This is a genomic window from Polaromonas sp. P5_D5, assembly GCF_054049435.1.
In genome coordinates this window covers 503,528-556,622 of sequence record NZ_JBFUMJ010000001.1, presented here as the reverse complement: position 1 = coordinate 556,622, position 53,095 = coordinate 503,528, and the positions used below count along the sequence as shown (strand labels likewise).

The 53,095-nt window shown below is 57.7% G+C and carries 73 protein-coding genes (1 of these 73 only partly in view); 62 read left to right on the top strand and 11 right to left on the bottom strand.

What is annotated here, in order from left to right:
- From ACXJKE_RS02785 to ACXJKE_RS02505, 57 genes are all read left to right on the top strand, one after another.
- Positions 1-543: the end of an efflux transporter outer membrane subunit gene (locus tag ACXJKE_RS02785; protein WP_457279779.1), read on the top strand. It extends 990 nt beyond the left edge of the window; the window shows 543 of its 1,533 coding nt (coding positions 991-1,533); the start codon falls outside the window, past its left edge; its stop codon occupies positions 541-543.
- Positions 544-602: 59 nt separating this feature from the next.
- Positions 603-1,979, top strand: a complete 1,377-nt coding sequence (locus ACXJKE_RS02780; RefSeq protein ID WP_457279048.1) for an HlyD family secretion protein — start codon at positions 603-605, stop codon at positions 1,977-1,979.
- 94 nt (positions 1,980-2,073) lie between these two features.
- Positions 2,074-3,648 (top strand): DHA2 family efflux MFS transporter permease subunit, encoded by a 1,575-nt coding sequence (locus tag ACXJKE_RS02775; protein WP_457279047.1) that lies wholly within the window; start codon positions 2,074-2,076, stop codon positions 3,646-3,648.
- Between the two features lie 1,029 nt (positions 3,649-4,677).
- Positions 4,678-4,989: a hypothetical protein gene (locus ACXJKE_RS02770; protein WP_457279046.1), complete on the top strand. Its 312-nt coding sequence runs from the start codon at positions 4,678-4,680 to the stop codon at positions 4,987-4,989.
- A gap of 451 nt (positions 4,990-5,440) precedes the next feature.
- Positions 5,441-5,839, top strand: a complete 399-nt coding sequence (locus ACXJKE_RS02765; RefSeq protein WP_457279045.1) for a hypothetical protein — start codon at positions 5,441-5,443, stop codon at positions 5,837-5,839.
- A gap of 167 nt (positions 5,840-6,006) precedes the next feature.
- Positions 6,007-6,180 carry a hypothetical protein gene (locus ACXJKE_RS02760; protein ID WP_457279044.1) on the top strand — a complete coding sequence of 58 codons (174 nt, stop codon included), beginning with the start codon at positions 6,007-6,009 and terminating at the stop codon, positions 6,178-6,180.
- Positions 6,181-6,277: 97 nt separating this feature from the next.
- Positions 6,278-6,691: a hypothetical protein gene (locus ACXJKE_RS02755; protein ID WP_457279043.1), complete on the top strand. Its 414-nt coding sequence runs from the start codon at positions 6,278-6,280 to the stop codon at positions 6,689-6,691.
- A gap of 668 nt (positions 6,692-7,359) precedes the next feature.
- Positions 7,360-7,593, top strand: a complete 234-nt coding sequence (locus ACXJKE_RS02750; RefSeq protein ID WP_457279042.1) for a hypothetical protein — start codon at positions 7,360-7,362, stop codon at positions 7,591-7,593.
- A 149-nt stretch (positions 7,594-7,742) separates the two neighbouring features.
- Positions 7,743-7,970: a hypothetical protein gene (locus tag ACXJKE_RS02745; RefSeq protein ID WP_457279041.1), complete on the top strand. Its 228-nt coding sequence runs from the start codon at positions 7,743-7,745 to the stop codon at positions 7,968-7,970.
- An 88-nt stretch (positions 7,971-8,058) separates the two neighbouring features.
- Entirely contained in the window at positions 8,059-8,580 is a 522-nt protein-coding gene (locus ACXJKE_RS02740) for a hypothetical protein (protein WP_457279040.1), read from the top strand.
- Positions 8,581-9,112: 532 nt separating this feature from the next.
- A complete protein-coding gene (locus ACXJKE_RS02735) occupies positions 9,113-9,583 on the top strand; it encodes a hypothetical protein (RefSeq protein WP_457279039.1) in 471 nt (156 codons plus the stop codon).
- Between the two features lie 90 nt (positions 9,584-9,673).
- Positions 9,674-10,171: a YfbM family protein gene (locus ACXJKE_RS02730; RefSeq protein WP_457279038.1), complete on the top strand. Its 498-nt coding sequence runs from the start codon at positions 9,674-9,676 to the stop codon at positions 10,169-10,171.
- 77 nt (positions 10,172-10,248) lie between these two features.
- Positions 10,249-10,707 carry a hypothetical protein gene (locus ACXJKE_RS02725; RefSeq protein WP_457279037.1) on the top strand — a complete coding sequence of 153 codons (459 nt, stop codon included), beginning with the start codon at positions 10,249-10,251 and terminating at the stop codon, positions 10,705-10,707.
- Positions 10,708-10,819: 112 nt separating this feature from the next.
- A complete protein-coding gene (locus ACXJKE_RS02720; protein ID WP_457279036.1) occupies positions 10,820-11,254 on the top strand; it encodes a hypothetical protein in 435 nt (144 codons plus the stop codon).
- A 90-nt stretch (positions 11,255-11,344) separates the two neighbouring features.
- Positions 11,345-11,812: a nuclear transport factor 2 family protein gene (locus tag ACXJKE_RS02715; protein ID WP_457279035.1), complete on the top strand. Its 468-nt coding sequence runs from the start codon at positions 11,345-11,347 to the stop codon at positions 11,810-11,812.
- Positions 11,813-11,983: 171 nt separating this feature from the next.
- A complete protein-coding gene (locus tag ACXJKE_RS02710; RefSeq protein ID WP_457279034.1) occupies positions 11,984-12,226 on the top strand; it encodes a hypothetical protein in 243 nt (80 codons plus the stop codon).
- A gap of 87 nt (positions 12,227-12,313) precedes the next feature.
- Positions 12,314-12,685: a hypothetical protein gene (locus ACXJKE_RS02705; protein WP_457279033.1), complete on the top strand. Its 372-nt coding sequence runs from the start codon at positions 12,314-12,316 to the stop codon at positions 12,683-12,685.
- 176 nt (positions 12,686-12,861) lie between these two features.
- Positions 12,862-13,284, top strand: a complete 423-nt coding sequence (locus ACXJKE_RS02700) for a hypothetical protein (protein ID WP_457279032.1) — start codon at positions 12,862-12,864, stop codon at positions 13,282-13,284.
- On the top strand, positions 13,281-13,604 hold the full coding sequence (locus tag ACXJKE_RS02695; RefSeq protein WP_457279031.1) for a hypothetical protein: 324 nt from the start codon (positions 13,281-13,283) through the stop codon (positions 13,602-13,604). Before ACXJKE_RS02700 ends, ACXJKE_RS02695 begins: the two co-directional genes overlap by 4 nt.
- Positions 13,605-13,723: 119 nt before the next feature.
- Entirely contained in the window at positions 13,724-14,143 is a 420-nt protein-coding gene (locus ACXJKE_RS02690) for a hypothetical protein (RefSeq protein WP_457279030.1), read from the top strand.
- 963 nt (positions 14,144-15,106) lie between these two features.
- On the top strand, positions 15,107-15,847 hold the full coding sequence (locus ACXJKE_RS02685) for a hypothetical protein (protein ID WP_457279029.1): 741 nt from the start codon (positions 15,107-15,109) through the stop codon (positions 15,845-15,847).
- A 1,165-nt stretch (positions 15,848-17,012) separates the two neighbouring features.
- A complete protein-coding gene (locus tag ACXJKE_RS02680) occupies positions 17,013-17,657 on the top strand; it encodes a hypothetical protein (protein WP_457279028.1) in 645 nt (214 codons plus the stop codon).
- 1,464 nt (positions 17,658-19,121) lie between these two features.
- Positions 19,122-19,469, top strand: a complete 348-nt coding sequence (locus ACXJKE_RS02675; protein ID WP_457279027.1) for a hypothetical protein — start codon at positions 19,122-19,124, stop codon at positions 19,467-19,469.
- Positions 19,470-19,545: 76 nt separating this feature from the next.
- Positions 19,546-19,980 (top strand): hypothetical protein, encoded by a 435-nt coding sequence (locus ACXJKE_RS02670; RefSeq protein ID WP_457279026.1) that lies wholly within the window; start codon positions 19,546-19,548, stop codon positions 19,978-19,980.
- Positions 19,981-20,104: 124 nt separating this feature from the next.
- Entirely contained in the window at positions 20,105-20,551 is a 447-nt protein-coding gene (locus ACXJKE_RS02665) for a hypothetical protein (RefSeq protein WP_457279025.1), read from the top strand.
- A gap of 78 nt (positions 20,552-20,629) precedes the next feature.
- Positions 20,630-21,091: a methyltransferase family protein gene (locus ACXJKE_RS02660; RefSeq protein ID WP_457279024.1), complete on the top strand. Its 462-nt coding sequence runs from the start codon at positions 20,630-20,632 to the stop codon at positions 21,089-21,091.
- A 77-nt stretch (positions 21,092-21,168) separates the two neighbouring features.
- Positions 21,169-21,609: a hypothetical protein gene (locus tag ACXJKE_RS02655; RefSeq protein ID WP_457279023.1), complete on the top strand. Its 441-nt coding sequence runs from the start codon at positions 21,169-21,171 to the stop codon at positions 21,607-21,609.
- Positions 21,610-22,110: 501 nt separating this feature from the next.
- Positions 22,111-22,854: a hypothetical protein gene (locus tag ACXJKE_RS02650; protein ID WP_457279022.1), complete on the top strand. Its 744-nt coding sequence runs from the start codon at positions 22,111-22,113 to the stop codon at positions 22,852-22,854.
- A 76-nt stretch (positions 22,855-22,930) separates the two neighbouring features.
- Complete coding sequence (locus ACXJKE_RS02645) at positions 22,931-23,245, top strand: 1-deoxy-D-xylulose-5-phosphate synthase (RefSeq protein WP_457279021.1); 315 nt, start codon at positions 22,931-22,933, stop codon at positions 23,243-23,245.
- 130 nt (positions 23,246-23,375) lie between these two features.
- On the top strand, positions 23,376-23,828 hold the full coding sequence (locus ACXJKE_RS02640; protein ID WP_457279020.1) for a hypothetical protein: 453 nt from the start codon (positions 23,376-23,378) through the stop codon (positions 23,826-23,828).
- A 346-nt stretch (positions 23,829-24,174) separates the two neighbouring features.
- On the top strand, positions 24,175-24,567 hold the full coding sequence (locus ACXJKE_RS02635) for a hypothetical protein (RefSeq protein ID WP_457279019.1): 393 nt from the start codon (positions 24,175-24,177) through the stop codon (positions 24,565-24,567).
- A 78-nt stretch (positions 24,568-24,645) separates the two neighbouring features.
- Positions 24,646-25,020 (top strand): hypothetical protein, encoded by a 375-nt coding sequence (locus tag ACXJKE_RS02630; protein WP_457279018.1) that lies wholly within the window; start codon positions 24,646-24,648, stop codon positions 25,018-25,020.
- A 655-nt stretch (positions 25,021-25,675) separates the two neighbouring features.
- Positions 25,676-26,095 carry a DUF3052 domain-containing protein gene (locus ACXJKE_RS02625; protein ID WP_457279017.1) on the top strand — a complete coding sequence of 140 codons (420 nt, stop codon included), beginning with the start codon at positions 25,676-25,678 and terminating at the stop codon, positions 26,093-26,095.
- Between the two features lie 46 nt (positions 26,096-26,141).
- The gene (locus tag ACXJKE_RS02620; RefSeq protein ID WP_457279016.1) at positions 26,142-26,816 is read left to right on the top strand and encodes a hypothetical protein; all 675 of its coding nucleotides are present in this window, start codon (positions 26,142-26,144) and stop codon (positions 26,814-26,816) included.
- Between the two features lie 82 nt (positions 26,817-26,898).
- Positions 26,899-27,594, top strand: a complete 696-nt coding sequence (gene pyrF / locus ACXJKE_RS02615) for an orotidine-5'-phosphate decarboxylase (RefSeq protein WP_457279015.1) — start codon at positions 26,899-26,901, stop codon at positions 27,592-27,594.
- 208 nt (positions 27,595-27,802) lie between these two features.
- Positions 27,803-28,255, top strand: coding sequence for a DUF3592 domain-containing protein (locus tag ACXJKE_RS02610; RefSeq protein WP_457279014.1), 453 nt, complete (start codon positions 27,803-27,805; stop codon positions 28,253-28,255).
- Positions 28,256-28,325: 70 nt separating this feature from the next.
- Complete coding sequence (locus ACXJKE_RS02605) at positions 28,326-28,640, top strand: hypothetical protein (RefSeq protein WP_457279013.1); 315 nt, start codon at positions 28,326-28,328, stop codon at positions 28,638-28,640.
- 84 nt (positions 28,641-28,724) lie between these two features.
- Positions 28,725-29,165 (top strand): tetratricopeptide repeat protein, encoded by a 441-nt coding sequence (locus ACXJKE_RS02600; protein WP_457279012.1) that lies wholly within the window; start codon positions 28,725-28,727, stop codon positions 29,163-29,165.
- A 49-nt stretch (positions 29,166-29,214) separates the two neighbouring features.
- The gene (locus ACXJKE_RS02595) at positions 29,215-29,844 is read left to right on the top strand and encodes a glutathione S-transferase family protein (protein ID WP_457279011.1); all 630 of its coding nucleotides are present in this window, start codon (positions 29,215-29,217) and stop codon (positions 29,842-29,844) included.
- A 525-nt stretch (positions 29,845-30,369) separates the two neighbouring features.
- Positions 30,370-30,858, top strand: coding sequence for an SMI1/KNR4 family protein (locus ACXJKE_RS02590; RefSeq protein WP_457279010.1), 489 nt, complete (start codon positions 30,370-30,372; stop codon positions 30,856-30,858).
- A gap of 144 nt (positions 30,859-31,002) precedes the next feature.
- Positions 31,003-31,755 carry a transglycosylase domain-containing protein gene (locus ACXJKE_RS02585; protein WP_457279009.1) on the top strand — a complete coding sequence of 251 codons (753 nt, stop codon included), beginning with the start codon at positions 31,003-31,005 and terminating at the stop codon, positions 31,753-31,755.
- A gap of 104 nt (positions 31,756-31,859) precedes the next feature.
- Entirely contained in the window at positions 31,860-32,207 is a 348-nt protein-coding gene (locus tag ACXJKE_RS02580; protein WP_457279008.1) for an iron chaperone, read from the top strand.
- A 613-nt stretch (positions 32,208-32,820) separates the two neighbouring features.
- Complete coding sequence (locus tag ACXJKE_RS02575; RefSeq protein ID WP_457279007.1) at positions 32,821-33,363, top strand: hypothetical protein; 543 nt, start codon at positions 32,821-32,823, stop codon at positions 33,361-33,363.
- Positions 33,364-33,467: 104 nt separating this feature from the next.
- Positions 33,468-33,860 carry a hypothetical protein gene (locus ACXJKE_RS02570; RefSeq protein WP_457279006.1) on the top strand — a complete coding sequence of 131 codons (393 nt, stop codon included), beginning with the start codon at positions 33,468-33,470 and terminating at the stop codon, positions 33,858-33,860.
- 103 nt (positions 33,861-33,963) lie between these two features.
- Positions 33,964-34,416, top strand: a complete 453-nt coding sequence (locus ACXJKE_RS02565; protein ID WP_457279005.1) for a hypothetical protein — start codon at positions 33,964-33,966, stop codon at positions 34,414-34,416.
- Between the two features lie 71 nt (positions 34,417-34,487).
- On the top strand, positions 34,488-35,117 hold the full coding sequence (locus ACXJKE_RS02560; protein ID WP_457279004.1) for a hypothetical protein: 630 nt from the start codon (positions 34,488-34,490) through the stop codon (positions 35,115-35,117).
- 106 nt (positions 35,118-35,223) lie between these two features.
- Positions 35,224-35,424 (top strand): hypothetical protein, encoded by a 201-nt coding sequence (locus ACXJKE_RS02555; protein ID WP_457279003.1) that lies wholly within the window; start codon positions 35,224-35,226, stop codon positions 35,422-35,424.
- A gap of 54 nt (positions 35,425-35,478) precedes the next feature.
- On the top strand, positions 35,479-36,003 hold the full coding sequence (locus ACXJKE_RS02550) for a hypothetical protein (protein WP_457279002.1): 525 nt from the start codon (positions 35,479-35,481) through the stop codon (positions 36,001-36,003).
- An 80-nt stretch (positions 36,004-36,083) separates the two neighbouring features.
- Positions 36,084-36,542, top strand: coding sequence for a hypothetical protein (locus tag ACXJKE_RS02545; protein WP_457279001.1), 459 nt, complete (start codon positions 36,084-36,086; stop codon positions 36,540-36,542).
- A gap of 71 nt (positions 36,543-36,613) precedes the next feature.
- A complete protein-coding gene (locus ACXJKE_RS02540; protein ID WP_457279000.1) occupies positions 36,614-37,066 on the top strand; it encodes a DUF4259 domain-containing protein in 453 nt (150 codons plus the stop codon).
- A gap of 553 nt (positions 37,067-37,619) precedes the next feature.
- On the top strand, positions 37,620-38,471 hold the full coding sequence (locus ACXJKE_RS02535) for a DUF1444 family protein (RefSeq protein WP_457278999.1): 852 nt from the start codon (positions 37,620-37,622) through the stop codon (positions 38,469-38,471).
- A gap of 81 nt (positions 38,472-38,552) precedes the next feature.
- On the top strand, positions 38,553-39,131 hold the full coding sequence (locus tag ACXJKE_RS02530; protein ID WP_457278998.1) for a pyridoxine/pyridoxamine 5'-phosphate oxidase: 579 nt from the start codon (positions 38,553-38,555) through the stop codon (positions 39,129-39,131).
- A gap of 130 nt (positions 39,132-39,261) precedes the next feature.
- Positions 39,262-39,705, top strand: coding sequence for a DUF4826 family protein (locus tag ACXJKE_RS02525; RefSeq protein WP_457278997.1), 444 nt, complete (start codon positions 39,262-39,264; stop codon positions 39,703-39,705).
- A 96-nt stretch (positions 39,706-39,801) separates the two neighbouring features.
- A complete protein-coding gene (locus tag ACXJKE_RS02520; protein ID WP_457278996.1) occupies positions 39,802-40,239 on the top strand; it encodes a hypothetical protein in 438 nt (145 codons plus the stop codon).
- Positions 40,240-40,275: 36 nt separating this feature from the next.
- Positions 40,276-40,848 carry a hypothetical protein gene (locus tag ACXJKE_RS02515; RefSeq protein WP_457278995.1) on the top strand — a complete coding sequence of 191 codons (573 nt, stop codon included), beginning with the start codon at positions 40,276-40,278 and terminating at the stop codon, positions 40,846-40,848.
- A gap of 39 nt (positions 40,849-40,887) precedes the next feature.
- Positions 40,888-41,088 carry a hypothetical protein gene (locus ACXJKE_RS02510; protein WP_457278994.1) on the top strand — a complete coding sequence of 67 codons (201 nt, stop codon included), beginning with the start codon at positions 40,888-40,890 and terminating at the stop codon, positions 41,086-41,088.
- 47 nt (positions 41,089-41,135) lie between these two features.
- Positions 41,136-41,837, top strand: coding sequence for a hypothetical protein (locus tag ACXJKE_RS02505; protein WP_457278993.1), 702 nt, complete (start codon positions 41,136-41,138; stop codon positions 41,835-41,837).
- 33 nt (positions 41,838-41,870) lie between these two features.
- Here ACXJKE_RS02505 and ACXJKE_RS02500 read toward each other — a convergent pair whose 3' ends face one another.
- The 3 genes from ACXJKE_RS02500 to ACXJKE_RS02490 form a co-directional block, all read right to left on the bottom strand.
- Complete coding sequence (locus tag ACXJKE_RS02500) at positions 41,871-42,482, bottom strand: hypothetical protein (RefSeq protein ID WP_457278992.1); 612 nt, start codon at positions 42,480-42,482, stop codon at positions 41,871-41,873.
- Between the two features lie 163 nt (positions 42,483-42,645).
- Complete coding sequence (locus ACXJKE_RS02495; RefSeq protein WP_457278991.1) at positions 42,646-42,939, bottom strand: YciI family protein; 294 nt, start codon at positions 42,937-42,939, stop codon at positions 42,646-42,648.
- A gap of 64 nt (positions 42,940-43,003) precedes the next feature.
- The gene (locus ACXJKE_RS02490) at positions 43,004-43,915 is read right to left on the bottom strand and encodes a LysR family transcriptional regulator (RefSeq protein WP_457278990.1); all 912 of its coding nucleotides are present in this window, start codon (positions 43,913-43,915) and stop codon (positions 43,004-43,006) included.
- A gap of 168 nt (positions 43,916-44,083) precedes the next feature.
- Between ACXJKE_RS02490 and ACXJKE_RS02485 the strand changes: the two genes are divergently transcribed.
- Entirely contained in the window at positions 44,084-44,326 is a 243-nt protein-coding gene (locus ACXJKE_RS02485) for a hypothetical protein (RefSeq protein ID WP_457278989.1), read from the top strand.
- A 48-nt stretch (positions 44,327-44,374) separates the two neighbouring features.
- Here the strand turns inward: ACXJKE_RS02485 and ACXJKE_RS02480 are convergent, their stop codons facing one another.
- The 3 genes from ACXJKE_RS02480 to ACXJKE_RS02470 all read right to left on the bottom strand — a co-directional run bounded on the left by ACXJKE_RS02480 (position 44,375) and on the right by ACXJKE_RS02470 (position 46,902).
- Positions 44,375-45,463: a lipocalin-like domain-containing protein gene (locus ACXJKE_RS02480; RefSeq protein ID WP_457278988.1), complete on the bottom strand. Its 1,089-nt coding sequence runs from the start codon at positions 45,461-45,463 to the stop codon at positions 44,375-44,377.
- A gap of 14 nt (positions 45,464-45,477) precedes the next feature.
- Positions 45,478-46,557, bottom strand: a complete 1,080-nt coding sequence (locus ACXJKE_RS02475; RefSeq protein ID WP_457278987.1) for a PLP-dependent cysteine synthase family protein — start codon at positions 46,555-46,557, stop codon at positions 45,478-45,480.
- A 72-nt stretch (positions 46,558-46,629) separates the two neighbouring features.
- Entirely contained in the window at positions 46,630-46,902 is a 273-nt protein-coding gene (locus tag ACXJKE_RS02470) for a DUF1127 domain-containing protein (protein ID WP_457278986.1), read from the bottom strand.
- A 71-nt stretch (positions 46,903-46,973) separates the two neighbouring features.
- On the opposite strand from ACXJKE_RS02470, the gene ACXJKE_RS02465 reads away from it, so the two are divergent.
- The 3 genes from ACXJKE_RS02465 (at position 46,974) to ACXJKE_RS02455 (ending at position 49,286) form a co-directional block, all read left to right on the top strand.
- Complete coding sequence (locus ACXJKE_RS02465) at positions 46,974-47,867, top strand: LysR family transcriptional regulator (protein ID WP_457278985.1); 894 nt, start codon at positions 46,974-46,976, stop codon at positions 47,865-47,867.
- A 198-nt stretch (positions 47,868-48,065) separates the two neighbouring features.
- Positions 48,066-48,731 (top strand): glutathione S-transferase family protein, encoded by a 666-nt coding sequence (locus ACXJKE_RS02460; RefSeq protein WP_457278984.1) that lies wholly within the window; start codon positions 48,066-48,068, stop codon positions 48,729-48,731.
- A gap of 102 nt (positions 48,732-48,833) precedes the next feature.
- Positions 48,834-49,286, top strand: a complete 453-nt coding sequence (locus ACXJKE_RS02455) for an NUDIX hydrolase (RefSeq protein WP_457278983.1) — start codon at positions 48,834-48,836, stop codon at positions 49,284-49,286.
- 92 nt (positions 49,287-49,378) lie between these two features.
- Here the strand turns inward: ACXJKE_RS02455 and ACXJKE_RS02450 are convergent, their stop codons facing one another.
- From ACXJKE_RS02450 to ACXJKE_RS02440, 3 genes are read right to left on the bottom strand one after another with little or no spacing between them, the layout of a single operon-like run.
- Positions 49,379-49,780, bottom strand: a complete 402-nt coding sequence (locus ACXJKE_RS02450; protein ID WP_457278982.1) for a GNAT family N-acetyltransferase — start codon at positions 49,778-49,780, stop codon at positions 49,379-49,381.
- A 35-nt stretch (positions 49,781-49,815) separates the two neighbouring features.
- Positions 49,816-50,508 (bottom strand): glutathione S-transferase family protein, encoded by a 693-nt coding sequence (locus ACXJKE_RS02445; RefSeq protein WP_457278981.1) that lies wholly within the window; start codon positions 50,506-50,508, stop codon positions 49,816-49,818.
- Between the two features lie 21 nt (positions 50,509-50,529).
- Complete coding sequence (locus ACXJKE_RS02440; RefSeq protein WP_457278980.1) at positions 50,530-50,952, bottom strand: DoxX family protein; 423 nt, start codon at positions 50,950-50,952, stop codon at positions 50,530-50,532.
- A gap of 80 nt (positions 50,953-51,032) precedes the next feature.
- Between ACXJKE_RS02440 and ACXJKE_RS02435 the strand changes: the two genes are divergently transcribed.
- On the top strand, positions 51,033-51,941 hold the full coding sequence (locus ACXJKE_RS02435) for a LysR family transcriptional regulator (protein ID WP_457278979.1): 909 nt from the start codon (positions 51,033-51,035) through the stop codon (positions 51,939-51,941).
- Between the two features lie 17 nt (positions 51,942-51,958).
- On the opposite strand, the gene ACXJKE_RS02430 is transcribed toward ACXJKE_RS02435, so the two are convergent.
- On the bottom strand, positions 51,959-52,174 hold the full coding sequence (locus tag ACXJKE_RS02430) for a hypothetical protein (RefSeq protein WP_457278978.1): 216 nt from the start codon (positions 52,172-52,174) through the stop codon (positions 51,959-51,961).
- 297 nt (positions 52,175-52,471) lie between these two features.
- Positions 52,472-52,924 (bottom strand): hypothetical protein, encoded by a 453-nt coding sequence (locus tag ACXJKE_RS02425; protein WP_457278977.1) that lies wholly within the window; start codon positions 52,922-52,924, stop codon positions 52,472-52,474.
- Between the last annotated feature and the right edge of the window lie 171 nt (positions 52,925-53,095).

Here is a 53,095-nt window from a genome sequence, read left to right as displayed (position 1 = left end):
AGCATCGGCCTGGGCCGCCTGCTTGACTCGGGCAGCCAGCAGTGGGGTGTCGGGCCGGCCCTGCGCCTGCCGATTTTTGACGCCGGCCGCCTGCGCGCCAACCTGCGCGGCAAGACTGCCGACCTGGACGCCGCTGTCGAAAGCTACAACGCCGCCGTGATAGACGCGGTGCGCGATGTGGCCGACCAGGTGGCGTCATCGCAAGCCATCACGCGCCAGCAAACCGAACAGCGCGCAGCACAGGAAGCTGCGGAAGGCGCGTACGACATCGCCGTGCAGCGCTACAAGGCCGGACTGGGTACCTACCTCAATGTGCTGACGGCCGAAACCAGCGTGCTGGCCCAGCGTCGCCTGGCGGTAGACCTCTCGGCCCGCGCGCTTGACACACAGGTCGCGTTGATACGCGCCCTGGGCGGCGGCTACGGCAATGCCCCGGCGCAGGCGAAGCAGGCGCAAGGTGCTACAAAAACAATAGCTGCTGGCGCAAGTACTGATTGGGCTACAGCCGGTTTTAACTCTGAAAAATTGCCTGCAGCGCATTAGGCGCCGGCCCAAACGCAAGTAACGCATCGTTCCCGAATCAACCAACACCTGACACCATCATGAGCGACACAACATCTACCAACTCCCCAGCTTCCGATGCACCAGCACAGCCGCCCGCAGGAAACCCCAAACGCAAAAAGGCGCTGACCGCGCTTGCAGCCGTGGTGGTCGTTGCTGGTCTGGGCTGGTCTGCCTATGAATACCTGGTGGCCAGCCATTACGAGTCCACCGACAACGCCTATGTGCAGGGCAACGTGATCCAGATCACCCCGCAAATTGGCGGCACCGTCATGGCCATCATGGCCGACGATACCGACTTCGTGAAAGCCGGCCAGACACTGGTGCAGCTTGACCCGGCCGACGCCAAGGTCGCGCTGGAGCAGGCCGAGGCCGCGCTGGCCCAGGCCGTGCGCCAGGTGCGCACGCTGTATGCCAACAACGGCACCTTGGCCGCGCAGATTGCCCTGCGCGACGCCGATGTGGTCAAGGCGCAAAGCGACATCGCCCGCGCCAGCGACGACCTGAACCGCCGCCAATCGCTCACCGGCAACGGCGCGGTGTCCAAGGAAGAACTCAACCACGCGCAGACGCAGCTGGCCACCGCCAAGAGTGCGCTGGTCGCGGCGCAGGCCGGTGTGGTCGCCGCACGTGAGCAGCTCACCAGCAACCAGGCCCTGACCGAAGGCACCAGCGTCGAACAGCACCCCAGCGTGCAGGTGGCCGCCGCCCGGGTGCGTGAGGCCTACCTGGCCACACAGCGTGCCGCGCTGCTGGCACCCGTGGATGGCTATGTGGCCAAGCGCACGGTGCAACTCGGTCAGCGTGTGGCCGCCGGCGCGCCGATGATGTCCATCATCCCGCTCAACCAGGTCTGGGTCGACGCCAACTTCAAGGAAGTCCAGCTGCGCAACATCCGCATCGGCCAGCCCGTGACACTGGTGGCCGACTTGTACGGCAAGAAGGTGGAATACAAAGGCAAGGTGGCCGGCCTGGGCGTCGGCACCGGTGCGGCTTTCTCGCTGCTGCCCGCGCAAAACGCCACCGGCAACTGGATCAAGGTGGTGCAGCGCGTGCCGGTGCGCATTGCGCTGGACGCCAAACAGCTCGCCGACAACCCGCTGCGCGTGGGTTTGTCGATGGACGCCGAAGTGGACGTGAGCAGCAAGGACGGCAAGACCCTGGCCGATGCCCCGCGCGACGCCGCCCTGGCACACAGCCAGACTTACGGCACGCCAGACGATGCCGCCGACAAGGATGTGCAGCGCGTCATTGCCGCCAACACCGGCAAATCCGTGAAGCTGGCCAAGCCCGCCCTCGCAGCCAGGCCGGCCTTGCCGCAGGGCGGCGCTGTTTCGCCCGCCCAGGCCGGCGCCGATGCGCAGCGCCTCGCGTTCAGCCACACGCTGTCGCTGGCTGGCAACCGCGTGGCGCCGTAAGCCACAGCCTCACAGACAACCCGCACTTCCAGACCGCGCAACCGCAGCGATTTTCCGTAGCGGTTTCCACCAGCCCCTTATTCGCAAGGCTTTCATGGCTTCCGCACCTGCTCCCGCCTCCGCCTATGTCCAGCCGCCACCGCTGACAGGCTCTGCCCGCCTGTGGGGCACGCTGGCCCTGTCGGCCGCGACTTTCATGAATGTGCTCGACACGTCCATCGCCAACGTGTCGCTGCCCGCGATTGCCGGCGACCTGGGCGTCAGCCCCAACCAGGGCACCTGGGTCATCACCAGCTTTGGCGTGGCCAATGCGATTGCCGTGCCGCTCACCGGCTGGCTGTCGCAGCGCTTCGGCCAGGTGCGGCTGTTCACCACCAGCGTCATCCTGTTTGTCATCACCTCGTGGCTGTGCGGCCTGGCGCCGAACATGACCACGCTGATTTTTCTGCGCGTGCTGCAGGGCCTGGTGGCCGGGCCCATGATCCCGCTGTCGCAGGCGCTGCTGCTGTCGAGCTACCCGAAAGCGCTGGCGGGGCTGGCCATGGCGCTGTGGTCCATGACCACGCTGATCGCGCCCGTCATGGGGCCGCTCCTGGGCGGCTGGATTACCGACAACATCTCCTGGCCCTGGATTTTTTATATCAACATCCCCGTCGGCTTCGGTGCCGCCTTCATCACCTGGAGCATCTTCCGAAAGCGTGAAAGCGTCACCCGAAAGCTTCCCATCGACTCGGTGGGGCTGGCGCTGCTGGTCATCTGGGTCGGCGCGCTGCAGATCATGCTCGACAAGGGCCAGGAGCTCGACTGGTTCCACTCTGGTGAAGTCATCGCGCTGGGCATCATCGCGCTGGTTGGCCTGATCGCCTTCGTGATCTGGGAGCTGACGGAAGAGCACCCGGTGGTCGACCTCACGCTGTTCAAGAAGCGCAACTTCTGGGCCGGCGCGCTGGCGCTGTCGGTGGGCTACGGCCTCTTCTTCGGCAACGTTGTGCTGCTGCCGCTGTGGCTGCAGCAGTACATGGGCTACACCGCCACGCAGGCCGGCATGGTGCTGGCGCCTGTCGGCGCGTTTGCCCTGCTGTTGTCGCCCGTGGTCGGCAAGAACATCGCCAAGGTAGACCCGCGCCGCTTCGCCGCGTTTGCTTTCATGGTGTTTGCGCTGGTGCTGTGGATGCGGTCCAATTTCAACACCCAGGCCGATTTCCGCACCATCATGATCCCGACCATCATCCAGGGCGTGGCCATGGCCTTCTTTTTCATCCCGCTGGTCACCATCACGCTGTCGGGCATCTCGCCCGACAAGATCCCCGCGGCATCCGGCCTGTCGAACTTCGTGCGCATCACCGCCGGCTCCTTCGGCACCTCGATTGCCACCACCATCTGGCAAGACCGCGCCGCCATGCACCACGCGCAGATCAGCGAATACGTGAACCAGGGCAGCACCGCCACCAACAGCGCCCTCACTGGCCTGGCCGGCGCCGGCCTCACGCCCGACCAAGCGCTGGGCACCATCAACCGCCTGGTCGACCAGCAGGCCTACATGCTGGCCGCCAACGACGTGTTCTATGTGTCCGCGCTGATCTTCCTGCTGCTGATTCCGCTCGTGTTTTTGACGCGGCACACCAAGGCGGGGGCGGGGAGTGCGGATGCCGCTGCGGGCGCGCACTGAGGCCCTTGCGTAGGGGGGGAACGAGGGCGGCGCTTTGTGCGCCGCTTTTTTTTGCTATTAAATCAGTAGCTTCTTGCGCCTGTCTGCATTGGTCTGCAGGCCTGTTTCGTATCTAAAGGCCGCCCCCAAATGCTCAAAAACAAGGGGTTTTGGCGCTGCCACACCTCGCCAAGGCGCTGCAACCGCCTCCAAAGCGGTTTTTGACCTCTTTTTAGGTATAAAAATGGGCTGCAGCCCAATCTGAATGTGCGCGAGTCGCTATCAAATCAATAGCGTTTCAGGCGAGCAGGGCATCCAGCGGGCTGGCTGTACCGCCAGAGGCAACGTTCCACACATGGGTGTAAATCATCGAGGTGCAAGGCGCAAACGGATACGTCTTCTACCTCGCGTGCTCCCATGTCGCGCGGATGTGTCATGTGGCTGTTGCGGCCATGCCAGCGGGAAAAAAACGAACCCAGTACAGGTAAGTTTTCCCGGCGCCGAGGCTATAGTGCAAATACCGAACCCGGTCCCGGACCTGGTCCAGCAAGCGGGCAGACTGCAAGGGAGGATTGCGGGGTTTACGGAATTTTTATGACTCTTTGGATTTAGAGAATATTTCCTTGAAATCCAGCATGCAAGCGCATTACGGGAGGTTTTAATGTCCAGATTAGATTGCAAGCGCCAGGTTATACCGCAGGTTTTGCGGCATACATTACGTTAGACCACATGGACAGACCTGCAGCAATCGCTTTTGGAGTACTCCTGACTGCTCTCGCCGTTGCTTGTGCCGTTGCCTACTCGTACAGTGAGAGGAGCGATGCCGTGTTCGCAGGGGATTGCGTCAAACGATGCGCACCGCGGCAAGGCGTCATCGAGCGGCAAGGCTTCAGCGCTGGCCCACCATGGCGACCGACGAGTCACAACTTAGTATGCGGATGCAAATGAACGAGCTGTCTAACTGGTTATTCGACACGGACGCACGCTTGCTTCCGTGCGCTTCGCGCATTCCCATCATGTACGCCGGTCAACGCCGACGTTAGACCGCACATGAAACAGAGAATCAAGTGCAACGGTGTGCGCTACAGGCAAGGATTCATTGAAGTCGTGCCCGGCATTCATCCACATCACGTCAATCTCGAAGTCTGGAACGTGCATCCCGATCTAGACATCAGCCAAAGTTCATTGGAATTTCAGTCAATCCCGGACGAGGCTATCGTCGCAAACGTCGAAATCGAGGTTGATCTTGAGAGGGCCAAAGCACTTGTCAAGGCTCTTAACGCTGCTATCGAGGTAGTCGAACGAGCGGACAGTGTGCGGTCTAACCTTTCCTTCAAGCGGACGCCTGACGGCGCCGCTTAAGTCAAACGTTAACTGTCATGGACGTCGTTGTAGCTCGATCCGAAAGTCGGCATGCAAGATCGGAGGCGATCGAGGTGCTATGCAATGGGCAGAGGTTGGCCTTGCTACGCGAAGAAGAGGAAGTTTTATTCAGACTGGCTGAAGCGGACACCCCTGCGACCTTGGCGGTGAAGATGGGGACTATTGAAAGCAAGCCCTTCGTTGTGAGAAAGCTTCGAGGATCACTGGATCTCGAATGCGGAGTGGAGGGATGGACCATTCTCGACTTCTTTAATCTGCTCAGTTCGCGAACGCGTGCCCGGCCTCTCTATCTGAGAAAGGTGAGCTACTAGTGAGCCAGAATTGCGCAATGCTGCCTCGCACGACAGTTAACCGGTCAGTCAACACGGACGCCCAAGCCGGAAGGCCGGCTCCGCCGACGCGCTTGTGCGCCGGTTACCACCAACGTTAGATGGCACAGATCGGCATGGCGAGAACCTACAGCATCTACGACCTTGTCAGAGAGGTCTCGGTGCGCCCAGGGATGTATCTTGGCCAAGAAACTATCGATAAGCTTGGCTGCTACATATGGGGCTACAAAAAGGCCATGCATGATCTCGGTGTTCCTGAGTCGCCCATATTTGACCCGTACGAGTTCACCAGTTGGGTGCGAAGAAAATACAACTATCCTGGCTCAGCCGAAATTGCCGGGTGGGAGAAGACCGTACTGGCAATCAGCTTGGAAATTCCCGGCGATGAAGTTGAGTGGGACAAACTGCCGACAAACGTTTCAGTCGAGAGGCATCGAAGCTCCGTGTACTTCTTCTTTGAGCTTCTTAAGGAATTCGGTGAGCGCAAGAATGCCATCTAACCAGCTAGTCGACACGGACGCCCAAGGGCTTCCGCTCGGTCGCTGCGCTCCCTGCGCACCTTTCCGTGGTCGCCGGTCGCACGCACGTTAGACCGCACATGTACCGTCCCCCTCCCAAAGCTGTCCGATACCTTCTGGATGAAGTGTGCAAGAAGTTCGGTCTCTGCATGGCTTCGCGAAACGAAGGGAAGTTCCTTGAACTGGTCAAGGTGGGGCCGTCGCAGTTCACCGAGGATCTCTTTTCTGAAGAAGGCCTCGTCGCCGGCGGTGATGCCGCGCTCACACTCGAGGTGCAAGCGCACATCATCGCCGCATTTCAACGCTGGGAGATCGTTGAGTGATGCGGTCTAACTTGTCAGTCAACACGGACGCCCAACGCGTCCAGGCCGCTGTGCGACCCACCTTGAGTGGGCGCCGGTTACTTCTACGTTATCCCACATGAAGTTCCGTCATGCCCTGCTCGCGTTCATTGCATTTTGGGTTGCGGCAGAGGGTTGGTCGTTTCCATGGAGCGCCGTTTGGTGGCCTCGCACAAATTGGATTGTCCAGTTCGGGGTTTTTTCTCTTCTTACTGTTTTGTACTTTCGTGAGCAGTTGCGCTCCTACGCTATTGATATCGCGCTCATCACAATTGTGTCGCGCATCATTGCGGCGCTTGCTTGGAGGCAATGGATGATGGAAGGTTGGTTTGGATACACCTGGCTCGCTTGGTTGCCTGATGTGACCGGGAGTGATGGTGAGGGCTCATGGAACATGGTCGAGTACGAGTTCTTCATTGTCGCGTTCGTGCTTATCGCTACCGTCCGGGTCCTATTTTCAACGCGCCAGGCAGTGCGAAGCAATGTGGCATAACATTTCGGCCCACACGGACCCACAACAGCAGGTTGCCGCTGCGCGGCGCTTGCTGCGTGCCGGTGGCYTCCAACGTTAAATGGCTGCATTCCGCGTTACGCCCCAGGCGCTTGGGCACATTAGGCAATTGATTGAGGAAGACGAGATCGAGTCGCCTCTTGTGGGCGTGCGATGGAGCGAGGGAAGTGCAGACGTGGTTCGCACTCCGGGGGGCGAGGTGGCATGGACTCGCGAGGAGCCTGAGTGGCTCGCTACAGTCCTTGACTTAGCGGAAGTCGGCGTTTGGCCTGGTAGCCCGGTCCAGTTGCATGGGCTCCACTTCTCGCTTCGCGGAAGGCCCGAGCGCCGAGACATGGAGGGCTGCGTGCTTGATGTCGAAGGAGGAAAGCTTGTTGTTCACGAGAACGCCAATTAACTTGTCAATCGACGCGGACCCACAACAGCAGGAGGCGGCTCCACCGCTCATGTTGGTGGTCCGGTCATCGCTACGTTAAGGGCGCATGCGCTACCTACCACTCGTTCTAGTTGCAACCATGGTTCCGGCCGTTGCAGAGACCTGCGACAACGCCCGACCGATTCAATATGAGCCCAGCGTCGTAGAGGTATCGGGGAAAGTGCATGTCGCGCGTGCCCGACACCCCAATGGGACGACGATGAAGTACCCTATCATGAAGCTCGCAACGCCCGTATCTGTTACCGCAGATGGTTTGAACCCCATCAACTCCGACGAAGCTTGCGTTAGCGAACTTCAACTCATCGCACAGGATCCCGCACTTCGAAAAAAATTGTATGCTGCTAGGGGAAAATCCATCGTTGCTCGCGGTACTGTGTTTCATGAGCACACTGCGTGGCACATGCGGAAGCTTGTGGTTATGGTGACGGAGGTGAAGAATGCGCCTTAACAAGTCGCTCGGCTGGGACGCGCCACAGCAGAAAGCCGCTTCGCGGCTCGTGTGGCACGCCCGGCAGCTCAAACGTTAGAGCCTTTGGGAGACACTCTCGGCTTCTTGTGTGATACCGCCAGCTCACAACTTTTTCTGTAGGAGGAATTATGAGAAATCAGATCGCCGGTGGAGGCGCAGTCTTAATTGGAATTGCTATCGTACTTGTCGTCCTGCTCGGTGACGGACCTGTACCGGTTAAACCTCTATTGGGTGGGCTTGCATTCATCGGTGTTGGAGCCTACTACCTCTTGGTGGGAAAAAAAGCCGCATCGCTGAAGGAGTTCGTAGTGGACGGAAAGATGGTGACCGATGAAGCCGACGGCAAGAAGCTCTAACTGGTCGCTCGACACGGAAACGCACCTGCGGGAGGTCGCTGTGCGGCATGTGTTGCGTTCCGGTCAGCTCCAACGTTAGGTGGCGGCTATGGCACGATCAGTCATTTCAAGCCGAAGGGGCGGGATCGTACGGCTCTTCATTGCGTCTGCCCTATTGGTCGCTTTTGGCAGCTACTTTTTTTACCTCGGCTGGGAAACGTTCATTGATGGTGAGGTGCTCATTAAAAGAAAGAACAGTAATCCGTACATGGCATATGCGCACGGGGAGAATTCAGAAGCCTTCTTCCGTTACTTTCGCGATTGGTTCTGGGGCACCGGGCTCATCGTTCTCGCGGGTGTTGCTCTTCCGATTTGTTTGGTGCTTCTTCCCTCAAAGCAAAGGAACTATTGGTTTCATTTCTTTGGAGAAACTGCGGGAGGGATACGTAGCAATCTGCCGTGGGCTTTGGCGCTCTTGGTATGCATGGCGCTGTTTGGCTTGCTGGCTGACGAAGTTAGCGATCGCGGCCTGCCGCCAACGCGGCGCACAAAGCCACCTAACCCTTCGATCGATCGGACATCTTCCAGCGTGCTACCCACGCTTCCCGGCGCCGCTCATGTCCAACGTTAGACGTCAACAATGCCACGCACTGTTCTTCGCTACGGCCTTTGGCTCCTCCACACACCGCGGGGAGCGCAGGACCCGCGCGTATTCTATGAAGACAAGCGCGGAGACTGGCCGCTTAGCCTGCAACAGCGCGCGCTCGGTGTTCGCCTGCACGCACCTGGCGTCTACGGCCGGAGCTTCGCGCGAATGGGAAACTGGAAGGGGTTTTACCTCACCGCGACCGGTGCGAGCCCGAGGCGAACGACCCGCGAACTTCTTGCAAATGCCAAGCGAAATCTCGGGCTTCGTCGCAATGCACTACACACGCTCATCGCATCGAAGACCCCAGTCAAGAGCTCCACGGGGTATGCGCTGATATCCGCGCCGAACTTGCGCTTCATTCGAAACCCTCCGTTCGGTTCGCTACTCGCGATTATCTATGCCAAGCGTGAGAATGTTGACGCCTAACCCTTCCATCGAGCGGACGTGTTCCAGCGGGCTCCGCCCGCTCCCACACGTCGCTCATGCCAAACGTTATGTTTCTTAAGAACAACTAATGGCGCTCTGGCAGTTTAAGGTTGAACTCATTCCAAGGCAGTGGCTTGACGCTGGCGGCGATGTTGCGTCACTCTTCACTGAGGAAGGTTGTGACGCCTCCATAGCTTGGTTGGGTTACTCCGATCCAAAACTCATCGAGCATCTCGGCTTGCTCTTGCCGGGCAGTAAGTCTTGGCACAATGAATGCTTATGCTGGGGTTCAGACAAGACAGAAGACATCCAGCTTTGGCGTGAGGGCACCGCCGTCTCATCACTCGCCGTTCGATTTGACCTTCGAGCTCCGAATGACGCACTCTTCGTTGCCATCTCGCAATTGGCGCAGGACTTCGAATTAGCAATTTTGGTCCCAGGGATTCAACACGTTATCCCTTGTGACACGGAATCGCTATTGGCATACGCAAAGCAATCGGAAGCAACACGCTTCGTAAAGGACCCGCATGCATTTCTTTCTCGCATCGAAGAAACATAACAAGCCGCTCAAGAGCGACGCGCGCAAAAATGCGTGCGCATCTTAGCGGCGGCGTTAGCCCGCACTCATCATCAATAGGAGTTCATTACCATGGGAATGATTGGTTGCTTTGCTGCCGTATCGCCGGAGACCCTCAATCAGCTGCGCAGCGATCCCGAGGCGATCGAGGAATACCTCTACCCCAACGACGGGGAAGATGAGCCACCGTGCTACATCGATGTCGACAAAGCCTGGCATGGAATCCACTACCTGCTTACCGGGCAGGCCGAAGGTGGAACGCTGCCGCTAAGTCTTGCTGTCGTCGGTGGTGAAGAATTCGGCCCAGAGGTCGGATATGGGCCCGCTCGATTTCTCACGCCGGCTCAGGTCTCTGCCGTCTCGGACGCGCTCTCGAGACTGACCTTGGAAGCATTGCGCGAGCGCTTCGATCCACAAGACATGAAAGCCAAGGACATATACCCGGACGTGATCTGGGTGCGAGACGGAGAAGACGCCTTCGACTATTTAATGGAAGGCTACCAACAGCTTGTCGTCTTCTACCGAGACGCGGCGTCCCGAGGCGACGGGGCACTGCAATGGCTATCGTGAGGGTGCGGGCTAACCCTTCCTTCAAGCGGACCTGCCTTCGGCAGGCCCCTTAAGTCAAACGTTAAATGGCACGAACAATGGGTTTCCTGTCTAACCTCTTTCGCCGGTCGCCCACTGTGACGCTCGGGCACCCAGTGTTTGGCACTCTCACATTGGAAAGTGGGGCCAAAGGTCCTTACTGGGTGCATGAGGTGTATGAGGGTGAGGATGGCATTTCGATTTCGATCGATACGCGCGACGCAGCGGAACCCACCCAATTACAGATCGATTTCTTTCAGCGCGTCACAACCGATCTTGATAGCGTCGTTGGGCCTGTATTGTCAGAGCTCGGGGAACGCCACAAGGAAATCTACGGCGAAAACCTTCCGTCCGATTGGCGCCTGGCATTCACTCTTGCCGGCGTAGGCGTGCCATTGGACGGGGATCCAAACGCTGAGTGGGACATTGCCCTTGAGTGTCTTACTAACAACTCGAAATTTCTATACACCTGCTACTTCGAAGAAGGTAAATTGACACATGTCTCTGTCGACACTTGAGGCCATGCCACTTAACTGGTTAATCGACATGGACCCACAACCGCAGAGGGCGGTCTCGCCGCAAACGTCGTGGTCCGGTCATTTCAGACGTTAGACAACATCAGAAGCCGCCATGAGCCTGCATCCAGACTATCCAGTCGTCACGGGAACCTATCAAATGACCGATGAATGGGCGGTCGCTCTTCCTGAAACGTTTAATCGACGAATAGAAGATGGAAGCCTTGTTCTCTGGAGGGCAACACTCCCCTTCTGGGTCACCATTTGGGGGAACGACAAAGGCACATCCGAAGAGGAGCGGCTAGCTTCAATTCTGGAAACAGCCAGCGATCTTCGAGGCGAGCAACAGATCGAACGCACCGGGAAGCTTATCCGGCTGACATACGAATTGCCGGAAGAAGATTACTCCCGAGAAAAGTCTTCCTATAAATCAATTTCCGGTTATGTCATCGCACCCATGGGGCATGTTCAGATCTCTGCTTACTTTGATACGCCTGCCGCTCGCACCCTCGGGTACAAGATCATTCATTCAGTGCGCAATGTTGCCTAACCCTTCCTTCATGCGGACGTGCCTCTGGCACGCCGCTTAATTCAAACGTTAGGCGCCGCAAGATGCGGCGCGTTCACTCGGAGGTTCTAAATGTCTCTCACTTTGTCTGCATCTGACTTGGCCATGCGCCTGGCAGTCGAGGACACCGTCGTTCAGATGTTCGTTGCCACCGACGAACGAGACTGGCCAGCGCTGGAGAGTTGCTTTACCAGCCCCTTTACGCTCGACATGACCTCCATGGTCGGTGGAACGCCGACCGAAATGACGCCAAATCAGGTGGCTCAGGCATGGGCTGCCGGATTCAAGCCGCTCGACCACGTTCACCATCAGATTGGCAACCTTCGAACCGAGGTCAGTGGTAATCAAGCGCTTGTCAGATGCCACGGCGTGGCCTTCCACCACCGGGGCAAAGCGATCGGCCTGAAGAGCCGCATCTTCGTGGGCACGTACGAACTGCAGTTGCTGCCGTTCCCGGACAGATGGCGTATCTCCCGGCTTGTTTTCAAGCTCAAGTTCATCGAGGGCAACCTGGAACTTGAGAAGTCGGCGTCGCTGTGAGAACGACGCCTAACCCTTCTGTCGAGCGGACGTCTTGCCCGTCACTTCGCGTCGGTCAGGACGCCGCTGCGCGCCGGTCGAAAAACTATCGCACTATTCTTTATCTCGATTCTTCCATGGCAATTGTGTGCAGCAGAAGCAAGCTTGACTCCCTGTGAAAGAGCTATCGCCGTGGCCTCCGTTCAGCCGGTAGAGAAGTTTTCAATTGAAAATGCTCCAAATAGCCTGGATGTTTTCTTTCCCGGCCCGGCTTTCCTCCTGAAGAAGGGGATTGAAAAGAATCCAATCAACGAACTTAAGGCGGCGCTAGCAAAGCAGGCCTTCAACGTGCAAGAGGAGCTTGCATCAGCCACTTTGAGTGCTTTGAAGGAAGCCACAGGAACAAATCGCAAGGGCCACGAAAATGAGCTCTAGCAGGTCCTTCGACGCGGACGCACAGATACGTCCATTCACTCCGGTCGCAACTGGCTCGTGCGCCGGTCAAGTTCAACGTTAGGCATCATGCAACAAGCACAGCTCATAGACTTCAAGAGTTTCAGCATGCGGGCAATTCTCAGGCGCTCAAAGGCCTTCTACGCACTGCGGATCGGTGGTTTCATTGTCACAACTTGTGGTGGCCTTGCTTGCATGATTTGGGGCATTGCCACCGGACAAATGACAACTGCATTTGTTGCCATGTGCCTTTGCGTTCTCATTGGTCTCGTTGCGTTTGTCTTTTCGGTTCATTCGCGTTCCTATTGCGCTGGCTGCGGGATGAAGCTTGATGTGTACTGGTGTTCCGAGGAACGGGTAGACGGCATGCACTCTGGCCACATTTATGTTTGTCGGCAATGCACTGCGTATGAGGCTCGCCTCAACGTTGAATTCGACTAGCCCAGAAGCCCTGAGGTTGCCTGGCACATTAATTCCACATACCGCATCCATCGTATGGCTAAAATTTCTCGACCGGGCAGAGCAATGTGCCAAGTGACGGCTGCCCCTTCCATCGAGAGGACTCGCCCCCGGCAAGTCGAGCCCGGCCTCTCGTGCCAAACGTTAAATAGCTCTAGATGCATCGTATCAATACGTACAACGAAGAAAACACCATTGCCCGTTCGGAGCGCGATGGTTGGACACTTGGCTACATCGGAATACCTTGGCCTGGTCCTTGGCCAAAGAAGAATGGAGACTTGTTTGTGACCGATCCAAATGGCTGGCAGGTGGGCATTTCCTGGGAGAGTTCGGGGCCGGAGATTCTGGATATCAGTGGTGCATCGGAAGGGCGTTTTGGGGGTGTTCCAGGTGAGGTTCCCTGTCGTCGTCATGTCCGAGGACGATCTCATAAGAAATTTCCATGTGGTGTTGCCACTGTTGAAGAGGCGGAGAGCACTGGTAACAGGTTTCCCGTCATGAAGCGCCAGTCGCCACTGGACATGACATTCGAGCGGGCCACCTTCGGCGCTCGCTCTCATCTACGTTGGGCTTCGCAATGATCACTGAACAAGACGCGCGGTTTATTAGAAAAATGCGTATTTTCCTGGGGCTTTTCTGGTCGGGCTTGCTCGTGATCGGTGTGGGTCTCATCGCCATGTTCACGCTTAGGCCACTTGGTGAACATATCAATATCATTACCGCTGTTGTTTGCACGGGTTTCGGTGCGATGGTCGTCGCGGGCTTGGGACGCGTTGCAAGCCGCTGTCCCAGGTGCAACGGGCTTTTCTGTGGAAAATTTGAAGACAATGGAGGCGATTCTGGCAGCGTGCTTGCTTCATCGTGCAGGCATTGCGGTTTCCGCGCAAATGGCGAGGGCTGACATGGCACTCAAATTTGCAATCGCCAGAAGCCGTGACACAACGCCGTTCCATAGCGGATCAGTGGCATCGTTGCCTAAGGCGTTCCGGACCCCGTTGAACTTTAACTTTGAGGATCGATATGTTGAGAATCGCCTTTTCCCTGTTCCTGTTCTTCAGTGCGACACAGGCTCTCGCGCAAGGTGCACAGTCGCCAGAGCAGCTTGTCGAGTCGTACAAGACGGCTCTCGCAAAGAAAGACGTCCGGTCGTACATGGCGTTGGTGTCGTTGTCGCGCGAGCAAGACCGCGGCCCTGTGGAAGCTCAGTTTGGCGGGCGGGTGAGTGGCGGAGGTGTCATCTCGGCAAAGATAGTTCCATTTTCAACCTACGAGGCCCAATACAAACAGGCTGTTAGTCGTGGACTCACCCCGACCATAGAGCCGAAAGGTTGGTTGGTGGTCGAGTTCTCCGGCACCAAATTGCCCAGTGGCGCCACAGTAAAAGAGTCGGACATCATGATTTTCGGTCTGCGAAACGGCCGCTACTTCTTCGGATCCTGAACCTTTGTGCTCGAACTCTGGCCCTTTCCCCCATCGTGGCTGCCAGTTTTAACCCATCGCTCAAACGGACACGCCTTCGGCACACCGCTTGACTGGTTTGCTTCTCTGGGCGCAGCACACCAAGGCGGGGGCGGGGAGTGCCGATGCTGCGGCTGGCGCGCACTGAGGCTCTTGCATGGGGCTGGAACGAAGACGGCGCCTTGTGCGCCGTTTTTGTTGGCGCTATCAAATCAGTAGCTGCTTGCGCAGGCTTGCATTGGTCTGTAGGCTTGTTTCATATCTAAAAACGGCCAAAAAATATTCAAAAACAAGGGATTTTGGCGCTGCCACACTTTGCAAAGGCTCTGGCGCGACCTCCAAAGCGGTTTTTGCCTCTTTTTAGGTATTAGAACGGGCTGAAGCCCAATCGGAATGTGCGCGAGCAGCTATCAAATCAATAGCGTATCAGGCGAGCAGGGCGTCCAGCGGGCTGGCTGTGCCGCCCAGAGGCAACCTTTAGCACATGGGTGTAATTCATCGAGGTGCAAGGCGCAAACGGATACGGCTTCCACCTCTGTGCCCCCATGTCGCGCGGATGCGTCATGTGGCTGTTGCGGCCATGCCTAGCGGGAAAAAAACGAACCCAGTACAGGTAAGTTTTCCCGGCGCCGAGGCTATAGTGCAAATACCGAACCCGGTCCCGGACCTGGTCCGGCAAGCGGGCAGACTGCAAGGGAGGATTGCGGGGTTCACGGAATTTTTATGACTCTTTGGATTTAGAGAATATTTCCTTGAAATCCAGCATGCAAGCGCATTACGGGAGGTTTTAATGTCCAGATTAGATTGCAAGCGCCAGGTTATACCGCAGGTTTTGCGGCATACATTACGTTAGAGCGTGAAGTAGTGCTGTTTCAATGACCGTTGTTTGGAATTCCGTAGCACTGCTTCAAACCAAAAAAATACAAACTCAGCATCCGGTTCGACATGACACCAGACAATCAATTGAAACTGGCCCGACGCATGCTGGCTAGGCCCCCCGCAAGCTGTAGCTGGGATGACATGCTCAATCATGAAGACGACCTGATCTGGCACACCCAGTCGAGGCAACCGCATGTTGGGGAGCTTCGTTGTTGCGTCGACTCCATCGGGCTGACCTTAGCCTTCCTCGCATTGCCCCCCGCCGGATGGCAACAGCTTGAGGACGAGTTCGGCAAGGCAGCGGTGGAGTTTCGCTTCATGATCCTGCCGGGCGACATTGATGTCTTTATCAAATCCTCGACTGCAGCTCGCCCGGTCCGTCTATATGACGATGGACCAGTAGTTCCTCCGGCGCCTCCGGCCGATCCGTTCGAGTCCGTGATGAAGCTCATAGATGCTGCTGTGACAAAGGTGGCGGCTTCTGTTGATAGCGAGACGCGGGTGCGTCCGTTGATGAACAAGAGAGGTGTGCTTCAGCTGTTGGTCATAACCAGCACCATCGTGACTCGCGATCAATTGCATCAGCTTCCAGCGTTCCGCAAGGCGCTGGAGCGCCTGCGCGCCCACCTGCGTACCGAGAAAATCAATTTGCACAGTGTGTCGATCGAAGCGCAGGAGGTCATCGATCGGGTCAATCACTTGATTACAGCGGAGGACATACTAAAAAAGGGGGAGGCGCCGCATTTGCGCTTCGCTCAAGGACCATGGGATGCCATTCACCAGCTGTGGCCATTTGGCAAACGCTGATTCCCGGTCCGGGACTTGCACTCGCGCCATTTCCTGGCTGGCGCGGCCTTGTTCTCGCAGAAGTCCGACGCATACTCGGCCAGAGTGCGGTCTAACCATTCGGTCAAGCGGACAGCCCCCCGTGGTACCGGATTCTGCCGCTTACCTCAAACGATAGAGGGCGCAAATGGTGGCATCCGTCGCGGTCGCGATCCTTACTTTCGTAGCAATGACGGCGCTATTCAGTGCCCTTGCACTGGCAGCGCATCAGTTTCTATTCATTGCCAAGTCGTATCGTGTACTCGGCAAAGTTGCGAGCGAATGGAGCTACCGAATGAACGGCATTCAGATGCGGTACTACAGAGTAGAATTTTGCCTGAATAATGGACAGTCAACTAACCTTAGAAGTAGCGTTACCAGTTCCTCGCGACATCCAAAGATTGGTGAGACGGTAACCGTGCTAATTCACGAAGGAAATGGCAAATTGAAGGCGAGAATCGGAACCATCACAGAGCTTTGGTTCGATGTTTTCGCTCTGTTATTCATGGGGGGCGTTGGCAGTGTCGTGATCTTGCCAATTGCGTACTTGGTATTCGTGGGCTAATCAGCCAGCGCCCTCTAACCCTTCCTTCAAGCGGACCGGCCTACGGCGGTCGGCTTAAGTCAAACGTTAGGCCTCACGATGAACACTGAACAACAGATGCGGTTCGCAATAAGGATGCGGATCTTCCTAGGTCTTTTCTGGCTAGGCTCGCTTGTGCTCGGTGCGGCCTTCATTGGCATATTCACTCTTAGGCCCCTGGACGAACACATCAGTGTTCTCACCGCTGCTGCTTGCACCGGTTTCGGTGTCATGGCCATTGGAAGCTTGGGGCGTGCGGCTAGCCGTTGCCCTCAGTGCAGCAAGCTCTTCTCCGGACATTTTGAGAATAGTGAGGGAGGTTCTGCAAGCGTGTTTGCCTCGTCCTGCAGGCATTGCGGCTTCCGTACAAATCGCTCTCAATAAGCATGGCGCCTGGATCTACCAACGTCGAAAGGCGAGCGCACGTCGTGCGGCCTAACCCTTCCATCGAGGGGAGGTGCACCATCTGGGTTCGCCAGCTGTCGCCCGCCACTCATGTCAAACGTTAGCCACCCTATGCGCAGCGTTTTGTCCATTGCTTTGCTCGTTTGGTCAATGGGAGCCATGGCCTTCGACAACAACCTCTGCGGGTATGACATCGGCGATGGCTACCTTGGTGAATACCATTCGAAAGCTTTCGCGGATCAAAGAAAGAAGATTGAACCCTTCAGTGAAAGAGTGACGCTCGCGGTATCACGTACAGAGATGACACTTGCGATCAAGCTGAAGGGCGGAAGGATCAAGGCGTTTCGCGGAATCCCGTGTGATGGGGAAGATCAGCCTCTCTTTGAAGGTTACGTGGCAGCGCTCGGCTGGTTCATCGTAAGCAGTCATAGCTGGGAGAACCACAAGATCTTCCTCATCGACGAAGAGGTTGGGCGTGTCACCATCCTGCCGGACACGTCGCTACCTGTTGTATCACCAGATGGCAAGCATTTCGCTGTGTTCGGGGACAACTACGCGCATTCGCATAACGAGTTGCAGGTCTGGCGAATTACGGCCACTGGACCAAAGAAGATATGGGCCAATGAACCAGATGATGTACATCATTACTCGGTGGCGTGGAAGTCGAATTCTCATCTGTCCGTTGCGTTTCACCCTGACAGTGAGGATATTTCTGGCAATGCTCCGCCCTTCGCAACACCAAAATCTAAGGTTGTAGTAGATGGCATTCGTATCACATACGCCCGGCGGCCTACAGACGGCTAACTGGTTGCTCGTCGCGGACACGCAGCAGCAGGTTGCCGCTTCGTGGCGCTTGCTGCGTGCTGGACGGCGCCAACGTGAGGACTCAACATGCGCGTGATGCAACTTGTTGGCTTCGGTCTGATGACTTGCTTCTTGGTCACTTCCGTGTTGTTCGGCTTCAGCACGTATGCGACTTATCCGAGCATGTCGGGAACGTCGTTGGTCGAGGTTCGCGGAGCCGCGCATGCAATCGTCCAACTGCCGCCTCCACGTCGAGGCAACTCAGTGGTTTCCTTTGAGGTTGACGGCTACCCCGGCCGATTCTGGACTGATGCAGTCTCCTCCGTGCCGGTTGAGTGGGGACAGCGACCTGTGATACGAGTGTGGATTCCAGAACGTCATTCGTTTTCGCCGCAAGCGGACGGCTCGCGAAAGACCTACGGCCTGTGGATAAATGGAAAGGAACTGGTTTCACCAAGTACACGCTTGGAGGCTGAACGTGAGAATGTCCAAATGGGAAAGTTCTTCCTCAGCGCTCTGGGGATCATTGGTGTGTATTCTGGTTTTCGGTTCGTGACAGTCATGCGAGCACTGCGCAGGCGCTCTGTCGCAATCCCCCGTGAGCCTCATTTGGGGAGGGGGCGTTGAGTCCTAACAAGTCAATCGACACGGACGTCGTCGCGGCGGGCTCCCCCGCCTATGCGCCGCCGGTCATTTCCGACCTTAGATGATGAACACACTCGCCATATGCGTCGTCGTTCTGGTCGTGGCGAACCTTGCCCTCGCTGCATGGGTTGTGCTTTCGCCGGCACTGACTACGACTCAGAAGACCTTTCAATGCCTGATCGTGTGGCTACTGCCTGTCCTTGGAGTAGTCTGCGTTTTGCTTGTGCACTTGGCCGACGCGGAGCCTCGCAGACGCAAAGCGCCTCCGCCGGTTGACGGTTCTGATCCAATGCCAGGAGGTACTCAATGAGCAAGCTGGCTCCTGCGTGCACATCTAACTGGTCAATCGACACGGAGCCACAACAGCAGGAGGCGGCGGCGCCGCAAGTGTTGGTGGTCCGTTCATTTTTACGTTAGGGTTTCATGGAGAAGCATGATGTGTGTCCAGAGTGCGGGAAGTCCTTCGTAGGGCGCGCTCATCGATTGAGGATTACCGTGGCTCGCCTTTTCGGAATGTTGCTTCCAACGAGAGCGGACGAGGTACCTGGGGTAGTCCTATTCGGAGTTCGCTGCCCTGGATGCAACACGATCTTTCAAAGCCGGGAATTGCGCTACTTCGGCTGGCTAGGCTACCCTTCATATCTTGTGCTCTTGTTCGTCCTGTTGGTATCTCTGATGGGGATCGCACTATTCGTATGGAGTCGGTGAAATCGTGGCATTGAAACCTGACAGGTCAGTCAACGCGGACGCCCAAAGGCGTCCTGCTGCTTCGCGGCCACCTTGGGTGGGCGCCGATTATCTTCACGTTAGGAGTCATCAATGAGCACCCTTGTGAATGATTCTTCAGCCTTCGAGGCGCACCAACGACGCATGCTGCTGGAGATCCTGATAACGGTCCGCGATGGCTTCGTCGAAGCTGGAGTGAAGAAGGAGAAGAAGCTGCAGGAGTTGACTGAGAACCTGGCGTTCCATTTGGCATGCATCGTCGATGGGTCGAGGGTGATGAATACTGGCGCGGAATATGTGCATCCCGTACTGGCTTTTACAAAAGGCACAGGTAAGAAGCCAGACTACGCGGAGTTGGTCTACTCTGGTGGTGGCTCCTGGATGCACGAGCTACTTGACGAGGAACTCACAAATGAAGCATTCGAAAAGGATGATTCCTGACACGCCTGCCGAGTGGATCGCCTGTGGCGACCGCTCACATACACGTTAGATTTCACACAATCCTCAGGGGACAACATTGATTCCATTGCACTTTCAGCCATCCATCGAAACAGTAGATGGATATGCCAACGATGCCATTCGGATGACGCAAAAGATCTACGCCGTCGACATTTCCTCCTTTGCCCCATCCACACTGCGCCGAGTCGACTCCGTTCTGGAAGAATGGAAAACCGGCGGTGCCAAGATGGAACAGGTAGCAAAGTCCATCTATGCCTTCGGTTCGTTTGCCGGTGAGGTTTTGCTTAAGGCCAGGCAAGGCGAGTGGTTTAAGCCAGATCAACCCCCAAATGAAGAGGACTTCTTCGACTATCCGTTCCTGGCTGTTCGCCTGATAGGCGGAGCAGTTTGGCGCCCCATTAATCTTGGCTTTCAGATGATGGACTCAGTGCCCAACTCAAGCTATTGGAACTCAATCGTCGATCTTCTTGGAAGAGTACCAGGTGAAGCCTGACCTATCAATCGACACGGACCCACAACAGCAGGAGGCGGCGTCGCCGCGAAGTGTTGTGCGCCGGTTATCTAACGTTAGGCGTCACAAGGCGCATAGCCGAACTGCTTACACCTGGAGACCCTGAATGAGCTATGACTTGCTTGTCTTTGCACCCGCTAAGGCGCCGAATGAACGCGAGGCATTTCTTTCCTGGTGGGAAGAGACATCCGAATGGTCCGAGGATCACAGCTACGACGATCCAAAGGTCTCCACACCAGAACTTCAGGCTTGGTTCCTTGAGATGATCAAGTTGTACCCGGCAATGAACGGCCCCTTCTCTTCGGAAGAGTTTCCAGAGGATGATTCGGCTGTCACCGACTATAGCGTCGGGAAGGAAGCAATCTACGCCGCGTTCGCCTGGTCCAAGGCAGAAGCCGCATATGAGCAGGTCTTTAGCCTTGCAGCCAAGCATCAACTTGGGTTTTTTGATGCAAGCTCAGAAACCGGGGCCGTGTGGCTACCGGACGGGAAAGGTGGGCTGAAGCTTTCTCATCAAGGTGAGTCATCAGACACTGACGACAGTGACGCCTAGCCCTTCCATCGAGAGGATGTGGCCCGGCAAGCCGGGCGCCCCCTCTCATGTCAAACGTTAGACCTCAGAGTCCAAGCTATGCGCGCCCTCGAACTCAAGATCCCACCGCCGCTCGTGGCGCTAATCATTGCGGTCGCCATGTGGATTGCTAGAAATGTTGCGCCGACGCTTGAACTGTCGCCCGCTACTCGCATCGTCGCAGCCGGCGTCGTCGCGGTCATTGGTGGCTACTTCAGCATCGCTGGCACCATTGCGTTTCGGCGAGCCAGGACCACGGTCAATCCTTTGAAGCCGGAGAACGCATCGTCACTCGTCACGTCCGGTGTCTATCGGATCACTCGCAATCCAATGTACGTCGCACTCGCCTTGCTTCTGGTGGCATGGAGTTTCTACTTGTCAGCGCCTGCGCTTCTGGCCGGCTCTGCACTCTTCGTTCTCTATGTCACTCGCTTCCAGATTCAACCCGAAGAGAGGGTACTGCGGCGCATGTTTGGTAACGATTACACGTCGTACACACAGAGGGTGCGAAGGTGGCTGTGAGACCTAACCCTCTTTTAATGCGGACCTGCCTTCCGCGGGCAGCTTAAGTCAAACGTCAGGTCTCAAAGCGTATGCCCTTGAACATTCGAAGCGTAATCTCAGAGGACGAGTATTGGGCTGTGGTTCAACAGCTGAAGGGATCTTCTGATTTCTTCGACGAGCAGGGAGACTCTCATGGCCACATCGACGGTGATCTTCAAGTATCAGTCGAAGCGGTATTAGTCCCACTTGTTGGTCCTTGGGAGAGTTCTGATGTCTGGTTCCACAATCAGGACTTTTACGGCGATGGAGTTCGCTCGCTTATCTTTCGCGCCGGGGAATTCCCTTGGGCCGCCGTGATACGTTTGCAGAACCTTTTGGTTGGCGATGCAGCCCGTTTTTGCATTTCTGTGCACATCTGTGATTCATTGGAGGCACAGGGGAAGTGGGTAGGATCGATCGCCATCTTGAAAGAGGATATCGTTGCAACGACCTATATTTCTGAAATGCTGCGGAGGCGCCCGGGTGTTGAGACTTAACTTGCCCGTCAACACAGACGCCCAATGGTGTCCGCTCCCTACGGTCGCACCTGGCATTGGTCGCCGATTACGTTCACGTTAGTGTGTCCATGAGGCCGACGATAGCTGCATCCTGGAAATTTCTGACGCTAGCCGTCTCATTCGGCCCCATGGCGCTCGGCGTATGCGTGCTGCTCCTTCCCCGGTTTCGCTCGTTGCATGGCACAGTTGCCGAATGGATACTCTTGGCCGTACTGCTACTGCTTCCGTTCGTCGGCGCGTTCGGCCTGATCAAATACATGCCGTGCTCACTCAGGGTTCGAATTGCAATCGCCGTGGCTTACGTATTGGCCATGGCCATGCCGGTGCTACTCACAGCCATCTTCATCGGATGTTCATGGGCGGGCACGTGCTTCTAGGTGCATGCTCTAACATGCTGGTCCACACGGACGCCCAAGGGCGTCCGCGCTTACGACTCTCCTGTCCCTTGGTCGCCGGTCATCTCCTACGTTAGGCGTCAATATGCGCTCACCACTCAAAACACCCAAGCCTCTGCGCGACATTCGGTACTTCGAGAGCATCGATCCCCCTCAGTTCGAGCATCCCATGCCGAACTACGCATCGAAGCTCTATGGTTTCCCACGCGCATGTGTAGCTCTTGGCCAGCGCGTCGGGATGAAGTGCGAAGAACTTGGAATGTCTATCGGTCACGCTGATCATCTCTACCTGTGCTTTACACCATCTCTGCCCGATGGGGCAGTCAGTATGACTGAATACGCCACGGAGCATTGGCACCGCTTCGTGCTCTGCGGAATGGATCCAGCGTTCAATTCCCTGCCGGACGAGAGAAAACTGGCTGTAGTTACCGAGGCAACGTTTTCAGCGCTGCGCATGCTTGCGCCAACCGAGACGCCAGCGCTTGAAGTGCTTCGACACTCAGTCGAGTCAGAAGGCGAGGCGCTCAGAGTGTGCCTTAAGGTCAAAGCGACAAAGCAATACCGTGTACGCGTTGAGCAAACGGTCCCCGTGCATCCACAACCCACCGAGGTATTCGTTGAAGTCACAAATCTGAGAACGCAGCGCTCGAAGATGGTTAGAGTTGCAGAGGTGAAGTTCTACGATGATGCTCCAAGCTTGGTCGATCGCATTGCCATCGTTGATCACAAGCTCACGATCCATCCTCGAAAGTCCTTTCGAGCCAGCCTCATTGCCGCGGACTACCAAGTTCCAATTCAACTTGGCCTGGCCGACCTGAGTGGCGCCTAATCCTTCCTTCAAGCGAACGTGCCTGCGGCGGTCCGCTTAAGTCAAACGTTAGACATTAAGAGTAGAGAGCCGGAGCATGAAGCGCATCATGTATATCGAGAACAAATCGGGTGGTTTGAGCGGTTCCGGCCGCATTGGCTGGGTGGAGATGTCGCGCTCGACGCGCTCGTACACGTACGCCGGCAAGCGTTTTCTGAAAACGAAGTCCGGCTACAAATACAACTGCATCGAGGAAGAGACGGGAGCGCGTTACTGGATCTCTGGCCCCAAGAGGAAAGGTGGCGACACGATGTACGGCGGCATTATCGACATTGATGACGATGCCAGGCTTGAGTACTGGGCCAAAGTCCGAGGCCAGCCGGAGTGTATTCATCTAAAGCAAACCAGGTAACCAGACATGTCTGACATTTCGCCTGGCTCGGACACGCAGCAGCAGGATGCTGCTACGCGGCGCTTGCTGTGCGCCGGGAAGCCCGAACGGTAAGCCTCATCAGCGGCGCATCTCTCATCATCAAACAAGCATGACAGCACTTCGCGAAATTCACAGGCACAAAAGTACCTTGCAGTTGGCACGCAAACTCCTCACTGCGGCAATAGTGCTTCAGCTCCCGTTTCTGATCGAGATCGCGCTCAGACAAGCCGATTTACTGCTTCACCTGAACATCCTGGGCAACAGGCAAATGCCGGAAAAGACGTTTTGGTTTTTGAGCCTCACGGCGTCCGCCCTGGCGATCGTCGGGTTCATAATCGTTTGTCGCCAGCTATCGCTATGGGAAGGCGATCTGGAAAACACCGAATTCGTACAGCGAACCCGGCTACTTGGAACCATGAAAATTGCTGCGGGCATCCAACTCTTCTTCTATCTCGTCTTTCTGCTTCCGCTGTTCAGCCTCATTCCAGTAGTTTGGGCCAGGTCGAAAGCCACCGCCGCAATTCAAGACCTTGAGGTCTTGATGCCTGCTCGTCGGCGCTAGGCGGAGGAGCGGTAAGGATGCGTATGCCTTCATGTCGCGCGGATGCGTCATGTGGCCGTTCTGGCCATGCCAGCGGACAAAAATCGGACCCAATACAGGTAAGTTTTCTCGGTGCCAAGGCTATAGTGCAAATACCGAACCCGCTCCCGGACCTGATCCAGCAAGTGGGCAGACTGCAGTGGGGGATTGCGGGGTTTCGCGGAATTTTTATAACAGTATGAATTTCAGAGCATTGCCTTGAAATCCAGCGTGCAAGCAGCTTACCAAAGGTTCTGATGTCCAGATTAGATTGCAAGCGTCAGGTTATGTCGCAGGTTTTACGAAATACATTACGTTAGGCAGTGCAATGGCTGAGTTTCGGCGCATCACCAAGCGAGACAACAAGGCGAAGTTGTCTGAAATGGCAGCCAAGTACGAGGCGTTGCTCTCTGAGGCGCTGGAATTTGCCAAGCGCAAAGCCGAATCGAAGCCACAGGCCGTTCGCGACATTCTCGCCACGGGCACCGTCGAAGGCATTGCATCAAACCTGAACGCCAAGGTGGCTGCGGTGTGCTATCGGGCAGAGCAGTACAGGCGTACGTGGCACAGTCTGACTCCCTGGCAGTATCTTGAGCACACAACCGTCGAAGAACAAGCCGACTCCATGCTCCAGACTGTCGAGGACAACCTCCATATGACGGAAACAAACTCCTGGCCTTCGCCCCCGTCGAATCCCAAACGGACCAGGGCAACTCCGTGAGCGGCGCGGCGCTGCCTAACCTCTCCGTCAAGGGGACGTCCCGCAAGCGGGCCGCTCCTTACGTCAAAGGGTAGGCAAATGCAAACAATCTTGAGTGTTGCGTTCGGCTTCATGGCGGTGTTAGCTGCCACGGCGATTACGGTGTTGGCAGGTTCCCCGTCCGCTGGACACCCGGCTCAGTACGCCGCAGCATTTATAGTCGCGGGGGTGATGCTGTCCGTGCCATTTGCCCTTGTATCCCTTTGGCTCGCGTTGGCTGACCGAGGCATCGAACGTGGCGAGAGGCTACGGATTCTGGGGATCACGCTTTTGGTGATCGGGGCGGCCCGGTGGCTCGGAATCCTCGTGGCGATCGGCCCCGTGTTTGCGGAAGGAAGTCTTCTGCTCATGGCACTTGGCGGGGCCTTTCATATTCGGAGCAAGCAGCTAACCAAAGGGACGGGCAATGCATAACATGGCAGTCGACACGGACGTCCTCGAGGCACGCTGTCGCGCGCATATGGTCTGCCGATCACTTCTACGTTAGGCCGCAGCAAACTCCCTGGCCCCTCAGCACAGATGACATCCCAAAAAAAGCATGCCTAGTTTTACCATTGCCGGTCGCCTGGGCCCTGCACTCTTAGGCGGAGCCCTCGTTGCTTTGCTCGGTTGGGTGTCCTTCGGATCACTCCTGCCAGGTGCTGCGGCGCCTGTTGGCGCCTGGATGCTCGGTGCCGCCGTAGCGTTTGGCGCGCCGAGTACATCCAAAGCATGGCGTAGGGTTCTGCTCCTGGCAGGGCTGCTCTCGTTTGTGGCGGCCTGGGCAATGTGGGTTGCGGTTTTAGGCGGCACGCAGGGTGCCGTTCAGGCCACACGCGCCGAAAACGCGCCAGGCTTCTCCCTTCTTGTCCTGGTTGGCGCCGTGTTGTTATTGTTCCTTGGACCTCCATTCTTCATCTTGCTCGGTCTGGGGCTCATCGTACTTGCCCACTTTGTGGGCCGAGAGCCACCACGCCGCAAGGGAAAAAAACCAAGCCTCGCAGATGAAACAGGCGACTAACCCTTCCATCGAGAGAGCGGCACAGGGGCTTCACCCTTGTGCCGCCTCTCATGTCCCACGTTAAGACGCATGGCAACCTCAAACACCGCTGGATACTCTGGAACGCCGCTTTCCAGGAAGCTTGGCATCAAAGAGGCGCATCGAGTGCTGCTCATCGCAGCACCTGAGGAGTACGAAAGTCTGTTGGCCCCACTTCCACCAGCCGTGCAGTTTGTGAGCCAGCCCGATTCAAAGGTAGATATCGCTCACGCCTTTGTCACGCAGCGAGAAGAACTGGCAAAGACTCTGAGTGTCTTGCGCAAGAAGCTGAAACCCGACGCAGCCCTGTGGGTCTCCTGGCCGAAAAAATCAGCCAAGGTACCGACCACCATCACAGAAGACACTATCCGCGAGTTGGCGCTGCCACTTGGCTTCGTAGATATCAAGGTCTGCGCCGTCACGGAAGTCTGGTCGGGACTCAAGTTGGTGGTTCGCAAGGAGCTTCGCTGAGAATGCGGCCTAACCCTTCCATCAAGACAAACGTTAGGTACCACTCATGGTCGCCACCAGGCTCCTGCTGATCTTTGCGCTTCTCTGCACTTCAGCCCTGCCTGTATCTGCTGAATACACGCCAACGGGACGGAAGGCCATTTCCGTAATCTCGGCCGCTTTTCCGCATCTGGATTTCATTTGGACAAGCGCCGAAGGCGATCTGGACGGTGACGGAATCGCTGATCTGGCTTTGGTGGCCACTGGGCAGAGAGGTGGAAATCCGCAGCGCGAGGAGCGCCTTTTCATTCTCAAGGGAAATCCGGATGGTAGCTACGGAGTCCTTTCCGCGTCTGACGAGTTTTGTCGCGTGAGCAAGTTCTATAACATCGATATAAAAAAGAATTCTGTGTTTGTCCAGGCAGTTGAGTATGCGGACGCCGCTCGCGCGTCGAGTTACACCATGCAGTTTCGATACAACGCGAGTCTCAAAGACCTTGAATTCGTCGGCGAAGAGACTCTTGACGAGAACTATAACGATGGGTCTTACTACAGGGTCAGCAATAATTACTTGACGAAAACTGCCATTCATTCACGCCACGCGGGCAAGAGGCACAAGGACGTCAACGTTCGCCTCAACAGCTTTCCGATACTCAGATTGCAAGGCTTTGACTGTTCGAACCGTGGCTCGTCTGATTCGGTCGTCCACATTGACGAAAACTTCAAGGTGCGATCCCGATGAAGAGCAAGACAGCTAACAAATCGACCCAGTGGCGACGATCTGCGGCCGCGTCTGGCCTCCACCGTTAGACTCCATTTCACATATGCCATCACCAGTCATCGTCGCGCTCGACTTCGAATCCTCGGCTGAGGCGTTGGCATTGGTCAATCGGCTCGGTCCCGAAGCCGATCACTACAAGGTCGGCCTTCAGCTGCTCACAGAGGCTGGACCGCAGGTAGTTCGAGAGCTGGTGTCGGCAGGCAAACAGGTCTTCCTCGATCTCAAGCTTCACGAGATACCCAACTCCGTAGCCAGTGCCGTCAAAGCCGCTGGCAAGCTTGGGGTTTCAATGGTCACGGTCCATGCGTCGGCGGGTTCGGCCGTTCTGCGAGCGGCTGCCAGTGCTGCCGAGCCATACTCCAATCTAAAAGTTCTTGGCCTTACGGTCATCACAAGCCTTTCTGACGCCGAGCTCCCAGAGATCGGTCTTGCATCATCAGTCAAAGACCAGGTTTTCCGCCTCGCTTCGCTGGCTTGCAAGTCAGGCTGCCACGGTATCGTGGCCTCCGCCCAGGAGGCCGCCTACTTGTGTGATTCCTTGCCTGCCGGGGTACTCATCGTCTGCCCCGGCATTCAGCTTTCCCAGCCGGCAGCCACAGACCAGGTGCGCATCTCCACTCCTGCTGCGGCGGCCAGGGCAGGCGCCACTCACATCGTCATCGGCCGCGCCATAGCAGGTGCTTCGGAGCCACTGGCAGCGTACCGGACAGCAGTCGAGTCGTTTAGCAATGGCGTCTAACCCCTCAATCAACCAGACGTACCCCGGCAAGCCGGCATCTTGTCTTTCGGCGTCGTCGTGGCTACATTCTTGTTTGAATCGCATATGAAGTCGCGATACGCTACGCCACATAACATATCAACCGGCGCGGAGCCACAACAGCAGGATGTGGTTCCGCCGCATTTGTTGGTGGTCCGATCATTTTTACGTTAGGCCTAAGGAGCCACCGATGTTTCGAATCTTAGGTAGCCGAGTCGTCGCGATCTGTCTTGTTGTGTTTGGCATCTTTTTTATGTATGCCGGTCACAAGAACGCCACCAAGTTTTCGGCATTGCGCGATCACGGCAAGACGACCAAGGCCGAGGTAACCAGGCTGGAGTGGAAGGAGAAGAAGAATACCCATGCTGACAGCCTTTACACAGCGCATGTTCGCTTCACTACGGAGGATGGTCGCGAAATTCGGACTGAAGTCGGCGTTGCTGCGGAGCTTGGCCGTGCCTTGCGCAGCAACTCTGTCCCATCCACCATGACGGTTCGCTATCTACCTGAAGCACCCAGCACGCTTCAAGACATCAACCAGGACGACTCCTCTGATGCCCAGAAGGGCGTTGGTCGCTATATGTTGCTTGGGGGACTGGCCATGTTGGTCATCCGCTTCTTCTTTTCAGGCCGTGCGAAATGATGCCAAGCCCTTCCTTCAAGCGGACCCGCCTGCGGCGGTCCGGTTAAGTCAACCGTTAGACCGCACCTCAATGTTTCGCTCTGCCACCATCGCTGAAGTCGCCGACCTTTTGGAAGACGGCCTTCGCGGGTTGCATCCGGAGCATCGGGCAGCTTTAGAGAAGGCATGCATAGCTCCGCGTGAGCTGTCGGTCGCGGATTCACCGGGTGAGTATGTCGTTGCCGTCGCTGCCTTTGGCGATAAGCTGCTGTACTGGTCCGACGTAGAAGAGGGGTGGGAGCTCGAACGCCCAGATGACGAGGGCGGCATTGCGTCGCGTGGCTGCAACCAGTTTGAGCTAACTCATGTCATGTATCAAACGCTGGGAGATCCCAATGCGGTCTAACTGGTCGGTCAACGCGGATCCACAACTGCAAGGTGGCTCCGCCGCAAATGTTGCGGTCCGGTCACCCTCTACGTTAGGCATCACGTGACGGCCGCCGAGGACATTTATTACGATCTGGCGCCCGAAGAGGCGCGGGAACGGCTGCACGAACTCGCCGGAGATGGGGACCACGAGGCCGAGTTCTATCTTGGTCACTTGGCGGACGAGAGCTCGCCCAGGAACCCGGTCGAAGCGCTGGTCTGGTACAAGAAAGCTGCCGCCGGCGGCCTGCTGGAGGCAAAGCACTGGGTTGCGAGCTTCACCTATCACGGCATGGGCACAAGTCAGGACGTCTTGGCTGCCGTCCGCCTTCTCCGTGAATGTGCAGAGGCGGGGCTGGATTCATCCCAGTGGAAACTCGGCCAGCATCTTCTGCAGTTCCCGGAGAACACAACCGAGGCTCTCCGGTGGTTGACGGCGGCGGCAAGCCAAGGGCACACGGGGGCAATCGAGTTGTTGGCTGAAACCGGTCAACTTCAACGTTAGGCGTCACTTGAAGCACTTCCTTGCATCGTCAGTTCAGAATTGAGGTCACATGCTCACGCTTTACTACACCCCCAATACTTGTGCGCTGGCAACGCATCTGGCGCTGGCCCATGCAAATGCAGAGTACGAACTGGTCCGGATCGACTTCTCGAAGAATGAACAACGGGCGGCAGACTACCTGAAGGTCAATCCGAAGGGCCGGGTTCCAGCGCTTGTGACGGGGCGCGGGGTCCTGACGGAAACACCGGCCATGCTCATGTTCATCGCCCAGACGTACCCGGACGCGCATCTGGCTCCGCTTGGTGACACGTTTCGACTTGCGGAGATGAACGCTTTCAACAGCTATTTGTGCTCCACGGTTCATGTCGCCCACGCCCACCGAATGCGCGGCCACAGATGGGCAGACGAACCTGAAGCGTGGGACGCGATGCGAAGGAAGGTTCCTCAATCTGTGGGTGACGCCTTCTCGCTTATTGAAGATGAGTATCTGCGTGGACCGTGGGTTCTGGGAGAAGAGTTTTCTGTGTCAGACCTGTATCTTCTAACCTTGGCCCGCTGGCTGGAGAGTGACGGGGTGGACCTCTCCCGCCTTCCCCGAATCCTCGATCACAGGGCGCGAATGCTGGTTCTTCCTCTCGTCGCCAAGGTCATTGCTAAAGAGGAAGGGCAGCCGAAATGAGGCCTGACTCTTCCGTCAGGCGGACACTTCAGAGTCCGCTTCGCACCCCGCCTCTCATGTCAAACGCTAGAAGGCATCAGCATGGGCTTCGATAGCACATGGCAGTTCCTCGGAGGCATCGCAATTGGGCTAGCGGTGATCGGGTCGTTGTGCCTTCGCGCTGCCGCGTCGTATGTGCTCGAGCGCTGGGGCCGCAGAACGAAAGGTGCAGTGGTAAGTTCAGTAGAGAAGAATGACGATGGAAGCGTGGTGTACGTCGTGTTTTATGAGTTCACAGCTACTTCGACCTCCGGTGCGCCTCAGATTCAAGCGGGGAAGCAGACGACGCGCTATGGCTTTCGCGCCAGCGACATTGTTGCCGTTCGATATTGGCCGAAGTGGCCGAGGCTCAACCGAATCGCGGAGCGCGCCGTCTGAAGACGGCAAGGACACGGGAGATGCCGTCTAACATATCCATCGACGCGCACCCACAACGACAGGATGCGGCTTCGCCGCAATTGTTGATGGTCCGGTCATCTTTACGTTATGTCGCGAACGCCACCGCCTCCTGACGTCGGCAATCTCTGGCAGCGCGTGCACAAGCAATGGCGCGACGCTGGAGTGGGCGTAAGCGCTGGCGCAACTGAGGAAGCGATTGCGGAATTTGAGCGCCGGTACGAAGTAGCTTTGCCTGAGGATGTCCGAGCCTATTTCGTTGCTGAAAACGGAACTGGCCATGAGATGGATGATGTGTACTTCCGCTTTTGGCCGTTGGCGGAGATCAGGCCCGTGAAAGACGAACTGGATGATTCAGGCGGTGTCATCTATCCGGATCGCTTCGCGTATCCCGACTGCTTCGTGTTCGCTGATCATCTTATGAACAGTTGGCTTTACGCAGTCCGACTGACGAGCGACCGGAATCAACTCGCCCCGGTGTACCGCGTCACAGCCTCGGACGAGGGTGGGGAACAGATGGCTCCGACATTCCGTCTATTCATGAGCCGATACGCGGATCGGCCGGAGAGCATTCTTTGAGGCTGTTGCGACATAACCTGTCGTTCGAAACGGACGTCCAGCGGCGTTCGCCCCCTTCGTTCCCAACTTTGCCGGGTCGCCAGTCAACGTCGCGTTAGGCGTCACGAATTCCCTCGCACATCACTTTCCGAGATCAGCCACAACATGAAGATCGGTCAAGCAGTCATTCGCACGATCCTGGGGCTCTCAGGTGCAAGTGCACTTGCCCTGGTTCTCGCAGCCGGCTATTACGCCAACGAAGTGAGGGCTGCCAGAGTTGCAACACCGTCTCTGATTTCCGAAACCTGGAAGCGCTTTGGAGCCCGGCTGAAACCCACAGACTTGTCGAAGGACAGGCAAGCCATGTTGTTGGCAGTCGAAGACCCGGCGTTCACCCGGCATCACGGCGTCGATCTTCAAACTCCCGGCGCAGGAATGACGACCATCACGCAAGGTCTGGTCAAGCTCATTTACTTCCCGGACGGGTTCAAGCAAGGTATCGCTAAAGTTCGCCAGACGCTGATTGCGCAGTACGCCCTGGATTCGCTGGTTTCCAAGAACGATCAAATGCAATTGTTCCTGAATATCTGCTATCTGGGCAGCAAGAATGGCCAGCCTGTTCATGGCTATGCGGCCGCCGCACAGGCATATTTCGGCAAGAGCTTTGCGGAACTCACTGACGAGGAGTTCCTGTCGCTCGTCGCAATGCACATAGCCCCCGATAACCTGAAGCCTGGGACGCCCGAAAACACCCAACGCGTTCAACGTATTCACGCCTACCTCTCTGGCAAGTATCGGCCTGCGAGCCTGCTGGATGTTGAGTACAACGGAAAGCAACACGGAACACTGGCGGAAGAAGCCCTCATGTCAATCTTGCGACTTGTCACTGACGCAAGGCCTGAGCGCGCTGGTAGCTAACGCACTTGACTTGCAGTGGTGCCCAGCCTTTTAATTGAGAGGACGCGTCCCGGCAAGCCGGGTCACGCCTCACATCTCAAACGTTAGACAGCACGAATTACGCCATGGCTTTCGCTTCACATGAAGAGTACTTCGCGAGCGTGCCCGCCGAGTCGCGCCTTCAGCTCCAATCCATTCAGGAAAAAGTTGAGGCGTTGGTGCCTGGTGCCTCGCGCTGCATAAGCTACAACATGCCCGCGTTCAAGCGCGGGCGGGTGTTCTTCTACTTCGCTGCATTCAAGAAGCACATTGGCGTCTATCCACCTGTCACGCAAGACGCACGCCTCATGCAGGAACTTGCGCCATACCGTGGCGAAAAGGGCAATTTGTCCTTCCCGCTGAAGGAGGAGCTTCCTATCGAGCTTATTGGCCGGGTTGCCCTGGCGCTGTCGCAAGAGTACGGCCGCAAGTGAACGGTGAGCGTGGTCCCTGACCTTTCGTTGCTTCCTGGAGTTCTCTTTGCCGCAGGTGGGGCAGGGGGCAGCGCCGACGCTGCGGCATGCGCGCACTGAGGCCTGCCTCTGCATAGGGCTGAAACGAAGACGGCGCTTTTTTGCGCGCCCCTTGTTTTGCTATCAAATCAGTAGCTGCTTGCGCTCATCCGCATTGGTCTTGGGGCCTGTTTCGTATATGAAAATACCCAAAAACAGTTGATTCTGGCGCTGCCATACCTCGCAAAAGACCCTGTAGTGGCCTCCAAAGAGCGGTTTTGACCTCTTTTTATGCATGAAAACTGGCTGCAGACCAATGTGGACGGGCGCAAACAGCTATTAAATCAATAGCATTTCGAGCGGGAAGGGGGCCTATCTGACGACCGGACTCGTGCGCACGCCTGTGCTTGTCTGTCGCATCCACGCCATAGGTTCCAAAGCGTTCTTGGCGAGGTCGATTCTCATGGTGATAATCGCCGTGATTTGCCTCCCCAGGTGAACTGATGAAGCCGCAGGTCTCACGACCGGAGGCCCGCCTGGGATGGGGATCCTCGCATTCATGCGAGACAAGCGGCGAGCACTGGATAAGGACCCCGTGCGTTCGTCACTGATGTACTTCAAATATTGGGGGGAATTGGTTTTGAGCCTGACAAAGATTTCACTTGTGCTGTTCATTGGGGGCCTGGTATGGCTCGGTGCCGAGTATGCGGAGGACCGCAAGCGCCCGTCGCGCCACAAGGTCCCTTCTGAGGCTGAATTGAGCACTGCCACCGGCAAAGCCCTGAGCGCCCGCGTTGTTGAGCGCAAGACAAAAAAAGGTGTACTTGCGAGCCGTTACGCGGAGCTGGACATACAAACCTCCGCAGGCATCGAGACTGTGCGCGTGGGCGAGCCGAACTCTGAGCGTTCGCTGGACGGGCTGGGTGGTGAAACCGTGACAGTCAGGTTCGATCCGAAGGACGAAAAGTCGGTGTTCAGCCTGAGCACCCCAAGCCGCCAGGTGATCGCGTACCGCGATACAGCCGCGTTCAAGGCCAGGCTTGTCGAGGGCAACAGCGGCGGCTACACCATCGGCTGGATCGCGGTGGCGTTGGGCGTTCTTGGTTTCTGGTTTGGCCGTAAGGTGGCAGCGAGTTGACCAGAAGTGCTGTGGCTTTGTCACGTCCTGACTCTTTCATAAACCGAAGTTGCTCCGGCAAGCTGGGAAGTGCCGGTCATCTCAAACGTTAGGCGTCACCGGCCATGCAAAAACTTCTACTCGTCGGTGCGTGCTGGGCCTTCTGGTTGATCTATGTCGTCGCCACCGTCAAGACCGATCTGAGAGCCGGCATCTCCTTGTGGCCATTCGTCAAGATGGCAGTCGGTGCCGTTGTTGCCGGATACGTCAGCTCAGTCCTTCTGCGCCCGTCAACCGAAGCTCAGGATGAAGCCGAAGAATCCCACTGGCGGCCTATGCCGCTGTTGATCAGGGTTGTCCTGGCCGTCGCAATCTTCGCCGTAGGCCTTGGCCTGATCGCCATGAGCCTGGTTACCTCTTTGTTCGGCGTAACCGGAGTGGTGATCGGGATTGCCTGCTTGCCCGTAGCTCTCTATTTTCTTGTCGCCGGCAAATACAATCCGCATGATGTGCCTTGAGTATTTTCAAAAGTGACGCCTAACCCTCCCGTCAACCGGATGTCCAACAGACTGCGTCGGTTGGACGCCGGTGATGTCAAACGTTAGCCCCAGGGAACCACCTATGTTTCGAATCCTTTTTAGCCGAACTGTCGCTGTCTGTGTTGTTGTTTTTGGCGTCTTTCTCATGTATGCCGGCCACAAGAACGCCACCAAGTTTGCGGCATTGCGCGACCACGGCAAGACGACCAAAGCCGAGGTAACCAAGCTGGAGTGGAAGGAGAAGAAGAATACTCATGCTGACAGCCTGTACACAGCCCATGTTCGCTTCACGACGGAAGACGGTCGCGAAATTCGGACTGAAGTAGGCGTTGCTGCGGAGCTTGGCCGTGCCTTGCGCAACAACTCTGTCCCATCCGCCATGACGGTCCGTTATCTACCTGAAGCGCCCAGCACGCTTCAAGACATCAACCAGGACGACTCCTCTGATGCTCAAAAGGGAGTTGGTCGCTATATGCTGCTTGCGGGACTGGCAATGCTGGTCATCCGCTTCTTCTTTCCGGGGCGTGCGAACTGACGCCTGAGCCTTCCTTCAAGCCGACCCGCCTACGGCGGTCTGCTTAAGTCAAACGTTAAGCGTTACAACCCATGCAATCAGTATTCTGGAAGTTCGGCAAGTGGAGACGAATTCAGTTCTACTTCCACTGGACCGTTCTACTTTGGGTGCCTTGGTACTGGTGGGCACACGGGAGTCTCGTTTGGGCCGTCGTCACACTCGTGGCTTATCTGGTGCTTCTCCTCGCTCACGAGCTTGGTCACGCCATAGTGGCCCGCTCGCAGCGAGTGAAGGTGTATGCGATACGGCTGTACGCACTACACGGCCAATGTGAGCACGAAGAGCCATACTACGAGCGCAACGACCTCTTTATCGCTTGGGGCGGTGTTCTTGCGCAACTTTGCATACTTGCAATTGCGGTCATTGCGAAGTACTCACTGAGGTTTCTATCCCCCGCTTTGGAGCAATTTCTCGCACCGATCCTGTTCGTCTTCATAGACGCCAACATCGTCATAGGGGCCATCAACCTGATTCCCGTTGCACCGCTGGATGGCCACAAGGCGTGGCGCGCATTGCCACTTGCATGGAACGTTTTTTTGTCCCGTACAAAAGGGGCGATGCGCAGGTTTCGTCGCGGTTTTGACTTCAAGAAGCGTAGGGCGATCAAAATAGAATCTCAGCAGGCGGCTGCGGAGCTCCTCGAGAGGCTGAAAAAGAGGTAGATGCGCAGCACAACAGTTAACAGCTTGTTCGGCACGGACCCACAACAGCAGGAGGCGGCTTCGCTGCAAGTGTTGATTGCCCGCTCATCTTTAAGTTAGGAAGTACATGAGAGATCCCGCGCGCATTGAGACCGTCCTTTCAACGCTTCGTCGCATCTGGAAGGAGCATCCGGACTTGCGCCTCGGCCAGCTCTTCGTGAACGCAGCGCGTCCGGAGCAACCCTGTCCGGAGTTGTTTTACCTGGAAGATGACGCGCTGATTGAGGGGCTATTGCGATTCGAAGGGCTCACTAAGGGCCGGCAGTGAGTCTTCGTGTGCGCTTTCGCAGTAATAGGCGTTAGGCGCTCGGAGAAATCACCTATGCGATCACGAATTCTTCCGGGCCTTCCTGGTGAAGGCCCACTGCCCAAACAGTTCAGCGCGACAGGCCAAGGAATGTTCCGGGAAGGTTATGTCGTGGAGTTCAATCCACCCAATGCGAGCGTTTGGGTCGGTAACTTCCAGCCCGGAGGAACACGGTTCTATTGTGCCGTTGAGGACCTTGACGACGAAGCCGTTTTAGTCATCGCTGGAGGGCAAGGCTACGTTGTCAACGAACGCTCGGGTCAACTGCTCGCCGAGTACGACAGCGATATTGAGTTCGTGGAAACGCATGAGTCAGGCGCCCTGATTGTTGGAAGCGGCACGGACTTCACCGCCTACCGGAACAACGCAGTGCTCTGGCGCACGCGTCGCGTATCGTGGGACGGGTTTCGAAACCTGCAGATGGCCGGAGAAGACGTTCAAGGTGAGGCGTGGTGCTTCGATGACACCTGGCACAAGTTCTCGGTAAACATTAGAACGGGCCAGTCAACTGGTGGTTCCTACCATGAGCCAGGCGCCTGACCCTTCCATCGGACCGGCATCGGCAAGTAGGCTTTGCCTGCCTGGAGCTACCACTCAGTCAAACCTTGGTTGTCGATAATATGGCTATAAATATTCGAATGGTGTCGTCTGAGGGCGAGTACTGGGCCGAAGTTCAACGGCTGAAGGGCTCCTCCGAGTTCTTCGACGGGCAGGGCGATGACCACGGACACGTCGACGGCGACTTGCAGGATGCAATCGAAGGCGTCCTGGTGCCCCTTGTTGGCCCGTGGGAGCGCTCTGATGTCTGGTTCCACAATCAAGACTACTACGGCAACGGTATTCGCTCACTTGCCTTTCGTGCAGGAGACTTCCCCTGGTCTGCCGTCGTACCTTTGCAGAAGTTGTTGATGGGCGATGCAGCCCGTTTCTGCATTTCCGTAGAAATTTCCGACAATCTCGATGTGCGAGGGAAGCCGGTTGGAGCGATGGCAATCCTCCAGAAACAGGTGGTTGCCACATCCTACGTTGTTGAGATGCTGTGGGCACACGCGGGTGTCGAGATCTATCATGTCGATTGATGCGGACGTTCTATCGGCGGACGTCGCCCGCCTACTGTGCGCCGATTACCTCTAATGTTAGGCATCTTCAAATGCATCGAATCACCACACTGCTCGTCGCCCTGATCCTTCCGTTGTCAGCATTGGCCGGCGCGTGGGGAGAGGGGAGTTTCGAGAACGACGATGCTCTCGACTGGATTGGCCAATGTACTCAAGGTATCGGAACCAAGTTGGTTTCAACAACCCTCACTGCGGCGCTCAAGGCGCGATATCTTGAGGCGCCAGAGGGCGCAATGGCAGTCGCTGCGGCAGAAGTTGTCGCCGCGGCAAAAGGGAAATCAAACCCAGGTCTTCCACATGAGCTTCGTGCCTGGCTTGAACGTCAGCCGAAGACCGAGTTGGTCGCGTTATCGTCTTTGGCAAGGCAAGTGCTCAATAAAGTACGCGATCCGAAAGTTTCAGAGTTGAAGCAGCTGTGGTCGGAAGGCAAGAGCAATCGCTGGGAATCGCACATCGCGGAACTGGAGGCAAGAATTGGGGGCTAAGCACTTCAGCCCATGGAGGCCTAACCCTTCCTTCAAGCGGACCCGCCTACGGCGCTCCGGTTAAGCCAAACGTTAGCACTCGATGCCGCAACAGCCTGACAATTCTTATCTCGCATGCTATGACTACGGTCAAGGCGGCGTATGGCTCATCTTGGATGCACCGTCATCTGAAGAGGTCTTATCCAAGTTCCCGAAGCTTCGCGTTTTTCCGGAGCGGCCCTCATGGATGACAGAGGAAGAAGAGGCGGAGCTTAGGCATCGCTGTGAACAGACCGGCTTTAGGTGGAGTATTTACGCGCCGTCTGGTTGGCTTCGAGAACATATTTCAGAGTTCAGGTGAACTACACGGACATTTCACTCGCTCTCAAATCGAGGACTAACAGGTCGGCCCATTCGGATCACAGCACAGAGCTGCGCTGTGTGTGTTGTGTGCAGGTGATGTGCCTTAACATGTTGTCCGTTTCGGACAAGCAGCAGAAGGCTGCTGCACGACATGGACTGCCCGCCGGGCAATGCCGACGTTAGACTTCAATACATATCAAGGGAGAAATTCATGCGTTGGTTACTTCTTGTGATCACCTTGGCTTGCCAGGTCAGTTTTGCACAGGGCATTCCCGCTGACGAAGACTCCTTCACAAAAGTGGCGGCAGAACGCGTCAACAAGGAACTGCCCGGATACGACGTTAAGCCCGCCGGTAAATTGACGCTGGAGGGCAAGCGCTCGGATGGCGAATCGACTGGCCAATTGAACTTGGATCGGGTGTATTCTTTTTGCGCTCGCAACTTGCAGGACTGCAGTGTTGCCCTCGATCAATACGCAAAGGGAATGGCCGAGTCGGTCAAGGAGCGCAATCGCCCCATTGCACGGAGCATGGTCCGGCTCGCCGTTCGTCCTGCGGCATACGTCGAGCAGATTCGTAAGCAGATAGCTGGAAGTTCAGGATCCGTCTATTCCAGGCCAGTTGCGCCAGGCCTGGTAGCGATCCCGGTGCTTGACTTCACGCGATCCGTACGTTTTGTGAACGACAAGGACATATCAAAGCTATCCCTTACCGAGGATGAGCTGTTCAAGCTCGGCGAACAAAATCTTCGGTCGAATTCCAAGCCATTCACCGAAGTTACTCCAATGCCCACCGCGAACTCGTTCGGTCATATAGCTGGCGAAGACTACGCCTCAAGTCGGATTCTCTTTCATGATGACTGGCAAGACCTCAGCACTAAGCTCAACGGCAAGCTGGTGGTCATGGTGCCTGCACCCGATATCCTGCTATATGGCGATGGATCTACTTCCGTCGGCGTTGAGGCATTGCGTACATTTGCGGCAGATATTGCCCGAAAATCAAGTCGACCCTTATCACCGTTGATGCTGCAATGGACCAAAATCGGCTGGGAAGTGGTCAAGTAGTTACCGCCGGGCTCAGCCCTCCCTTCAAGCGGGCCACCGTACGACGGTCGCTTAGGTCAAACTTTAGGTTTCGGGAGAAATATGCACCGTCCCATTGAGCTCTTCAAAACCATATGGCTCGACGCCAGGAATCGCGGGTCGTCCAAACACAGGAACGCAGTGTGTGTCTCCACCATCGATGCGGATGGATACCCCAGTTCGCGGTTCGTCGATCTGAAGGAAGCGGAAGAGACGGGTTTCGTCTTCTGCACGCACCTTGACTCAGGCAAGGCCCTGGACATCGTTCGCAACCCCAAGACCGGCATTACGCTGTGGTGGGAGCATATCGCCACGCAAGTACGCATCAAAGGCGTTTGTACGGTAATACCGGAACAGGAGGCCGAAGTACATTGGGCTGGCCGTCTGCGGGATGCCCAAATTGCCACAGCGACATTTCAGCAGAGCCGCCCGCTCGCAAGCCTCGAGTCGCTTTCGGATCAATACGGACGCGCCGTAGCTGCGTACGATGGCAAGCCAATCCCTCGCCCCGCGAACTGGGGTGGATTCAGGCTCCGGGCCGAGCACATTGAATTTCTGGAGTTCAAAGAGAGCCGCCTGCATGCGCGCACGACCTATTCCCGCATTGGTTCCAGCTGGGAGCAAGCGTTCCTGCAACCTTAGGGTATCTCGCCGGGAGTAACCCATCATCTGAGCGGACCGCAACAGCAGGCCACGTGACACCGTGCTGTTAGTTCCGGTTCCGCGCGGCCTGCTGCTACAGTCCACTCAGCCCAAATGTTAGGCCTTAACAATGCCCGATTACGACAACCCCGAAGTTGAAGCCCAGTGGTGTGCAGAGCGCCGTGCTGAAGTATCCGAATACTTGCAGCGAGAAGGCTTGGTGCATGGCCGGATCGGCGTTGAGCCTGCGTGGCACCTTGCCCCCTATGTCTCAGTTTGGACCGTCGAAAGCCTTGAGAGCCCTGGTTCGGTGGGCTGGTGGGCTATCTCTGGCGATATGCCGAACGACTATGTTTCCTCAAGCAAGGCTGGAACTCCACGGGAGGCGGTACATGCCATCGCTTCTCTCTGGCAGGACGCGGCTCGATGCATGGCGCGTGGGGAGCGGCATCCAACGTTTGTCATTGGTACGGGAGAGAACATGGAAGAACTCGCCCCCATGCTCGCATCGAGGGCCGGGTTACTGCTGGAATGGGCCGATGACCCAGCGGTATGGGAAGACGATGAGCTTTAACGCGCTAGAAATTTTTTCTCTAGTGACCTCGGTCTTCTCGCATCACAGGCCTGAGCCTTGCTTCGGGTGGGCACACAAACCTTAAGTTCTTCGCATATGCCATCAACAACTCAAGCCCTGTTCATTTTTCTCGCGTGGTCTGGTGTCCAGGCCGTATTGCTTCTTGCGTCGCTGCGTTCCAGGCAACCCTTGCCGGAATTGCTCGCAGCTGTAGAGAAAGTCGAGCCTTCGATGGCACCGGCGGAAAAAGGTGACATGGCCAGAGGATTCCTCTGGATCAGCGTTGTCTGGTTCGTCCTGGCCACAACCATTGCGGCGGTTTCTTTCAGTTCGGCATCAAAGGGAAGCCTGTGGGCCCTGGCCGTTTTTACCGCCATAGGTGGCTGGTCGCTCTACGATGCAGCGTCAAGCCCTGTCGTTCTGGGCCGCATGTACCCAGGGAGCATTAAATGGACAAACTGGCTTACAGCTGTATTGAGCTCAACGGTCTGGTTATTGCTCTTTGTGATGCTGGCCATTCAATGGCTCTCCTGAAGCCGCCTGGCCTTCTTATCTCAAACGTCAGGCGTCATGATGACCATTTATGCAACCAGCAAGGTCGTACACGCTGCGCTGAGGCGCGCGCTCAGTCCATGGTTTACGGCGAACGGCTGGAAGCGGCGGCCCGGTTACTCCTGTGCATTTATTCGACCTGCCGGGCCGGGTTATTGGTGCCTGTGGTTTCAGGTCAATTCCTGGGGAGGCCAACTCTCGGGAAGTTCGTTCACACTGAATCTGGTTCATCAGGAGTCTGCGGAATCGTCACTCTGCGGTGGGCCAAATGCGCGCGTGCTGCGTACTCAGAGTGCAGCCGATATAGAGCTCGGCTTTTCCATCGCAGCGGAACTGGCCAAACGCATTCCAGAGCCCGCGGCATCGGATCCAGTACACGAATGGGCAAAACTTCCGGGCTATCAGGGCGAGATGTGGCGCAAGAGAATCGCTGATCTTCAGACAGTGAATCCTGACGCCTGGAAGCCGGATGTCGATGTCTGGCTGCCGTATTACGCGGTGGCTGACCTTGATCTTTGGGTTGATTTTCTGCTTCCGAGGTTTCCGCACCTTCTGCGCCAGAGCCAAGGGCAGGATTTCACCGCACAATGACGCTCATCATCCATACGCCTCCAACTACCCCGTTCACCCATGGAATCTCCCAAACTCAGAGTCGGCCAACCGATTACGCCCGAGCAATTCGACGACCTCACGGACGCGCAGCTGTCACGGATCGTCCCCAAGGCGTATCGCGAATTTTTCCCCGGTAAAGATTTCTGCGCTGATGGGTACTTCTATCTTCACGACGGAACTGCCTGGAGCTTTTACCGAGGTGATTTCCTTGATGAATAGTGTTTGCCTGTCGCTGAGTGGCTTGGCAAACCTTTAAGGCGCCACAAATGCCGTTTCACCATAGAAGATGGCTCGTCCTGGTCGCGTTCCAGCTCGCCGTCACGCCGGCCCTGGCCATGGAATTCAATCTCATTGGGGAAACGCTGATCATGTCCGGACCGGTTGTTGGCGGTGACGTTGCCCAGCTCAAGGACCAGCTTGCCACGAATCAAGTGAAGCTCGTTTTGCTGCACAACAGCCCCGGGGGCGATCTCTGGAACGGGCAAGAACTTGCAAGGCGTATTCGGGATGCAGGCCTCGACACTGCAGTCTCAGGAAAATGCGAGTCCGCATGCGGCCTTGTTTTTCTCGGAGGGGTCCACCGCTACTACAGCGACGGCGCTCCTCTGGCGAAAACCATGATTGGCCTGCACGGCGCGCACAACAGGGAAACCAAACAGGCGATGCCGCAACTTGGGGCCCGGATGGCCTATCTCATCAGGGAAATGACCGAGAAGAAGTTTCCGGACGATCTTTTGGATCGCACTGTCTATTCAAAAGATCCCTCGGATCTCACCTACATCTTTCATCCTGCGCGTTTCAAGGTGGATGGCAAGTCTCGTGGTGTCATGGAATGCAACAAACAGGCGGATGCGACTTTCAAATGCACGATGGTCGATGGCCTGGACGCGATATCAGTCGGGGTGACAACAAGCCCGGAAGTTCTTCGCCTCAGCGAGGAAGTGAAAGCAATGGTTGCAAGGCCGTGAGGCGTCGCGCGTGAAAGTACCTCACACGCTTATTTATCTGCCGCCGCCGATCAGCACGCTATAAGCCTCACGCGTCTCCGGCGACACCGAATCCACCAGCTGCGCATGGGGTGTCTTGTGCCGCACCAGCACGCGGGCCGAGGCGATGGCCTTTGATTTGCAAAACCAGTGGCAGGTGTGCTGCATCAGGAAGAGTTCGGCCGACATCGTGAAGGCCTTGGCCTTGGGGCTGAGCCCGGCGGTATTTTGGGCCACGCGCGCAATACCGGCGGCGTGGATCGCCAGGGCAATGCGCATGTCGAAGCTCATGGCCGGCAGGATCAGCGTCGCAAAGGGAAAACTGATGGGCAGCCGGCTGACGCGGGCCTCGGGTTCAGGCACCCTGGCAAACTCTGTCGCAAATTTGCTGAACTGCACGGCCAGCTGCGCTTCAGAGTTGGCCAATTGTTGCCAGACCTGTTCGCGCCGCTCGGGCTCTTTTTCGCCGAGTGCCCGCAGGTAACCGTCAGCCAGCGTTTCCATGAGTTTTTCAATCTGGTAATTGCCCAGATGGCTGCCCAGCAGCGCTATGCGTTGGCGTTCTTCCCTGGCTTTCAGGAGGTAGGTGCCGATGGCGACAAAGGTCACCAGGAGAAAAAAGTCCATTTCAGTTCCGGTTGCATGAGGAAAAGGCTGGCAAGAGGCTTACCAGCACGGGTCGAGTGTAGTCACGCAGCCTTTTCCCGCGCTTGCGTCACGGAACACCCCTTGCTCTTGGTCCCTTTCTATCGCTGAACGGTGACATGGGTGCGACGATGTTGGGGTTTGCTTACAAAATCACCTGCCTGTCAGCCAATGCCTTGCCCCAGGCCAGCAGCCGGTAGCTGCGATGAGCCGGCACGTAGTAGGGGTCGTTCTCGACCAGCTCCGCGGCACGCGCCCTGGACGCAACCTCCATGACCCAGAGGCCTCCTACAAAGCTTTCGCCGGGCGTTGCACGCAAACCGCCTGCGATGAGGATTTCGTCCTGGTGTTGCCGAAGGTAGGCAAGATGAAGGGGTTCACGCTCCTGCCGGATCGCCAGCATGGCAGGTGTGTCGTCAAATAGGGCTATCCAGCGCATTGGGCCATCCTGATTGAAGTGATGAATGAAGTGATGAAGATGAGGGACTTGGGGCTGTGATGTATCACGATGAGGGTTGTTTGCCCTTGCCGGGAGCCTTTGCCGGCTTGGCAGTGCGCACCTTGCCGCCCTGGCTTCCCGCCGCGGCTTGCCTTAAGCCTGCCAGGGCGGGTTCCAGTACTTTCATGTCTGCGTTGGCTGCGTAGACGGCATAAGCGGGGTACAAAAACTCCGGCTTGCCTGGCACGCGAAACAGGCGGCCTTCCTTGATGTGGTTGCGCACCACGTTTTGCCGGAAATAACCGGCACCGCCCACCGCAAGCAGGTACTCCAGTCCCAACGGCCCCAAGCTGGAGGAGACCCCGACACTGGAAAGCTCCGGGAACGCCAAGCTGTGCTGTGCGGAGAATTCGCGCCCCCAGTCCACGTAGACGTAGTCGGCGGGCTGCGGCATCTCGAGCCTGGGCGAGGTGGTGACCAGCACCAGTTTTTCTTCGATCAGCAGTTCGATCCTGAGGCCGGGGCGCTGCCGCGGTGCATAGGCAATGACGATGTCCAGTGTTCCGTGGGCCACGCGTTCCAGCAGGTCTTCTGCAACGCCCACCTCAGTGCGAAGCGCCAGATCGGGTGCGTTTTTTCGCATCCAGAACAGCCAGTCGAGCATCAGCGGTTGCCAGAGGCTGATTTCACAGCCAACGGTCACCAGCGCGCGGCGACCGGGTGGCACGGCCATCTGATGGCGGGCGCGCTCCCAGACTTGCACCAGCGTCATGGCGTGCCGTACAAACTGCTCGCCTGCGGGCGTGAGCGATGCGCCGGCCTTGTTCCTGACGAAGAGCGTGCGTCCCAGCAGTTCTTCCAGCGTTTTCACACGAGCGCTGACCGCGGTCTGGGTGACATGCAGCCGTTCTGCGGCCTGGACAAAGCTGTGGCAGGACACGATTTCGAGAAAGGTGCGGGCGAGGTTGATATCCATGGCGTGTCTCCCATTTGTCCGGCCTTAGAGGCCGTGCTCTAAATGCAATTTTTCTGCATTCAAACGCAATATAAGTCGTTTTACTTTTATACTCGTAAACCCTATATTCTGGTCATGACCTCTGTTTTGGCAATCGTTGCCGCTCACGTCACTTCGAAAGGACCTTCCATGACACGCACCGCATTTTTCACTGAGCCCGCTTCCGCCAACGCCTCTGTCGGTGGTCGTTCGTTGCAGGCTTCTTCCTCGTTGTCTTCCTTGCTGCGCAAGGTGATGGATGCTGCGCAATTTCTGCTGCCCGGTGCACCGTCTGTCGCCGCTGCGCCTGGCCAGCCCTACCCATGGCTGACGGCAAATATCCGCCGCAACATGAGCCCTCGTGCCCAGCGCCTGATCCGCGCCGACTATTGATCCCTCTGGGCGCTGCGTCGCAACTGCGGCCGGCGGCGGCTTGGGGCGCTACATCTTCAGGCGCTGCGCATACCCCGTCATCTCCAGGTACCCCATCCCCACGCGCTTGCCGTTGCTGTCGATCAGCTCGCTCAAGCCTTCCCAATAAATCGCACCTGTCGACTGGCGGCTGTCCAGCTCCTGGTTGTCGATGACGGCCCTGACCGTATAAAAGTCGGCGGGCGTGCGGACGATCCACTCGACCGGATAAGTCGCTTGCGTCAGCGGGCTTTTCCAGTGGCGTACGGGTTTAAAAATCACCTCGCCGCGGCTGAAGGTGTACAGCCCTCCTTTGGTTGAGCGGAACGAGCCGCCATCCCACAGCGTGTTGCCGTCTTTGCCCCGCAGCCTGAAAGCGGTGAGGGCGCTGCCGTCCAGCAGGTTCATGCCTATCCAGTCCCAGCCCGTGGCGTCTGAATGCAGGATCTCTTCGCTCCACTCGTGGTCCAGCCAGGCTGTTCCGGTAACGGCAAAGTTTTTTCCTTTGACTTGCAGGCTGCCGCGCGCAGCAAGCTGCGGCTGGCTGTAGTAGTAACTAGCCTGTTTTTCGTCAGGCCCTTTGCGCGACAGGCCCTTGTTGCCTTGCAGCAGCACGCCTTGTGTTTCTTCAAACTGCAGCTTGAGCGCAAAGTCGCTGGCCGGCAGCTCTGCGGTGTACCTTGCGCCCTCGGCTTTCAGGGACCAGTCGCGCAGTTTGACGGCCATGTCCTGTTCGCTGGCCATTGCAACGCCAAAACCTTCCCGTGCGATGCGCTGGTCGTGCCAGAGTTTGTTGCCCTGCACATCGGTGATGGCGGCATGCGCAAAAACCAGCTGCCTTGCGGCGAATTTTGACGACATGCCCTGCGTATCGTCCACGCGTGAACGGAAAAAGGTCAGCTGAAAGCCGAAGAGGCGACTATCCGCGGCCGTGGCCTGGCCGGTGATGTACCACCACTCGGTGCGAAAGCCGGGGTGGGCGCCGCGGTCGCGCGGGAACGCCAGTGTTTTGGCGGGCAGGGCGTGGGCTTCCAGGCCAGCCAGGCTCGCCAGGCCCGCCGCGCCGCCCAGCAACAGCTGGCGCCTTGGCAAACCGGCGGGCAAAAGTGGCTGGCGCATGCGGGTTCCGGGTTTCAGGCCCGCACCGGCCGCATCAAGCGGTTGATCTGCTCGTTCGCTGCCGTGCAGTCGCCCATTTTTTCAGCGACCCAGTTGGCGTTGTAGTACGTGGGCAGGTAGCGCTCGCCGGAGTCGCACAGCAGCGACAGGATAGAGCCCTGTTCGCCGCGCGCCAGCATCTCATGCGCCAGCGTAAGCATGCCCACCAGGTTGGTGCCGGTCGAAGGCCCGACCCTGCGGCCCAGCAGTTGCGACAAGGCCTGCATGGCGGCCAGCGAGTCCACGTCGGCCACTTCCACCATGCGGTCTATCACCGTGCGGATAAAGCTGGCTTCCACGCGCGGGCGGCCAATGCCTTCAATGCGCGAGCCTGCGCCGGTGAGGCCGGCATCGCCGGTGCGGTGATAGGCGCTGAAAACAGACCCCATCGGGTCAGCCACGCACAGCTGGCTGCCGTGGCGCTGGTAGCGCACATAACGCCCGATGGTGGCGCTGGTGCCGCCCGTGCCGGCACCCACTACAATCCAGCGCGGCACTGGGTGCCGCTCGCGGGCCATCTGGCTGAACATGCTTTCGGCGATGTTGTTGTTGCCGCGCCAGTCGGTGGCGCGCTCGGCATAGGTGAACTGGTCCATGTAGTGGCCGCCGGTTTCAAGCGCCACTTTGCGCGCTTCGTCGTACACCTGCACCGCGCTTTCCACCCAGTGGCAGCGCCCGCCATAGAACTCAATCTGCGCCACCTTCTCGGGCGAGGTGCTGCGCGGCATGACCGCGACAAAGGGCAGGCCCAGCAGCCGCGCGAAGTAGGCTTCGCTGACTGCGGTGGAGCCGCTGGACGCTTCAACGACGGTGGAGTTCTCGTGGATCAACCCGTTGCACAACGCGTACAAGAACAATGAGCGTGCCAGCCGGTGCTTGAGGCTGCCGGTGGGATGGGTGGATTCGTCTTTAAGGTAAAAATCAATGCCGCGCGCGGCGAATGCCGGCAGCGGCAGCGGGATCAGGTGGGTGTCGGCACTGCGCAGGTAGTCGGCTTCAATGCGGGCGATGGCGGCGCTGAGCCAGGAACTGCTGGAGGTCTGGAGGGAAGTCATTGCCCGATTCTCGCAGCAAGACCTGTTGGCGTAAAACGTCTTCTGCCGGCTTGCCGGTCCGGCGCAGGGGTTTCAGCGCCATTCCCAGCGGCGGGGCCCGAGGTCATCCATCAGGCCGGGGATTTCACCGCGGCCTATGCCGAGGTCATTGAGCTGGTGGTCGCTCATCAGCCGCAGCTCATTCAGGTTCCGTCGCCTCTGCGCGTTTTTGCGCAGGGCGGCCAGAAGCCTTTGGCTTAGCTCTCTGGCTGGAAAGCCGGGCAGGGCTCCCGGAAAAATTCTCATCGTCTTCGTCAGCATTTCGCGCGCTCCTGGTAGGAAGTGCCCTATGGTGCTGAAAATCATGATATTGTGGAAGTTGAATTTTCTGATCGAAACTATCAGAATTACTGATATCAACTAACAAGCCACCTGCCATGCGCGAACTGAACCTGGACCAACTGAGAACATTGGTGGCCATCACTGACCTGGGCACCTTCTCTGCCGCGGCGCAGGGCCTGCATCTGGCGCAGCCCACCGTGAGCCTGCATGTGAGCGAGCTTGAAAGCCGGCTGGGCACGCCGCTGGTGGTGCGCGGCGGTCGGCGCGTTGAGCCCACACCGGCGGGCGCCGTGCTGGTCGAGCGGGCCCGCCGCCTGCTGCGCGACGCCGACGATGCGGTCGATGCGGTGAAGCGCCACGTCGAGGGCCGCACCGGCCGCGTGCGCCTGGGCACCACTACCGGCGTGCTGGTGTACTTTTTGCCGAAGGTGCTCAAGGCCATGGAACAAGCCCACCCCGACATCGATGTCGAGGTCAGTATTCTTGGTTCCGCCGACACGCTGCAGCGCTTGCTGGACGGCACGCTCGATGTCGGCCTGGTCGCCACACCGCCGCCTGCGCAGCGCGGCATGGTGATCACCCACTGGCGTAGCGACCCGATGATGGCGTTTGTACCCAAGCGCTGGAAGGCGCCCAAACATGCCACGCCCGCATGGCTGGCCACCCGCCCGCTGATCTTCAACGAAACCCCGACCCATATGTACCGCATGACCATGGCCTGGTTTGCCGATGCGGGTTTCACGCCGCGCGCGCGCATCGAGCTCAACTATTCCGAGGCCATCAAGAGCCTGGTGGCCGCTGGGTACGGCGCTGCGGTGCTGCCGAGGGAGCAGTCGCTGGAGGAGTCCAACGTGCGGCATGACGTGCAGCTGGTGCCGCTCAAGCCCGCGCTGACGCGCCACACGGCCATGGTCCACAGGCCGCTGGATGTGCTCGACGGCGCCACCCGTAACCTGCTCAAGACGCTGGCGAGTTTTCGGCAGACCTGAGCAGGGGCGTGATCTGCGACGACGGGTACGCTGCTGACGGCACCCAATTTCCTTTTTTTCTCAGAATTTGCAAAAAAAGTGGCGCCGGGATGTCGATTGGGCTCTATCCCGAACGTCGTGAGGTAGGTGACCGGTCAATCGCATGTCCGGCATCAACAAAACACTCAACCAGGCATCTCAGCAAAAGGAGAAACCACCATGACCCTTCCGACGACTCCCACCATGACGGCCTTTGAACGCTCGCCCGACCGCGGCCGGGGGCTGGCGCGTGACATGCGCGTTCGCTGGGCGCTTGAAGAAGTGGGCCAGCCTTACGAGGTTCGCCTTGTTTCGTTCGCGGCGATGAAGGAACCCGCCCACCGTGCGCTTCATCCTTTCGGGCAGATTCCAACCTATGAAGAGGGTGATCTTGCGCTGTTCGAGTCAGGGGCCATCGTGTTCCATATTGCAGAGCGCCATAAAGGCCTGCTGCCAGCCGATGTGAATGCCCGTGCGCGCGCCGTCACCTGGATGTTTGCCGCGCTCAACACGGTAGAGCCGCCCATCATTGACCGCTCAATGGCCGTGCTCTTCGAGCGGGACAAGCCCTGGTATGCGGATCGCCTGCCCGCGCTCGAGGACAGCGTCCATGCGCGGCTGGGCGACCTTTCCAGCCGGCTGGGCAATGCCGACTGGCTTGACGGTGCCTTCAGCGCCGGTGACCTGCTGATGGTGACGGTGCTGCGCAGGGCGGGCGTATCGGGGCTGCTGGAGAAATACCCGAATCTTTCGGCTTATGTGGCCCGTGGTGAAGCGCGGCCTGCCTACCAGCGTGCTTTTGATGCGCAATTGGCAGTTTTCACTGGCAAGCCATCGACCCGTTGAAGAGGGTGCGCTCTGGGCACATTGAGGCCTGAGCTAGGATGATGACATTCGGCCACCACCGGTCAATCAACAGACATTTCACTACTTTCAACGGAACATATCTTGCGACGGCGCCTCTCATCTCGATTGCTCGTTCTCAACCGTGCGAAAAGCCTTCTCCTCTTTCGTTTTGCCCATAAAACCGGAGCGTTGAAGGGAAAAGACTACTGGGCGACGCCTGGTGGCGGCCTGGAGCCCGGTGAAACCTTTGCCGAGGCAGCAGTGCGCGAGCTGAAAGAAGAGACGGGCATCTTTGTCGCTGATGTAGGTGACTCAATTTCTCAACGAGAGTTCATCTTGCGGCTGGCGGACGGCGAAGAGGTCATTGCCGATGAACGGTTCTTTGTTGTCACCGTGGAAGACCATCAGACAGTCCTGCGGGACCACTGGACCGCTGAGGAGGTAGAGGTGATAAAGGAGCACAAATGGTGGAATGCTCTCGAACTCAGATTGACCAGTGACATCGTGTGGCCAGATGACATACCGGAAATGCTCACATCCACCGGCTGGTGGTAACGCCGCGGACTTCGATTGTCTAAGGCGGATTCATCACCTGAAAAAAGGTCTGCGTAGAAGAATGAGCAAAGACCGCTTCGGGCTCCAAGCGGTCATCTTGCCGCTGCCTGACGCACGCGCTCCATCGCTTCCGCAGATGCTGTGAAGCCCATCTTGGAAAAAAACTCGGGCGCTCCTTCACGCCCTGCACGAAGCACCCACGTTACATGCGGTTCGTCACCGATGATTCGCTCAACCAACTGGGTCCCGATGCCTTGACCCCGGCAAGACTCTTCCACCACGACCATTGAAAGATACCCATTGGATAAGCCGTCCGTGATAGCCCGGGCGAATCCGACGATTTGGCTCTCGTCCACGGCGACTATGACCCGCTGGGATGCAGCGACCAGTGTCTGTAAATAGTCCATTGAAGGAATTCGATGCTGCCAACCATTGGCGGTTAAAAGCCGATACACGCCAGCGGTGTCGCCCTGCTGAAAGAGTCTGGTTTTCATGAATGTCCGCTTCTGGCCAAAAGCAGCCGTTCGCTTTATAGCATCAGGCTACTTTCACGCTCCGCGATGCGGCGCGAGAGTTCGGAGCCACGAGCAACGAAGAAGCGATGCAACTCTGCGGCATAGCCATTGCCCACCGCCTGCTGGACGGACGGGCGAACAGCGAGAGCGGCGCGCCAGGCATGCACTTTTGGCAACTGTTCAAAGAACCCTGTTTCACCTACATCGTCCAACACATCGAAATAACGGAACACGGGCCCGAACACGGCATCGACCATGCAGAAAGAGGCACCGGCGAAATAAGGCCCCTGATCCGGCAACACGGCCTCGAGCTGCGCAAACCGGCGCCCAATGTCTTCGCGGTGCCGCTCGAGAGCCGCCGCGTCAGCGGCGTTGTAGAACGCGCCAATGGCATTGAGCAGGGCAGAGCCAAACTCCATCCAGGCGCGGTGCTGTGCGCGCTTGAGGGCATCCGCGGGATGCAGGCGTGGCAACAGGGTGTCGTCCAGGTATTCGCAGATCACGGCGGATTCAAAAATCGTGTCGTTAGCTTCGTTATCTACCTGCAGCACCGGCGTCTTGCCCAGCGGCGAGATGGCCTTGAACCAGTCGGGCTTGTTGGCGAGATCGACGTTGATGCGCTCGAAGGCGACGCCTTTTTCGGTCAGCACGATGGCTGCGCGCTGGACGTAGGGGCACAGTGTGTGGCTGATAAGGGTGAGCTTCATGGTGATGTCTTTCAGCACAGGTCAGCGCGGCACCAGCAGGCGGCTGCGGCGTGCGGCCCAGGCGCCGTCGCCCAGCAGCCATTGGGCGAGCGAGGCTACCAACAGGAACAGCGGGTATTCCCAGCCGCCCTTGGGGCTGGTAAACACCCAGCCGTTGGGCCAGTGCACCCAGACGACGACCAGCAGCACCGGCGCGAGCAGCAGCGATGCCTGGCGGCCATAAAAGCCCAGCAGCAGCGCCGCGCCGCCGGCCAGCTCGACCGCTACGACAACGTAGGCCATGAAGCCGGGCAGGCCGACCGATTCAAAAAACTGCGCCGTACCTGGCAGGGTGAAGACGAAGATTTTGAGCAGCGCGTGGGTGACCCACATGGTGCCAAGGGCCAGGCGCAGCAGGGTGGCGCCGTGGCTGGCGCTGAAGTTTTCAGAAGTGTCGGTGGTCATGGTGTAAAGCCCGGCGAAGGGCGTAGCGTTGAAGGAGCCGCCACTTTACGGTTGCAAAAATACAATGTAAATTGGCACTCATGAAAACTTCTATTGCAAAAATGCAATACGCACTGACGGCCTCTGACCTGGAAATTTTGCTGGCCGTGGTGCGCGGCATGACGCTGGCCGAGGCCGCGCGGCGGCTGGGCGCGGATGCGTCCACCGTGTTCCGCTCGGTGCAGCGCATCGAGAAAAACCTGGGCCAGCGTCTCTTCGAAAGGTCGCGCCTGGGCTACTTGCCCACAGAGCCCATGCTGGGCCTGGTGCCGCATGCGGAGCGCGTGGAGGCCGAGCTTGAAGCCGTGCGCGCCAGCATGCAGCGGCCGCATGAAGGCGTTTCAGGCCTGGTGCGGCTGACTACGACTGACGCGGTATTGCGCGGGCTGGTGCTGCCTTCCCTCAAGCCGCTGCTGGTGCAGCATCCGCTGCTGCAGCTCGACATGCGCACCGGCAATGAACTCGTGAGCCTGAGCCGGCGCGATGCGGACCTGGCGCTGCGTGCGACACGCAAGCCGCCCGACCACCTGGTGGGCCGCAGGCTGGGCACCGTGCGCTTTGTGCTGTGCGGATCCAAAGCGCAAGCGAAGGCGGTATCGTCCAAAAAAATCCCCTTGCTTGATGCGCTGGCGAAGCTGGACTGGATAGCGCCTGACGAATCGCTTCCGGAGCACCCCTCGGTGCTGTGGCGGCGCAAGCAGTTGCCCAAGGTCACGCCGCGGCATTATGCGGACGGCATTGTGGCGGTGATGGATGCGATCAAGGCGGGATTGGGGGTGGGCATTGTGCCGCGCTTCATGCTGGCGGGAGAGCCCGCTCTGGTGCCGCTGGCGGACACCCTGGCCGACTGCGAGTCAGACCTGTGGCTGCTGGCGCACGCGGAGTCGCGCCACCTGCGGAGAATTTCCGTGGTGTATGACCACTTTGCAAACAGCATCAGGCTGGACTGATGCGATGGACTTCGACTTCAAAATGCTGAAGTCCGGAAGACGACTTCCCCGCTGGGAACGTGCACGACGCGCACTTCCTGTCGCGTGGGGTCGGCGACACTTTTCACGGCCACCGCCACAGCCAGCGAGTAGTCTGCGAAAAGGTGATTCGAGCTCGACGGCAGCAGGCTGCCTTCGGCCGGATCGATGTTTTCAATGCGGTAGTCGTGCGGCGGTGCTTTAGCAGGTCTCATGATGCAAGCCCTCTCTGGTGAATGCCTCCATGGTAGGAGTTCATCCCGGCGCTGTGATGACAATCGCGCGTCAAAAACGTGACCATGAGTAAGCAAACGAAAACGCCTTTCGGCGTGGCCGCGTGCATTGGAGAAAGCTAAAGATGAGAAGGCAGCAGCAGCTGCAACAGTCAGCGTGGAAGCCCCGCATTCATTGGCCAACCCGCGGAGCGCCTCGTATCAAGATGTACAGCACGATAAACACGATGAGATGAGGCTCGTGCGGCGAAGCGGCCATTGCGTGGTGGGCAGCAATGCTCAGTGCAGCTCGCGCCGGGGATCGTGGTCGGAGAGCTCCAGGTTTTTCATCTCGACCGCTATGGACTTCAGCATGTCGAGCGCGGTTTCAGGCGTTTGCACAATGCCCAGCCATCCAAAAAGATGGTGCCGCAGGAACAGCAGAATTTTTCCGGTCAACGGGTCGCAGGCAACCCAGTGCCGCGGGCTGTAGCTGGGCTCCAGCGCACTCAATGGCGGGCAGTCCAGCGGATAGGGCGGGTCCATGTCGGCGCGCAAGCCAGCAAGGCTGGCGACGAGTTCTTCGAGTTCTTCGGCCTGTAGCCTCAGGGGCTGGTTGAGTGCCAGGGTTACGCTGCCGTCGTCATTGCGGGTGAGCTGCAAGCCGTGGGACGGCCGGGAGGAAGCATGCCGTGCGAACTTGCCCGTCGGGTTCGCGTTGGTGCCGGTCTGGGGGCTGGTGTTGGTGGTCATCGCGTTCTCCGCAGGCATTTGAAAGAGAAAAAAGGGCGTGGGTGACAAGGGCTGGCAAAACACCTGCGCACTTGACCGCCACCGCATGAGTCACAGTGTGATGCCGGGAGCGGCCGGATGGCGTCGGAAACCGGCCTCCACGCCTGTAGGACGGTGCACGGGGGCTGCCCC

Bases quoted from the DNA above. Each gene is read 5' to 3' on its own strand.
- ACXJKE_RS02780 (WP_457279048.1), top strand. From the start codon at position 603: ATGAGCGACACAACATCTACCAACTCCCCAGCTTCCGATGCACCAGCA.
- ACXJKE_RS02775 (WP_457279047.1), top strand. From the start codon at position 2,074: ATGGCTTCCGCACCTGCTCCCGCCTCCGCCTATGTCCAGCCGCCACCG.
- ACXJKE_RS02770 (WP_457279046.1), top strand. From the start codon at position 4,678: ATGAAACAGAGAATCAAGTGCAACGGTGTGCGCTACAGGCAAGGATTC.
- ACXJKE_RS02765 (WP_457279045.1), top strand. From the start codon at position 5,441: ATGGCACAGATCGGCATGGCGAGAACCTACAGCATCTACGACCTTGTC.
- ACXJKE_RS02760 (WP_457279044.1), top strand. From the start codon at position 6,007: ATGGCTTCGCGAAACGAAGGGAAGTTCCTTGAACTGGTCAAGGTGGGG.
- ACXJKE_RS02755 (WP_457279043.1), top strand. From the start codon at position 6,278: ATGAAGTTCCGTCATGCCCTGCTCGCGTTCATTGCATTTTGGGTTGCG.
- ACXJKE_RS02750 (WP_457279042.1), top strand. From the start codon at position 7,360: ATGAAGCTCGCAACGCCCGTATCTGTTACCGCAGATGGTTTGAACCCC.
- ACXJKE_RS02745 (WP_457279041.1), top strand. From the start codon at position 7,743: ATGAGAAATCAGATCGCCGGTGGAGGCGCAGTCTTAATTGGAATTGCT.
- ACXJKE_RS02740 (WP_457279040.1), top strand. From the start codon at position 8,059: ATGGCACGATCAGTCATTTCAAGCCGAAGGGGCGGGATCGTACGGCTC.
- ACXJKE_RS02735 (WP_457279039.1), top strand. From the start codon at position 9,113: ATGGCGCTCTGGCAGTTTAAGGTTGAACTCATTCCAAGGCAGTGGCTT.
- ACXJKE_RS02730 (WP_457279038.1), top strand. From the start codon at position 9,674: ATGGGAATGATTGGTTGCTTTGCTGCCGTATCGCCGGAGACCCTCAAT.
- ACXJKE_RS02725 (WP_457279037.1), top strand. From the start codon at position 10,249: ATGGGTTTCCTGTCTAACCTCTTTCGCCGGTCGCCCACTGTGACGCTC.
- ACXJKE_RS02720 (WP_457279036.1), top strand. From the start codon at position 10,820: ATGAGCCTGCATCCAGACTATCCAGTCGTCACGGGAACCTATCAAATG.
- ACXJKE_RS02715 (WP_457279035.1), top strand. From the start codon at position 11,345: ATGTCTCTCACTTTGTCTGCATCTGACTTGGCCATGCGCCTGGCAGTC.
- ACXJKE_RS02705 (WP_457279033.1), top strand. From the start codon at position 12,314: ATGCAACAAGCACAGCTCATAGACTTCAAGAGTTTCAGCATGCGGGCA.
- ACXJKE_RS02700 (WP_457279032.1), top strand. From the start codon at position 12,862: ATGCATCGTATCAATACGTACAACGAAGAAAACACCATTGCCCGTTCG.
- ACXJKE_RS02695 (WP_457279031.1), top strand. From the start codon at position 13,281: ATGATCACTGAACAAGACGCGCGGTTTATTAGAAAAATGCGTATTTTC.
- ACXJKE_RS02690 (WP_457279030.1), top strand. From the start codon at position 13,724: ATGTTGAGAATCGCCTTTTCCCTGTTCCTGTTCTTCAGTGCGACACAG.
- ACXJKE_RS02685 (WP_457279029.1), top strand. From the start codon at position 15,107: ATGACACCAGACAATCAATTGAAACTGGCCCGACGCATGCTGGCTAGG.
- ACXJKE_RS02680 (WP_457279028.1), top strand. From the start codon at position 17,013: ATGGCCTTCGACAACAACCTCTGCGGGTATGACATCGGCGATGGCTAC.
- ACXJKE_RS02675 (WP_457279027.1), top strand. From the start codon at position 19,122: ATGAGCACCCTTGTGAATGATTCTTCAGCCTTCGAGGCGCACCAACGA.
- ACXJKE_RS02665 (WP_457279025.1), top strand. From the start codon at position 20,105: ATGAGCTATGACTTGCTTGTCTTTGCACCCGCTAAGGCGCCGAATGAA.
- ACXJKE_RS02660 (WP_457279024.1), top strand. From the start codon at position 20,630: ATGCGCGCCCTCGAACTCAAGATCCCACCGCCGCTCGTGGCGCTAATC.
- ACXJKE_RS02650 (WP_457279022.1), top strand. From the start codon at position 22,111: ATGCGCTCACCACTCAAAACACCCAAGCCTCTGCGCGACATTCGGTAC.
- ACXJKE_RS02645 (WP_457279021.1), top strand. From the start codon at position 22,931: ATGAAGCGCATCATGTATATCGAGAACAAATCGGGTGGTTTGAGCGGT.
- ACXJKE_RS02640 (WP_457279020.1), top strand. From the start codon at position 23,376: ATGACAGCACTTCGCGAAATTCACAGGCACAAAAGTACCTTGCAGTTG.
- ACXJKE_RS02635 (WP_457279019.1), top strand. From the start codon at position 24,175: ATGGCTGAGTTTCGGCGCATCACCAAGCGAGACAACAAGGCGAAGTTG.
- ACXJKE_RS02630 (WP_457279018.1), top strand. From the start codon at position 24,646: ATGCAAACAATCTTGAGTGTTGCGTTCGGCTTCATGGCGGTGTTAGCT.
- ACXJKE_RS02625 (WP_457279017.1), top strand. From the start codon at position 25,676: ATGGCAACCTCAAACACCGCTGGATACTCTGGAACGCCGCTTTCCAGG.
- ACXJKE_RS02620 (WP_457279016.1), top strand. From the start codon at position 26,142: ATGGTCGCCACCAGGCTCCTGCTGATCTTTGCGCTTCTCTGCACTTCA.
- pyrF (WP_457279015.1), top strand. From the start codon at position 26,899: ATGCCATCACCAGTCATCGTCGCGCTCGACTTCGAATCCTCGGCTGAG.
- ACXJKE_RS02610 (WP_457279014.1), top strand. From the start codon at position 27,803: ATGTTTCGAATCTTAGGTAGCCGAGTCGTCGCGATCTGTCTTGTTGTG.
- ACXJKE_RS02605 (WP_457279013.1), top strand. From the start codon at position 28,326: ATGTTTCGCTCTGCCACCATCGCTGAAGTCGCCGACCTTTTGGAAGAC.
- ACXJKE_RS02595 (WP_457279011.1), top strand. From the start codon at position 29,215: ATGCTCACGCTTTACTACACCCCCAATACTTGTGCGCTGGCAACGCAT.
- ACXJKE_RS02590 (WP_457279010.1), top strand. From the start codon at position 30,370: ATGTCGCGAACGCCACCGCCTCCTGACGTCGGCAATCTCTGGCAGCGC.
- ACXJKE_RS02585 (WP_457279009.1), top strand. From the start codon at position 31,003: ATGAAGATCGGTCAAGCAGTCATTCGCACGATCCTGGGGCTCTCAGGT.
- ACXJKE_RS02580 (WP_457279008.1), top strand. From the start codon at position 31,860: ATGGCTTTCGCTTCACATGAAGAGTACTTCGCGAGCGTGCCCGCCGAG.
- ACXJKE_RS02570 (WP_457279006.1), top strand. From the start codon at position 33,468: ATGCAAAAACTTCTACTCGTCGGTGCGTGCTGGGCCTTCTGGTTGATC.
- ACXJKE_RS02565 (WP_457279005.1), top strand. From the start codon at position 33,964: ATGTTTCGAATCCTTTTTAGCCGAACTGTCGCTGTCTGTGTTGTTGTT.
- ACXJKE_RS02560 (WP_457279004.1), top strand. From the start codon at position 34,488: ATGCAATCAGTATTCTGGAAGTTCGGCAAGTGGAGACGAATTCAGTTC.
- ACXJKE_RS02555 (WP_457279003.1), top strand. From the start codon at position 35,224: ATGAGAGATCCCGCGCGCATTGAGACCGTCCTTTCAACGCTTCGTCGC.
- ACXJKE_RS02550 (WP_457279002.1), top strand. From the start codon at position 35,479: ATGCGATCACGAATTCTTCCGGGCCTTCCTGGTGAAGGCCCACTGCCC.
- ACXJKE_RS02545 (WP_457279001.1), top strand. From the start codon at position 36,084: ATGGCTATAAATATTCGAATGGTGTCGTCTGAGGGCGAGTACTGGGCC.
- ACXJKE_RS02540 (WP_457279000.1), top strand. From the start codon at position 36,614: ATGCATCGAATCACCACACTGCTCGTCGCCCTGATCCTTCCGTTGTCA.
- ACXJKE_RS02535 (WP_457278999.1), top strand. From the start codon at position 37,620: ATGCGTTGGTTACTTCTTGTGATCACCTTGGCTTGCCAGGTCAGTTTT.
- ACXJKE_RS02530 (WP_457278998.1), top strand. From the start codon at position 38,553: ATGCACCGTCCCATTGAGCTCTTCAAAACCATATGGCTCGACGCCAGG.
- ACXJKE_RS02525 (WP_457278997.1), top strand. From the start codon at position 39,262: ATGCCCGATTACGACAACCCCGAAGTTGAAGCCCAGTGGTGTGCAGAG.
- ACXJKE_RS02520 (WP_457278996.1), top strand. From the start codon at position 39,802: ATGCCATCAACAACTCAAGCCCTGTTCATTTTTCTCGCGTGGTCTGGT.
- ACXJKE_RS02515 (WP_457278995.1), top strand. From the start codon at position 40,276: ATGATGACCATTTATGCAACCAGCAAGGTCGTACACGCTGCGCTGAGG.
- ACXJKE_RS02510 (WP_457278994.1), top strand. From the start codon at position 40,888: ATGGAATCTCCCAAACTCAGAGTCGGCCAACCGATTACGCCCGAGCAA.
- ACXJKE_RS02505 (WP_457278993.1), top strand. From the start codon at position 41,136: ATGCCGTTTCACCATAGAAGATGGCTCGTCCTGGTCGCGTTCCAGCTC.
- ACXJKE_RS02500 (WP_457278992.1), bottom strand. From the start codon at position 42,482: ATGGACTTTTTTCTCCTGGTGACCTTTGTCGCCATCGGCACCTACCTC.
- ACXJKE_RS02495 (WP_457278991.1), bottom strand. From the start codon at position 42,939: ATGCGCTGGATAGCCCTATTTGACGACACACCTGCCATGCTGGCGATC.
- ACXJKE_RS02490 (WP_457278990.1), bottom strand. From the start codon at position 43,915: ATGGATATCAACCTCGCCCGCACCTTTCTCGAAATCGTGTCCTGCCAC.
- ACXJKE_RS02485 (WP_457278989.1), top strand. From the start codon at position 44,084: ATGACACGCACCGCATTTTTCACTGAGCCCGCTTCCGCCAACGCCTCT.
- ACXJKE_RS02480 (WP_457278988.1), bottom strand. From the start codon at position 45,463: ATGCGCCAGCCACTTTTGCCCGCCGGTTTGCCAAGGCGCCAGCTGTTG.
- ACXJKE_RS02475 (WP_457278987.1), bottom strand. From the start codon at position 46,557: ATGACTTCCCTCCAGACCTCCAGCAGTTCCTGGCTCAGCGCCGCCATC.
- ACXJKE_RS02470 (WP_457278986.1), bottom strand. From the start codon at position 46,902: ATGATTTTCAGCACCATAGGGCACTTCCTACCAGGAGCGCGCGAAATG.
- ACXJKE_RS02465 (WP_457278985.1), top strand. From the start codon at position 46,974: ATGCGCGAACTGAACCTGGACCAACTGAGAACATTGGTGGCCATCACT.
- ACXJKE_RS02460 (WP_457278984.1), top strand. From the start codon at position 48,066: ATGACCCTTCCGACGACTCCCACCATGACGGCCTTTGAACGCTCGCCC.
- ACXJKE_RS02450 (WP_457278982.1), bottom strand. From the start codon at position 49,780: ATGAAAACCAGACTCTTTCAGCAGGGCGACACCGCTGGCGTGTATCGG.
- ACXJKE_RS02445 (WP_457278981.1), bottom strand. From the start codon at position 50,508: ATGAAGCTCACCCTTATCAGCCACACACTGTGCCCCTACGTCCAGCGC.
- ACXJKE_RS02440 (WP_457278980.1), bottom strand. From the start codon at position 50,952: ATGACCACCGACACTTCTGAAAACTTCAGCGCCAGCCACGGCGCCACC.
- ACXJKE_RS02435 (WP_457278979.1), top strand. From the start codon at position 51,033: ATGAAAACTTCTATTGCAAAAATGCAATACGCACTGACGGCCTCTGAC.
- ACXJKE_RS02430 (WP_457278978.1), bottom strand. From the start codon at position 52,174: ATGAGACCTGCTAAAGCACCGCCGCACGACTACCGCATTGAAAACATC.
- ACXJKE_RS02425 (WP_457278977.1), bottom strand. From the start codon at position 52,924: ATGACCACCAACACCAGCCCCCAGACCGGCACCAACGCGAACCCGACG.